This is a genomic window from Flavobacterium procerum, from assembly GCF_042431625.1.
Classification (GTDB): Bacteria; Bacteroidota; Bacteroidia; order Flavobacteriales; family Flavobacteriaceae; genus Flavobacterium; species Flavobacterium procerum.
In genome coordinates this window covers 1-57,671 of sequence record NZ_JBHLYW010000004.1, presented here as the reverse complement: position 1 = coordinate 57,671, position 57,671 = coordinate 1, and the positions used below count along the sequence as shown (strand labels likewise).

Here is a 57,671-nt window from a genome sequence, read left to right as displayed (position 1 = left end):
CCAATCTGTGGCGAACGATATCTTTATCATCCAGATAAATGATTCCGATGCCTTCAATATCTTTTAGAACCAAAAGCGCTTCTTTAAGTCCCGAAATAGTTCTACGTGGTAAATCGACCTGCCCAGGATCACCTGTAATCATAAATTTAGCATTTTTTCCCATACGGGTCAAAAACATTTTCATCTGCGAATGTGTGGTGTTTTGAGCTTCGTCAAGAATTACGAAAGCATTATCCAGCGTTCGTCCGCGCATAAAAGCCAAAGGTGCAATCTGAATAATTCCTTTCAGGATGTAATCTTCTAATTTTTCGTTCGGCAGCATATCGCGCAAAGCATCATAAAGTGGCTGCATATACGGGTCCAGTTTTTCTTTCATATCACCCGGAAGAAATCCAAGATTTTCGCCTGCTTCAACTGCCGGTCGTGTCAATATGATTCTTTTTACTTCTTTATCCTTCAGCATTTTTACTGCCATTGCTACACCTGTGTAGGTTTTTCCCGTTCCGGCTGGACCTACTGCAAAGACCATATCGTTCTTCTTAATCGTATCAACTAGTAATTGTTGATTCGGTGTCATGGCTTTTATGATTTTCCCTCCAACACCGTGAACTAGGATTTTATCGTGATCATAAGCTCTTTTTTCATCCTGACCATCGCTCATAATTACACGTTCAATCACATTATCATCAATATTGTTATATCGGGTAAAATGAAGCATTAATCTTTGAAATCTTTTTTCGAATTCGTCTAACACCTCCTTTTCGCCAAATGCTTTTAAAGTTGTCCCTCGCGCTACGATTTTAAGCTTTGGGTAGTACTTTTTGATTATTTCAAGATGGCTGTCCTGTGCGCCCCAAAACTCTTTTGGCGCAATATCTACTAGCTCGATTATTCTTTCGTTCAAATGAAGTAATTTTAAATTAAATAATTCAGTTTTTATTTTTAGAAGTTGTCGGGTTCTTTTTTAAGTAGCCTTTTCAGCGACCGTTTTCGAAAACCAAAAACCGAGGCTCAAGACTGATACTTCTATAACAGCAACTTAGTTCTAAAAAAACAAATTGTCTTTTCTTTCTTTCAATTTGTATTTACTATTACTAGCTTTGCATTTCTCAAATTTAATGAAAATTAGATTTAAATACTATCAATAGTTATAAACAAAATGATGTCAATAATTACCCTTACTACAGACTACGGCTTAAAAGATCACTTTGTGGGGTCGTTGAAGGGTAAACTGCTTTCTGAAAATCCAGAAGCTCAAATCATTGACATTTCTCATGACATTGATCCGTTTAATACTGCCGAAGCGAGCTACATTATTGGCGCTTCATATTTAAGCTTTCCAAAAGGAACTGTACACCTGATTGGAGTCGATATCGAACGAAATAAAGAGAACCAACACATTGCCATGCAATGGAACGACCACTATTTTATTTGTGCTGATAACGGAATTTTAAGCATGCTGACACAGAAAATTGTGCCACAGAAAATCGTTTCCATCAATATTCACGATCGTTTTCCAATTGAAGCTACCGATTTGGATATTTTTATTCAGGTTGCGTCTCATTTATCAAAAGGTGGTCTGCTGAATGTTATCGGTAAAGAAATTACATCTATCAAAGAAGCAACCGAATTACAGGCTGTCATTTCAGACGACGGAAATTCGATAAAAGGGTATGTAATCTATATCGATCATTTTGGAAATATCGTGACTAATATTTCTAAAAAGCAATTCTTAGAAATTTCACGCGGACGTCCGTATGAAATCGTGATGAAACCCAAAAGCATCAAAACCATATTGCCGAGTTATTCTGCAATTGCCACCTCAGACAAATATCCGATAAAAACTTATGAAGGAGAAAAACTGGCTATTTTTAACGAAGCTGGATTTTTAGAAATTGCTATCTTCAGAAGCAATCCTTCAAAAGTGGGTTCTGCCAATAGTTTGTTAGGATTGAATTACAGAGACGTTATTACGATTAAGTTTTCTTGATTTTAGATTTTAGATTAATTCTCCCGCAGATTTTGCTGATTGAGCAGATTATTGACTGCATATGAGCATAGCCCGTAGTTTCAACCACGGGAAACGTATTGTAATATTGCATGCGTCCCCATGGTTGAAACCAAGGGCTATACTTTAAATATCTTTGGCATCAGAGTTATAGAAAACATACTTTTATAATAATTCAATTTTTATTTAAAACCACAATCAAATTTGGTATTTTTGCGCACCTGTAAGCTTTTAGACATTAAAAAACCTAAAATCAACAGTCAAAAATCTAAAACAATAGTATGTTTGTTAGAATAGTAAAAATGAGTTTTCACGAAGAAAAAATTCCCGATTTTTTGGAGAATTTTGAATCGGTAAAAGAAAAAATACGAAATGCAGAAGGAAATCGTTTTTTAGAATTGTATCAGGACAAAAATGACAAATGCATCTTTTTTACATACAGCTATTGGGAAAGCGAAGCTGATTTGGAGAATTACAGAAATTCTGAGCTTTTTAATACCGTTTGGGATTTTACAAAGAAATTATTCAATGCTAAACCAGAAGCTTGGAGCGTTGATAAATTAGTAAGTTTAAAATAGTTTCAAGTTTCAAGTCTCACGTTATGCGCAACTTGAAACCTAAAATATGAAACAATAAATAACAAAAACAAGAATGAAATCAATCATTTTACGAGAAATAAAATCTTTCTTCGGCTCGCCAATCGGATATTTGGTTATTGCGATTTTCCTTATCAGCAACGGACTATTTTTATGGGTATTTAAAGGAGATTACAATATATTAGACAGTGGTTATGCCGATTTGACTCCGTTTTTCACTTTATCACCATGGATTTTAATATTCTTAATTCCAGCCGTAACGATGAGAAGTTTCTCCGACGAAAAAAAACAAGGAACTTTAGAGCTATTATTAACCAAACCTTTGTCTATTTGGCAGATTGTAAATGGCAAATTCTTTGGTTCGTTTTTATTAATCATTTTGGCTATTATTCCGACCTTGATTTATGTAAAAGTAATTTCTGATTTAGGTTCCCCTGAAGGAAATATCGATATGGGCAGCACAATCGGATCTTATTTTGGATTATTGTTTCTGATTGCGTCTTATTCTGCAATCGGAATCTTCACTTCTACTCTTTCAGAAAATCAAATTGTAGCCTTTATCATTGCCGTTTTTCTATGCTTTTTCTTTTATTTTGGTTTTGAAGGTTTATCGTCATTGCTTCCTTCTTCGGCAAACTTCATATCAGTTTTAGGAATGCAATATCACTTTAAAAGCATAAGCCGTGGCGTTGTTGATACCCGAGATGTTCTTTATTTTTTGAGCATCAGCATTTTATTTTTATCAATTACAGTTTATCAATTAAAATCTTATAAAGCGTAATGAAAGCATCTAATAAACTAAATCTAAAGACATTAGGCATTACAATATTTGTTTTAATTGTTTTGAACGTATTAGGAAGCTTATTTTTCCATCGTTTTGATTTAACAAAAGACAAACGTTATACTTTATCGCCGACCACACTTCAAATTATAAAACAGGTCCAAAATCCGTTGTCGATTAAAATTTACATGGAAGGCGAACTTCCGGCAGATTTTAGACGTTTACAGCAGGAAACAAAACAGTTATTGGAAGAATTTCAGGCTTACAACAACAATATTGTGTTCGAATTTGTTAATCCGATGGAAAATGAAGACGAAAGCATGGATTTTGCCAAATCACTTTTTCAAAAAGGATTAACTCCAATAAATATCACAGTCGATGATAAAGGAAAACAGTCTCAGGCGATGGTTTTTCCGTGGGCAATCGCGGTTTACAACAACAAAGAAGTTAATATTCCTCTGCTAAAAAACAGAATGGGCGCGTCGACTACCGAAAAAGTAATGGGCTCCATTCAGCATTTAGAATATTCTATAACTGATGCTATCAGCAAAATAACCAAAACGAAAAGTAAAAAAATCGCAATCATAAAGGGTAATGGTGAATTGAAAGAAACGCATATTGCAAAAATGCTCATGCAGATTCACGAAAGCTATCTAATAGGACCATTTACTTTGGATTCGGTTGCCAAAAATCCGAACGGAACCCTGAGAGAACTCAAAAAATACGATTTAGCCATTATTGCCAAACCAACAGACAAATTCTCTGATGAAGAAAAAGAGGTTTTGGATCAGTTTATCATGAACGGAGGAAAAACGCTCTGGCTTATTGATCAAGTTGCGGCAGATATGGACAGTCTTTACAACGATGCTGGCGCAACTTTGGCATATCCAAGAGATTTGAATCTAAATGATATGTTTTTTAAATACGGATTCAGAATTAATCCTGATTTAGTAAAAGATGAGCAAGCAAGCGCAATCAAACTCGCAATTGGCGAACAAGGTAGTGCAACACAGTATCAAGAATTCAAATGGAGATTTGCTCCAGAAGTTTTTCCGACAAGCAAACATCCGATCGTAAAAAACTTGGGTGGAATCAAATTTGACTTTGCGAATCAAATCGATACTCTTAAAAACGGAATCAAAAAAACCGTTCTATTGCAGTCTTCTCAGTATTCGAAAACAGTTGGAACTCCGACAGAAATCAATTTGGGAATGGTGGAAGAAAAAACGACACCAGAGGATTATTTGAATAAAGGCAATATTCCGCTGGCCGTTTTATTAGAAGGTTCTTTCCATTCTGTTTTCGAAAATCGAGTGCTTCCTTTTAAAGACAATTCATTTACAGCATCAGGAAAACCAAACAAAATGATTGTAGTGGCTGATGGAGATATCGCTAGGAATCAAATAGACAAAAACGGGTTGCCTGTTGAGTTAGGTTATGATCAACGTACGGGCAAACTTTACGACAATAAAGACTTTATCATGAACGCCATCAATTATTTGTTAGACGATACTGGACTTATTAACATTAGAAGTAAAGATTTAGAACTGCCCCTATTAGACAGAGAAAAAGTTTATCAAAATTATACCACAACACAATTCATAACTATCGGAGTTCCAATTCTAATTTTAATCATTTTTGGACTGGTTTTCACTTTTGTAAGAAAAAGAAAATACAGCACTATACATGTTAATAAAAAAATGTAATACTTTAGATAGTTTAAGATATATTTGTAAACCATATATTAAGCCCCTTTAATAATTAAAAAGGTCTATCAAAAAATAAAACAATACAGATGAAATTTATAGTATCGAGTTCGTACTTATTAAAACAATTGCAAGTTTTAGGTAGTGTAATCAACAGTAACAATACGTTGCCAATTTTGGACAACTTCTTATTTGAGCTGAATAATAATGAGTTGACTGTTTCGGCTTCGGACCTTGAAACAACAATGTCTGCTACATTATCGATCGATTCTACAAGCAAAGGAAGCGTAGCTGTACCTGCAAAACTTTTGCTGGAAATTTTAAAAACATTCCCAGAACAGCCTTTAACTTTTACTGTTGAAGACAACAATACGGTTGAAATTAGCTCAAATTCTGGTAAATATGCATTGGCTTATGCTGCTGGAGAAGAGTTTCCAAAAGCTGTTCAATTAGAAGAACCATCTGTAACCCTTGTTCCTGCTGAAGTTTTAGCAACTGCAGTAAGTAAAACTATTTTTGCAGCTGGAAATGATGACTTACGTCCAGTAATGTCTGGAGTTTTCTTTCAGTTCTCACCTGAAGGATTGATTTTTGTGGCTACTGATGCTCATAAATTGGTAAAATATGCAAGAACAGATGTAAAAGCTTCTCAGGTTGCTGACTTTATCATGCCTAAAAAACCTTTGAATATCTTAAAAAGTATTTTAGGAAGTTCTGATGCAGAAGTAAAAATTGAATACAACGACTCAAATGCAACTTTTTCATTTGATAATTATATTTTGATGTGTCGTTTAATCGACGGAAAATACCCTAATTACGAAGCGGTAATTCCAAAAGAAAATCCAAACAAATTAATGATTGACCGTTCTTTATTTTTAAGTTCAGTACGTCGTGTTGCGATTTTCTCTAACAAAACTACACATCAGATTCGTTTGAAAATCGCTGGAGCAGAATTAAATGTTTCTGCAGAAGATATCGATTACTCAAACAAAGCAGAAGAAAGATTAACTTGTGATTATCAAGGTGATGATCTTCAAATTGGTTTCAATTCACGTTTCTTGACAGAAATGCTTACTAATTTACAATCTGACATGATTATGCTAGAAATGTCTCTTCCAAACAGAGCGGGAATCCTTACTCCTGTTGATGGTTTAGAAGAAGGCGAAACAGTTACGATGCTTGTAATGCCTGTAATGTTAAATAGTTAACATCAAACTTTCTTTTTGTTACAGGGATTTTTTTTAGTTTCAAATTAAAGACATATCATTGTAAAAAAAATAACGCTATTAACCAACCATTTTTTATACCTAGAAACCGCAATTCTTAAATTAAGTGTTGCGGTTTTTTTATTTTGCTGATTTTTTTGTTTCAAGTTTAAAGTTTAAAGTTGATTTACGAGACATTTAGTTTAACCGCAAAGGTCGCTAAGGTTGCGCAAGGTTCGCAAAGTTTTTACGCAAAGCTTTGCGAACTTTGCGTTTTCTATAAATTTTGCATATCAAAAAAACTTGCGTGCTTTGCGGTCAAAAACACAAAGCACATCAACTTGAAACCTGAAACTAGAAACCTAAAACAATTTTTTCCGTATTTTTGTATTATGAAAATAGAAATTTGGTCGGACATCATGTGTCCGTTTTGTTATATCGGAAAAAGACAGTTAGAAAATGCATTAGCTACATTTCCTGACAATGATTTTGAAGTTGAATGGAAAAGCTTTCAACTTGACCCAACAATTACGTCTCAACCTGAAAAAGACGTTTATACCTTTTTAGCCGAACGAAAAGGCATGTCAATTGAACAGTCTAAAGAAATGCACAAAGGAGTTACAGAACGAGCAAAAAGCGTTGGTCTAGAATACAACTTTGATAAAGCTGTCATTTCAAATTCGCTAAATGCACATCGCATCATTCAATTGGCAAAAACAAAGAATCTTGGAGACGCAATAGAAGAGATTTTCTTTAAGGCTTATTTCACCGATGGAGAAGATCTAAACAATGGGCTGACTTTAATAAAATTAGGAATTCAGGCTGGTTTGGCAGAAAATGAAATCAGAGAAGTTCTAGAAAGCGATACCTTATTCTTGAAAGAAGTAGCATCCGATATTAAAGAAGCTGGCGAAATTGGAGTTCAAGGTGTTCCTTTTTTTGTTTTTGACCGTAAATATGCCATTTCGGGCGCACAACCGGTAGAAGCTTTTGTACAGACAATCAAAGAAATTTTAAAATAATTCAATCCTAAAAAAACGCATCATAACAACTGTTTTGATGCGTTTTTAAAATTAAAGTCTCTTGTACTCTACTCCGTTTTTATCTGCATACGGAAGCAGTAAATCCATCATTTTTTGGTGTTTTTTATCCAATTCGATTCCTTTTGTATCATCTAGATGTTTTGCAGCGGCATCAACTTCTTCATCGCTTTTACCGTCGTCAATCATTTTGGCAATTACTGGGAAATCTTTGCTCTGAATCTCATCTGCATATTCAAACAATTCTATTCCGGCTTTAACTATCTCTTTTGCATCATCATCAGGATTTAACTTCTTTATTTTCTTTAAATCCTCCTTGAATGTAAGCCCATAAAAATATTTTACAAATTCAACACAATTAGCTTTTTTCATGCTTTTTCCATCCTCAGACGGAACATTTAACGATTTGCTTTCTTTCTGCTGTCGCAATTCTTTAAAAACACGTTCATAACTTGGAGGAATTTTATTTGAATTCAGACCAATCAACTGAAAAATTGTATCTGGACTGTCCTTCACTAAATCACAAGAAATGGTACAAAAAAACAAGACAAAGAATAAAACGCTGCTTCTTTTCATAATTTACATTTTAAATAATTGTTTTGATGTCAAACTTTAAGTTTGAACTGATTCGACTAACCTATCCAATTTTTGCAGAATAAATTTCTCATAAGCAGCTTGACGACTTTGGCATTTTTTTCCCGAAGAAAAACTTTCGCTCAAAATATAATTTTTCTCAAACTGACTTCTTGCGGCACCTAAAGCATAATACCAATTTCCCATTTCGGAATGGGCAAATATAGTCACTTCATGAAGTTTCATTATTTTTCTTTTACCGAGAATCGGACTCCATTTATACACTGCATTTTCATTGCTGTTAAAGATATAACGAACTTTTGAACCAACTTTAACATCATATAAACCTTGAATTCCTAAGCAAAAAATAAGAATGTAAATAGCCCATCTAAGGCTTTCGTCTAAGTAATTTTCAAAAAATAACAATACAATTACACCTCCAATTATGCCAAGCAAAGACCACCACAACGTATTTAGCGATGGCTTTTTAGGACAAAATGAAAATGTATGTAGGGTTTCTTCAATATTATATCTTTCTTGAATTTCCATCTAATTCTAAAATATCGTTTATTTCATTAATAATTTTTTGCATAGACGAAACCAAAAAACCTTGCGCAATTTCGATAGATTTTTCTTTGTTATCCTTGAGGTAATACATATTTAGCGAAACATTTGTCGTGATAAAGTTTTGCTTTATTTTATATAGTTCAAAGTTTACAAAATCAGAAAAATGAATTGTAGCCGTTTTTGTGATTAGACCATTGTTCACAATAAATTGCTTTTGATCCAAATCAATAATAAAACTATTGTACAAAACAGATATAGCACAAAGAATCGTCAAAATCAAGAAAACCAAAGCTATTAAGTATTTACCATGCCACAAGCATCCGATTGCAACAGCAGCCATTGCCACAACGATAACAAAACCGAAACCGTACTGTTTTTTCAGGACGTACTGGTTTCCGGTTTTTTCGAATTTTTTTAACTCCAGCATTTTCTAATTTACATTTACGCCATCAATCATCATTGATGCGCAGATTATAGAAAAATAAGAACTACTGTAGTCTGCATTTATCTGATCGCTCAGCGAATCAATTCTTGCTTTAGTAAATTCAAATTTTCTTGCCGGAAGTTTGCCATAAGAATCGGTCATTGTAATTTGCCCATCAACTCCACCTTTGTTTTTCATGAAAACAGTTAGTAATGCAATATCCTGTTTTTCAAAATCCAATGAAAAAAAGTAGTTGTTTGTCTCTTTGTTTTCTGTACTTTCTGTTCCAGAAAAGTTATTTACAGAACGTGTAAAAGAGAAAGTCGCAGATCTTACCGCCCCTTTTATTGTTTTGTTTCCATCTTTAAGCGTAATTTCAATTTTAATTCGCTTGTCATCCTGTTGTTGTGCATGTACCAGTTCTGTAAAAAAACATAATGCAAAAACCAATAAAGTAAAAAATTTCTTATTCATAATTTTAGAGTTTTAAAAAAAATAACTACTGCAAGATTACTACTAAGATCAAGGCACAACAATCGAGAATTGGCATATGGATGATTTAGATTTTTATTTGGATACTCTTTTTCAGGATTCAGCGAAGATGCTGTTTATATAGGTTTTAAAGAATTATTTTTAACTAAATCACTGTGCAAAAAAGTGTTTGCAATAGTTTGGTCAATCTGTATGCAATTTGTACTTTGCTCACAATTACCACTAGAAATGCAGAAAAAATTGACATCAAATTTCTCAAAAAACACAATGTACAGGTTTATCATCCTGGTATTTTCTTTATTGTTCGGCACAGCTTTACAGGCGCAACAGATTTCTGCTGTAGAAAGAAAAGCTGAAGATGGATATGCCAAACGTTTTTCTGATTCTTCTGCCTGTAAAAAACTACAGATCGATGCCTTAAACCTTGCTAAAAAAAACAAAAACATAGACGACGAAGTCATTTGTTATTCCTATCTCGCCCTAACACAAAGACGCTTGCTGCATTTGAAAGATTTTACCAAATATGCTGACACAGCTTATATTCTTTCGCAAAAATCAAATAGAAAAAGAACAAAAGCATTTGCATCTCTGGCGATGGGAACTCTAAAATCTTATATAGACGACAAACCTCAGGCCTTGAATCATCTGCTTACTGCCTACAAACTTTTTTCGCAGGCAGATGCTCACGATCAATGCGCTAAAATTGCTGCCGATATCTCTTATTTATTTTCTCCAGCCTCACCTGAAAAAGTCAAAAAATATGTCCGTGAAGCTTTACTGCATGCATCTCAGGCCGGAGATCCAGAAAGTCAGTTGTATGCTAGGCTTGCATTTGGAAGTTACTTAACTGACAAACTCGAAAACGGTTCTCAAGAAGAATGGAAAGCCGCTTTAGATTTTTTTGAGGTCACAGTCGCTTATACTGAAAAAAATGCCGATGAAATAATCAGCAAAAGCAATATTGGAATCGCATACATCAATCTAGCCGATTTATATTCTAAAGGTCCGAAGCCTATCAATGAAAAAGCATTGCTGAAAAATCTTGAAAAAGCGACTGCGATTGCTAAAAAGTACAACATTAAAATCATCTACAGAAGCGCTATCGGATTAAAAGGGGTTTATTATACCGAAAAAGGCAACTATGCAAAAGCCGAACTTTTGTTTATTGAAGGCATAAATTATCAAAAAAGCCTTCCCTACACCGATAATTATCTGTTGGCTACTTTTTACAACTGTCTTAAAGAAGTTTCCATAAAAAGAAAAGACTACATTGCTTACTATTCTTATGATACACTGTACACTAAATACAACAACTTAAAAAATAACGAGAATATGCAGCGCGAACTGCAGAATGCCGAAGTAAGGTACGAATCGGCAAAAAAAATGGAACGAATAGAACAGCTTGAACAAGAAAACAAACTCGAAGAGCAAAATAAACTTTTGGGCTATGCTGTTGCAGGTGTTTTGTTGATTGGACTAATATTCATGTTTCGTTCATATTATTATCGTCAAAGATATTATCAAAATCGTGAAGATTTTATGCATCAGGAACAAACCAATGCGGAACTGAAAATGCAGTTGATGGAAAAAGAGACCATCGAAAATCTTGCGGCCAGATTATCATTAGAACGCAGATTGCTTCGTTCGCAAATGGATCCACATTTTATTTTTAATGCCTTGGGGAACATCCAAAGCATGATTTTGCAAAAAGATACAATTCCGGCGGTTTCATACCTTAATAAATTTGCAAAACTAACGCGTCAGATTTTGGAGCAGTCACGCAAAGAAACAATTTCGATAGAGGAAGAAATAGGAACTTTAAAAAATTATATCGAACTGCAACAGCTGCGCTTAAACAATGGATTTGATTACGCTATAGTATGTGATGAATCTGTTGAAAATAATTTACTTATTCCACCTTTATTAATTCAACCTTTTATAGAAAATGCGGTAGAACATGGCTTAAAACCAATAGCTAAAAACGCTAACGGATTATTAGAAATACATTTCAAGTTAGCTTCTCAGGAACAAAATCTCATCTGTACTATAAAAGACAACGGCATCGGACTTGCGGCTTCGAGAAAATTCAAGCTAAAAGACAACCATAAATCATTATCAACGACAATTACTGATGAGCGATTAAGCAAAATGCAAAAAGATTATCCGTGGGCAGGATTTAAGGTTTTAGAGCGAGATCCAGAAACAGACAGTTCAGGCTGTATCGTAATTATAAACATTCCAATAATAGACTAGATGTACAAGACAATTATAATTGAAGATGAACAGCGCATTCGCGAAGCGCTATCAATAATGTTAGAAATGACCGCACCCAATAGTATTCAGATTATTGGTTACGCCGAAAGTGCATCAGAAGCGGTAAAGTTAATTGACAGATTAAAACCTGATCTGGTTTTTATGGACATTATGCTCACTGACGGAACCGGCTTTGATGTTTTAAAGCAAATTACATTTAATTCTTTTCACCTGATTTTTACAACAGCATACGAACAGCATGCTATTAACGCTTTTAAGTACAGCGCTATAGATTATCTATTGAAGCCAATAGATCCCGAAGAACTCAAAACAGCAGTTGAACGCATTACTTTATTGGAAGAAAAAGTTCTGGAAAAACAACAGCTAAATGAATTGCAGCAAAATCTAACCAGAACTCCGGACCGTATTATTCTGCCGACTCAGGAAGCGATGTATGTTGTAAAACTGGATCAAATCATCAGGTGCGAAACTTCGGGTTCCTACACCACTTTTTTTCTGACGGATGGACGAAAAATAATGGTTTCAAAACCTTTAAAAAATTATGAAGATTTACTAGAACCTCCAATGTTCTTTCGAGTTCATCAGTCACATTTAATCAATGTAAACTCAATTGTAAGCTATTCCCGAGAAGGAATGGTACAAATGATTGATAAGTCAGCCGTGCCCATTTCAAGAGGAAAAAAAGAGCATTTTTTTAAACTGATGAAGGACGAAATTTAGAAAATAATGACTCCTAATTTCACTTTACTAACCTAATCCGAACAAATACAAAGTCAAAACAGCCAAAGACAAATTCTCTATTTAAGATTCCTATTGTTGTATCTACTTTTGATCTAATAAATAAATATAACGATGAACAGAAAAACCCTTTCTATCTTAAGCTACATCACTATTATTGGATGGATTATAGCATTTGTTAAAAGTAAAGATTTAACTCCAAAAAGCGACCTTGTTACTTATCACTTAAAGCAAGGCTTGGGTATTTTTGTAGTTTCATTTGTAGTGAATATCCTTTTATCTATTGTCGTATTTACGGTTTCGTCTCTTTACTTTTTAAACTACATTGGTTACGCAATTTTCATTTTATGGATTTTCGGAATTATCAATGCAGCAAACGAGCAAAAGAAACCAATTCCTGTAATTGGAAAAGCATTTGAAGATAAATTTGGTTTTATCGACTAAATAATCCCCCAATTTTTTTTACACGCCGATTTTTTAAATTTTTGGATAAAGAAAGTGGCTCTCTGTAAATGTTGATGCTATGGGTCTAGCATCAGCAAAAGCTGAGGGTCATTTCTTTTTTTATCCTTCTAACTTTATCCAATAAAAAAAGATGAGCTCAAAAACTCATCTTTTTTTCGTCTATATTAAAATAAAATTGAATAAACAGCAAGCTTTTACTTTAGAAGCATCACCGCATCATTAAGCTGATGGTCGGCAATGTATCCCAATAAAAACTCTTCTGTCGATTTTTTGTTTCGCGAAGGTGTAGAAAAGGTATTGAGGTAATAATGTTCGTCTTCATCCGAAATATGAATGATTTCGGTAAAGCCTCCGGCAATCAATGACCCTTTTAGTTTAATCACTTTAAACTCACTGCCATTGTCAATTTCTTTTCTCACCCTAAGTTTAATAGTGCTTTCCATCACGATGTTTTTAAATTATTTTTGGTTTCTTCAAACTACTGTAAGACAGCAACTTTAGATGTATAAATATAGATAAAATTCTATTCCGCCTCTAATCGAAATTGTTAAAAATTTGTAAGCTGTAAATATTTCACAAATAATCAATTACGTAAAACTTGTTATAATTTATAACAGCACTTTTTCAAAAAAAGGCATCAATCTATGCTAATTTTGCAAAACCAGGAACAAACAGCTGTTTTATGGTTCAAGAAGCTGTAAAATGAGAGAAACTGAATATGCCATAGTCGATATTGAAACCACAGGCGGTAATGCCTCTGGAAGTCGCATTACAGAAATTGCCATCATCATTCACGACGGCAAAAGTATTATCGACCGTTTTGAAACGCTTATAAATCCACAAAAAGATATTCCGCTTCCGATTTTTGCCTTAACAGGAATCAACAATGAAATGGTTCGTGACGCTCCAATTTTTGATGATGTTTCTGAGCAGATTTTCGAAATGCTCAACGGCCGTATTTTTGTAGCTCATAATGTAAATTTTGATTATTCTTTTGTACGGCATCAGCTTCAGGAATCCGGATTTAAATGGACAGCCAGAAAATTGTGTACAGTACGCGCAACCCGAAAGATAAAACCTGGACTAAGTTCTTACAGTCTCGGAAATTTGTGCCGCTCCTTAGAGATTCCCGTTGAAAATCGTCACCGCGCGGGAGGCGACGCAGATGCTACAGCGATTTTGTTTACAATGCTCCTTGATTGGGACGATGAAGGCCATATTTCAAAAATGCTCAAAACTACTTCTCAGGATCAGCGACTTCCTCCTAACCTTCCTCCTTCTGATTTTGAACAACTTCCAGAAAAACCTGGGATTTATTATTTCTATGATCAAAATAAAAAGGTAATTTATGTTGGAAAAGCCGTTAACATCAAAAAACGGGTTGCTTCTCATTTTACAGGCAATAATGTAAAACCTCAACGCCAGAATTTTCTTCGAGATATTTACAATATAACCTTTGAAGTCTGTGCTACCGAACTTATGGCGCTTCTACTGGAATATAGCGAAATCAAAAAACTTTGGCCGGAGCACAACCGCGCTTTAAAACGTTTCGAACCCAAATTCGGATTGTATGAATATGAAGCTCGAAGCGGCCATAAACATTTGGCTATCGGAAGACTGAATAAATTTCAGACTTGTATAGAAGTTTTTAATTCTGAATATGAAGGTGTAAACTTATTGCTTTCTCTTTCTCAAAAATTTGAAATCGACCAAAGATTCTGCAGTTATTCAAAATTGTCGCCAGGTGAATTTTTGATGCCTCAGAAAAATTCGGATTATCCGGAAACTGTTGCTCATAATGCTCAAGTCGAAAATGCTCTTGAATATTTAATCGGCATTAGGCCTAGTTTTGCCATTATAGACAAAGGACGCTCTGCTGATGAACGCAGCTGTATCTGGATAGAAAACGGTCATTTTTACGGAATGGGCTATTTCCCTACCGAAACCGCTATTACCGAACCTTTAGAAATCAAAGATTACCTTACGGCTTATGCCAGTAGCCAGTATATTATGCAACTGGTGTCTTCGTTTGCAGAAAAAAATCCGCGAAAAGTATATTTCAATAAAAATTTTCAAAAGAAAGAAACAGAAACCGATTTATCATTTTAAATTTATTTTCTTAATCAAAAGTTACGCAAAAAAATCTAAATTTGAGCTCCCTAAATAAGCCTAAAAATTATGATTTTTCTGAAAAAACCTATTTATTACCTTACATTACTACTAACCCTTTTTTATTCGCAACAGCATTTCTCACAAGAGAATAAAACTCCTAAAAAAGAAAATGCCGGTCGATTGTTTAACGATACAACCGCAACCGACAGCGATTATCTAATGTCTATCGAAAAAGCTGGAGAAGTTTTAGAATCTGCTTATAACGATACCGATTTTGAAGGTGGAACACATCATCTTTTTGGTGAGATGAAACGTACCGAAAGTAAGCTTGAACTTATACTAGCGAGTTTAAAAGGCGCAAATCCAAATGTTAGAAATCAGCAGATGTACCGTCTTGTTCTGCAAGAGATTCAGCAGGAGCTTAATGAACAGAATACGGCAATCAACGCCCGAAACTTGATTCTTGAAAAGATTAAGAAACGTGTTATCGATCTACGAAAAGACAAAACTTTAATCACTTTATTAAGAGATACGATTCGTCGCAAACAATTCAAAAAAGAATTTGCCGACCTTAAAAAAAGATATCTGGCTACAGATAGCCTAATGACCGAAAATCAGGGAATCCTTAACAATAAAAAAAGACTTACAGTACAGCGAAAAATTGCCGTTTCTAACGCTCTGGTTACTGTTGAAGGAAAACTTGAAAAGTCGGGAATCAGTATTTTCAACAAAGAATATCCTTCTTTATGGCAACTTGGAGATTCGGCTGTAAAGAAAAAAGTTACGCACAATATAAAAGCTAAAGTAATCATCGAAGAAAATGTAGCCGCTTATTATCTTGGCTACAAAGCCGGCGGACTTGTAACTTTATGTTTCTTTATGGGACTTTTGTATTGGTACATTTCGAGAAACATAAAATTCCTAAAATCTAAAGACTGTATTGAGAATCTTTCACAGTTTAATTTTAAATATCTTAATAGAGGCATTCTTATTCCAGTTGTGGTTATAGGTTTAAACATTGCGGTTGTTACCAATTTGTATGCTCCTGCATTGTTTTTAGAATTAATCCAGCTTATTTTGTTAGGAGCTTTAACAGTATTATTCAAAAACAAATGGTCGGGCATCGCAATGCGTAACTGGCTGTTGCTTTTAGGATTGTTTTTTGCTCTTTGCTTCTTAGATTTATTCATTACCGTTGGTTTATTGCAACGATGTGCCTTTATCGTAATCAATATCCTCGGAATTCGTTACGGATTGGTTCAAATCAAAACTTTAAAAGAACAGCTTTATATCAAAGGATTTTTTAAATGGGCCAGTATTATTTTTATTGGTTTGAATGGGTTATCTATTCTATTTAACTTGTTTGGTAGAGTTTCGCTTTCAAACATGATAAGTATTACAGCTTTCATATCTTTAACTCAAATTGTCGCTTTAAGTGTTTTATTGAAGATTATTTTAGAAATCATTCTTCTTCAAATTTACACCACAAGAGTAAAACGAGGTATCGAAAAAATGTTCAATTACGAAAGTTTGTCCGATACACTTAAAAAGCCATTCATTATCGTAATCAGTTATATGTGGCTGATTGTTATTGCTTCTAATTTAAATATTTGGGAGTCGCTTCGTGCTTCTTTTCAAAAGATCTTAATTCATCCAAATACAATCGGAAGTATTACTTTTACTTTAGAAAACATCGTTTTATTTTTCATCATTATTTGGGCAGCACATTTACTTCAAAATTATGTAGCTTACTTTTTTGGTGAAATTGATGATGAAAATGAAGAAAACATCAACAAAAGGCAACATTCAAAGCTTCTTATTACGAGGTTGATTGTCTTAATAAGTGGTTATCTTCTGGCTGTGGCTGCGTCGGGAATGCCATTGGATAAATTGAGTATTCTTCTTGGAGCGCTGGGTGTCGGTGTCGGACTCGGACTTCAGAATATAGTCAACAACTTTGTTTCGGGTATCATTTTAATTTTTGACAAACCTATCCAAATCGGCGATGTTGTTGAAATCAGTTCAGAATCAGGGCGAGTAAAGTCTATGGGACTTAGAACAACCAAAATCAATGCGCCAAACGGTGCCGAAATCATTATCCCGAATGGTAATTTATTATCGCAGAATATCACAAACTGGACCTACACTGATAATTATAAACTTGTAGAAGTTACGTTTGAGATTACAGGCGAAACTGTTCCAGAAGAAATAAATACTATTGTAAACGAAACGCTTGCGAATCTGCCATTGGTAAACAATGCAAAACCATCTCAGATTTACTACAGCGCCATTTCTCAAGGAAAATATAAACTGCTGATTAAATTCTGGTGCAGCATTTATCGCACCGAAGAAACGATAAGCAGTGCCCGCCAGGAATTGTATAATGGTTTTAAAGATAAAGGTCTGACTTTCTCAAGTTAGACGAAAAAAAAGCGATAACTAAAGACTTCTTGGTTATCGCTTTTTTGTTTTATTGAACTTATGTTTCAGTTTTACTATTTTTTACTCGTATTTCAGATAGTGCAAAATGTCTGTTTTCGTTGCTGCATAAGCTCTCGAAAGAACAATTGTTAATGTTAGAATTAATAAAGTGAAAAATCCTAAAATGAATGGAATTATGCTGATGTCTATTCTAAAAGCGAAATTTTCGAGCCATTTGTTCAATAAAAAATGAACAGGAAAAATTGCTATTATGAAACCTATTATGCAGTAGAAAACATATTGTTTCGATAATTCTTTTAACAGCACATTTGTTTCAGCTCCAAGCGTTTTTCTAATGGCGATTTCTTTCATTCGTCGTTGTATTGAATAAGATGCTAAGGCAAATAATCCAAAAAGAGCAATTAGAATTACAATAACATTAAGTAATAAAAACAAATTCTTTTGTTTTACATACGCTTCGTAAGTCCGTGCGTATTCTTTATCTACGAAATCGTATTTAAAAGGATATTCAGTATCAACTTTTGTTTTCCAAAATTTTTCAATGTAAGAAATCGTGTTGTCTATATTTGTTGCATTCAATTTTACATATACTCTGTCCATTTCTGTCGCCATTCCTAAAGTTTTTAAATGATAAAATGTCATTGGCGGTACGGCGACCTCTGGACTTAGTAAATTAAAATCTTTTACCACTCCAATAATTTTTAAGTTTTGATTTCTAATCAAAATTTGTTCTCCAATAGGATTTTTCATATTCATCAACTTTGCGGCAGTTTCATTTATGATGATGGAGTTTATAGTGTCGGAAGCAAGTTTTTTGTCGAACCCTCTTCCTTTTGCCATTTTGATTTTTAACATTTCAAGCATCCCAAAATCTATCCCAATATGTTTTGCCTTAAAAAGTACATCGTGATATAAAAGCGGTGCTAACGAATTGTCTGAACCGTCAAAAGATACAAGTCCGGTTGAAACATTTTCAACTCCTTCAATTTTGCTTAACTCTTGCTTTATTGTACTGTATTTGTTGAAAATATTCTGCGCATTGTTTTCTCCTTCGTAATCTGAAGGAAGAAGGTGTAAGTCTACTGCAATCAGCTGATTTCCTTTGAAACCGAGATCTTTATCGCTTAAATATTTTACTTGTTGATATACAATGCTTGAGCCAATAATAAAAAATGTAGCGATAGCAAATTGAAAAATCAACATTCCGTTGCGCAACCAAACGCCATTTTTACTTCTTGAGAAATTACCTTTCAAGACTTTCAAAGTTTCAAAATTAGAAACATACACTGCAGGAAATATCCCTGCAACAAAAATAGTTGTAACGAAAATTAGAATGAGTTGTAGATAAAATTGGCTTCCAATAATCATTAAATTTTTATTTAAAAAATTATTGTAATAAGGCAAAGTCGATTCTACGATTACTAAAGCTAACAATATCGACAACAAACTAATTAAAGTTGTTTCAAATATAAATTGAAGTATGATATTATTTTTTGATGCGCCAATAATTTTGCGGATTCCTACTTCTTTAGCGCGTTTTATGGCATTGGCTGTAGCCAGATTTATATAATTGACGATAGATAAAATTAGAATCAAAATCGAGAGTCCTGTCATAATTAGCAAAAACTGATAATTGCCACGACCTTCAGGATAACCATCTGCAATAGATTGTAATCTTGCTGTTGACAACGGTTCCATGAAAACTGTAAAATGCCCCACTTTTTTTGTCATCTCTTCAGGAGTAAAACCAGCTTGTTTTGCCTCTCTTACAATCACATCATCATAGTATGCTTTTTCGAGCATCTTTCGGGTCTGTTCTACTTTTGCCGGATCTTTCACTTTTAAAAGTATTTTTAAAGCAAATAGGCTTCGACTTTGAGCCGGATCTGCGAGATCTTTCATCCGATTTACTACAACATTTGGAGCAATCGAAGAATTTCCAGGAATTTGATATACGGCACGAACTACAAACAAATTATCAAAACAATTGATTTGTTTGCCAATTGGATTTTCATTTCCAAAAACGCGATTTGCAAGATTTTCAGATATTGCAATACTTGAACCATCTTTTAATGCATTCACAGCATTTCCATGAATGATTTTAAAAGGAAAAAGAGAAAAGAAATCTTTTTCAACATTGATTATTTTATCAACGAATTCTTTTTTACCATTATAAATGAATTTGCTTTTTTGATACCAGCTATCAGCAAAAACGATGTTTTGGACATTAGGGTCTTTTTCCAAATGTGCTTTTAATAATACAGTATTATCTGCACTGACAGGCATATCTGTGAGTTGTACTAAAACTTGATAAACATTCTCTTTTTCCGGATTCCAGGCGTTATAACTCTGTTCGTCGTTCCAGTACAGTAAAGCGAACACTAAACCTGCAATTCCAATCGATAGCCCTAAAACATTCAGAGCACTAAACAACTTGTTGTTCTTAAGTTGGTAAATAAATATGTTGATCCAGTTTTTTAGCATCTTATTCGTATTTTAAATATCGTAAAATTTCGACTTTTGTTACTTGGTACGCTTTCGCCAAAACGATTGTCAGTGTCAGAAATAATAAAGACACAAAAGCAATTATGAAAGGTAAAACTGGAATGTCAATTCGGAATGCAAAATTTTCAAGCCATTTTTGCAATAAAAGATAGGCAGGAAGTATTCCGATCAAAAAGCCAATCACACAAAAAACAACATATTGGTTTGATAAATCTTTAAGCAAAATATTGGTTTCTGCACCAAGCGTTTTTCGAATAGCGATTTCTCTTAATCTTCTTTCCATTGAAAAAGAAGCCAGAGCAAACAATCCGAAAACGGCAATTAGGATTACGATAATATTCAATAAGGCAAATAAGTTTCTTTGGTTTTCATATTTCTTAAAATTTCGGGCATAGTTTTTATCGACAAAATTATATTCGAATGGATATTCAGCATCTACTTTTTGCGTCCAGAATTTATTAATTCGGGCAATAGTTTCTGAAATATCGTCGGGTTTAACTTTTATGAAAACATGTCTGATGTCATCCTGAACGCCATTAATTTTGGTTACATAAAAGAGCACCATAGGTCCAATTCTGCTTTCAAATCCGAAATAGTTGAAATTTTTAACCACGCCAACAATCTTCATTTTTTGATCTCTCCAAAGAATCGTTTTATTTATAACATCTTTTTCTCCAATCAATTTGGCAGTTTCTTCGTTTATAAGTACTGACGAAATGGTATCAGAAGAAATTGCGGGATTTAATTTTCGCCCTTTCAGCAATTTAATATCCAATATATCCAGCATGTCTAAATCCATTGCCATTTCCTGAATTAAAAATGGTTTTCTGTTTTGATAACTCGCACTTGACCATGAATTTTCCTGAGATCCCATTGCAAATAATGCAGTCGAAACCGCTTCGACGCCTTTTATTTTTGAGGCTTCTTGTTTGATGAGTTTGTATCTTTCGAATTGCGATTTCTCTTTTTTAGGTTTAAAAGTGATATCTAAAACTTGCGAACCATTAAAACCTAAATCTTTTTCGGCCATAAAATTGACTTGCTTGTAAACTATGAAAGAGCCAATGATAAAAAAAGTCGCAATTGCAAACTGTAAAACCAACATTCCGTTTCGGAGCCAAATTCCTTTTTTGCTTCGGGAGAAATTTCCTTTCAAAACTTTTAAAACTTCAAAATTCGAAACATAAATCGCTGGCAGAACTCCCGAAACTACTATTACAAGCAACGTAATTAAAATTAACTGAATATAAAACTGAGTACTAACCAGAACCAAATCTTTATTTAGAAATGAATTGTAATACGGCAACAAAACCTCAACAAGGACTAATGCCAGTAAAACGGAAAAAATCGTAATTAAAGCTGTTTCAAAAACAAATTGAGTTACAATTTGTCCTTTTGTCGCGCCAGTGATTTTTCTTACGCCAATTTCTTTGGCTCTTTTTATGGCATTTGCAGTCGCAAGGTTAATGTAATTTACAATCGAAAGCGATAAAATTAAAATTGACAAACCCATTAAAATCATCAGGTATTGCAAATTTCCGTTTGGTTCAGAAAAAGGCTGATTTCCTTTGTATAACTTAGCTTCCGATAAAGGCAACAAACTAGTTTTTACAGGATTTCCGTACTTTTTTGTAAATTCTTCGATCGAAAGACCTTCTGATTTGGCTTGTGCTTTAGTAACATTTTCAAAAAAAAGATTGTCCATGTTTTTTATGATGGCAGCTGTCGCATTTTGGTTTTTAACTTTCAAGACCAATCCGTAATGATAGCTCCACTCGTCTTTTGTTCTTTTTAAGTCGTCATCGATGGCCGTTGTAACAGCTTCTGGCATTACAGAAGATTTTTCAGAAAGGCTGTAAACTCCTCTAACAGTAAAAACTTGCCCATTATATTTCACCAATTTTCCCATCGGGTTTTCTGTACCGAAAAGTCGCTCGGCAGTTTCTTCAGATAAAGCAATACTGTTTCTGTCCTGAATGGCCGTTTTGCCGTTTCCATGAATAAATCTGTACGGAAAGAAAGAAAAAAAGTTGCTTTGTGCTGTAAAAATCTTATTTAGCACCTCTTTTTTTCCATTATATAAAATCACATCTTTGGCATATTCGGTATAAAAATAACAGTAGCTATCCAGGTCTGAAGAAATTGCTTTTAGCATTGGTCCGGTTGTCGCCGCATTTGTTGTCCAGACATTATTTTCGCCAATGTCATTTAAGACCGAATAAACTTTGTCTTTTTCCGGATTCCATTGATCGTATGAATGTTCGTCGTTCCAAAAAAGAATCGCAAAAATCAAAGTCGCCATCCCGATTGACAATCCTAAAATATTTAGAATTGAAAACAGTTTGTTGTTTTTGATGTGATAAAAAAATGTGTTGATCCAATTTCGTAGCATCTTATTCGTATTTTAAATATTTTAAAACATCAACTTTTGTCGCCTGATAAGCTCTTGAAAGGACTACTGCAAGAGTTAGCAGTAATAAAGCCGAAAACCCAATTAGAAAAGGAGAAATCGAAATAGAAACGCGATAGGCAAAATTCTCTAGCCATTTGTTTAATAAATAATAAGCGGGAAATAAAGCAATCACAAATCCTATTATACTAAAAAGGATATATTGTTTGCAAAGTTCCTTCAATAAAACATTCGTTTCGGCACCAAGTGTTTTTCGAATAGCAATTTCTTTCATACGTCTTTCAATAGAATAAGAAGCCAATGCAAACAAACCAATAAGAGCAATTATAATAACGATGACGTTTAGCAGCGAAAAAAGATTTTTTTGTTTTACATAACTGCTATACGACCTCTTGTATTCCTTATCTACAAAATCGTATAAAAATGGATATTCTGAATCTATTTTCTTCACCCACAAACTTTCTATGTCAGCAATAGTTTGCTGCATCGTTTGGGTATCTGCGGTTACATAAATATTATTCAAAAGACTATTAAACCAAGGCACGCTTTTAAAATGGAATATTGACATTGGTGGTATAGCTTCGCCCGGATTCCCAATGTTAAAATCTTTTACAACTCCCACGATAATGGCTTCTTTTCCGTCCCAGTTTATTTTTTTTCCAATCGGATCTTTTTCATTTAACAATTTTAACGCAGTTTCGTTAATCAACATCGAATTGATAGTATCCTGAGTATATTTCGGACTAAAATAGCGCCCTTTGACTAATTTTATTTTCATCATTTCAAGAAGCCCAAAATCTACAGGAACATTGTTTCCATCAATATTAATATCTTTATGATGATAAGAAATCACAGATTTTGCACCATTTCCCATTACAAAACCGCCACCAGCGACTTCTTTAACACCTTTTATACGAAGCAGTTGATTTTTGATGTTATCATATTTATCATACTGGTCTTTAAAGCTGATTTTTTCACCATATACATTACGATACGAGATATTCAGAATTTGATTTCCGTTAAAGCCTAAATCCTTTGAATTCATATAATCAATTTGTTGATTTACGATATAAGATCCAATAATAAAAAAAGCAGCTACAGCAAACTGAAATATCAGCATTCCGTTACGAAGCCATACGCCATTTTTACTTCTTGCAAAATTACCTCTCAAGACTTTCAAGACTTCAAAATTTGAAACATAAAATGCCGGAAATATCCCTGCTGCAATTATGATTACAATAAAAACAATGATGAGTTGCAGATAGAATTGTCCGCTTTGTAAAACAAGTGTTTTTTCTAAAAAAACATTATAATAGGGAAGTGAAAGTTCAACAATTACAAGAGATATTAAAATTGAAAATAATATAATTAGTATGGTTTCAAAAATAAACTGTTGTATGATATTAGCTTTAGAAGCTCCAATAATTTTTCTAACACCAATTTCCTTAGCTCTCTTTACGGCGTTTGCGGTAGCAGAATTCACATAATTGACAATCGATAGTATCAATATTAAAATGGATAAGCCAGCAAAAATCAGCAAAAGCTGATAATTTCCGTTACTTTCTATAAGGCCACCAGTTTTGGTATGCAAGCGAATAGAGGATAAAGGCTCTAAAGTGGGTTTTACTTCTCCAAATTTTTTAATAAGTTCCTCCGGTGTCATACTTTGAAATTTAGCGCGAGGTACTGTCATATTATCATAATAAACCTTAGCAAGGCTCTTTGTAACTGATGCTGCGTAAGAAGGATTTTTTAGTTTTAATAAAAGGATGTATTGGAAATTCCCCCAAAGCTGAATATTGTTTTTAACTCTTAAATCCATAAAATTGACCACACAGGAAGGGTTAAAAATCGACTTTTTATCGAGTTTGTAAACCCCTCTTACCACCAAAACCTGATTTTGCAAAACTATTTTTTTGCCAAATGCGTTTTCATTTCCAAATAATTGCCTAGCAAGATCTTCGGACAAAGAAATACTATTACCGTCTGACAAACCTATTGCCGCATTGCCTTCGATAAACTGATAAGGGAAATAGTCAAAAAAGTTTTTTTGCGCTACAAGAACTTTCTCAGACTGTATTTTTTTACCATTGTAATGAATTATTTCATTATCATAATTGCCGCTTACATAACAATAAGATTCAACTTCCGAACTTGAATTTTTTATCGCTGAACCAATTGGTGCAGAACTTGAAGCCCAATATGTAGTGGGATCCATTTGATTGGCAACCAAAAAAACAGTGTCTTTATTAGGATTCCATTGGTCGTAACTGTGTTCATCATTCCAATACAGAATGGCAAAAATCAATCCGGCAATTCCTATACTCAAACCCAAAACATTCAAAGCTGTAAAAAGTTTGTTGTTCTTTATCTGAAAAATAAAAATACTAATCCAATTTTTCAGCATGGCTCTAATTTTTAGAAGTTACCAAAACATCGACATTTCTATGATTCTGTTTTTCAGAAAGAATAACACCATCTTTCATCAAAATTGTTTTTTGCGAAAAAGAAGCATCATAATCAGAGTGCGTTACCATCAAAATTGTTGAACCGCTTGCATGAAGATCAGTCAATAATTCCATTACTTCATTTCCGTTTTTACTATCTAAGTTTCCAGTTGGCTCATCTGCCAAAATGATTTTCGGATTATTGATTAAAGCTCTCGCAACAGCCACACGCTGCTGTTGTCCGCCCGAAAGTTGTTGCGGGAAATGTTTCAATCGGTGCGAAATTCCTAAAATCCTAGCCATGTCATTTACCTTTTGTTTTCTTTCAGAAGAGGGAACGTTGTTGTAAATCAAAGGCAATTCGATATTATCATAAACCGACAATTCATCAATTAAATTGAAGTTTTGAAAAATGAAACCGATGTTTTCTTTTCTTGCTTTTGCTCTTGATTTTTCTTTTAAACCTACCATTTCCTGATCAAGCAAATGATAACTTCCGTTTGAAGCGCTGTCTAAAAGCCCGATGATATTTAACAAAGTAGATTTTCCGCTTCCGGATGGTCCCATGATTGAAATAAAATCGCCTTGATTTATAGTTAATGAAATTTCGCTTAATGCTCTGGTTTCTAATTCCTCAGTTCTAAATACTTTTGAAAGTTTTTTAATGGTAATCATAATGGATGTTTTTAGTTTTGATTGATTTTCTTTTTAAAATATTTTCCCTTTTGAAGTAAAAGAAACACAGCTGAAAATTAAGATAATTAACAATGTGATTTTTTGTTATTTTTACTTTCGAAAGGGCTTAATAATTAATGATTTACCAGTACAATTGTGATTTTCATGCCAAAAAATTAAACCTCGTAAGTACTTTATTTTTAAGATTTTATTTTAAGAAAAAAAGCTTCACTGTCCATAAGTGGACACCTTTCGTCCAAAACCGAACAAAAATGAAAAAGACAAACGCTTCAATTTTAATCATCGACGATCAAGAAGACATCCTTTTTGCGTCGAAAGTGTATCTGAAAAAGTATTTTGAGAATATTTACACACTCAATAATCCGAAAAATATTGTCGAATTATTGGCAAAAAATACCATCGATGTTGTTTTGCTGGATATGAATTACAGAATTGGATTTGAAGACGGAAGAGAAGGTTTGTATTTGCTGAAAGAAATAAAAACGCTTTCGCCGAAAACAGTCGTGATTTTAATGACGGCTTTTGGAAAAGTGGAAACTGCGGTTGAAGGTTTAAAATCGGGCGCTTTTGATTATATCCTGAAACCTTGGGAGAATACTAAATTGCTGGAATCAGTAAAACAGGCTGTTGATAAAGCGAGAAAAGAACAAAAGAAAATGAAAAGCCCGGAAATTGCTGATGACTTTTTTATTGGAAATTCTGAAATCATAAAAAAAGCGTATTCTCTTGCCGATAAAGTTGCAAAAACAGATGCCAATGTTTTGATTCTTGGCGAAAATGGAACTGGGAAATTCGTTTTAGCACATCATATTTATTCTCAATCCGAAAGAAAAACTCAGCCTTTTGTAAATGTTGATTTGGGCGCTTTGAATTCGAATATTTTCGAAAGCGAATTATTCGGATATGCCAAAGGTGCTTTTACCGATGCCAAAACCGATACGCCGGGACGTTTTGAAATGGCGCAAAACGGAACTATTTTTCTGGATGAAATAGGAAATGTTCCGCTTCATTTACAGTCAAAATTATTGCAGGTTATCCAGACCAAAACCGTTACGAGATTGGGCGAAACAAAACCTAGACCTTTAAATGTTCGAATAATTACAGCAACCAATTTGAATTTAAAACTCGAAGTTGCCGACAAAAATTTCCGCGAAGATTTGTATTACCGAATCAATACAATGGAAATTGTTTTGCCTCCGCTACGCGAAAGAATCGAAGATAAAATTCCGTTAGCCGAATATTTATTGGAAAAAATCAGCGAAAAATACGGAAGAAGCCAAATTATTTTTGACAAAAAAGTTTTGGAACAAATCGAAAAACACGCTTGGAACGGAAACATTCGCGAAATGGAAAATAAAATTGAGCGCGCCGTTATTCTTTGTGAAAACAATAAAATTACGGTTTCCGATTTAGATTTAGAACAAATTACGGAATATGAAAATCTGGATGATATTCAGCTTTCTTCTGTAGAAAAAGCGACGGTTGAAAAAGCACTTTTGAAACACAATAATAATATCAGCAAAACCGCCGAAGAACTTGGCTTATCAAGAGGTTCTTTGTACCGCCGTCTGGAGAAATATAATATCAGCACTAATTAATATGCTTAAATCCTTAAAAACATATCAACTCCTTTTTTTGCGGTTAATTTTGATTTTGGTTACAATCGAATTTTCGATTTATCTGCATAAAATCAATTTTGTTTTTGCACCAATTTTCGGTTTTTTAATTGTTTTTCTTCTGATAATTGAATTGTATAATTATGTAAAAAGCATCATTTTGCTTTATGATAAAACCATTTCTTCGATTATTCAAAACGATTTTAGTTCTGATTTTTCAAAACATAAATCAAGTCAAAATGATTTATTTGAGTTGTATGATATTTTAAAAAACAAGCAAAATGAGCAGGTTTCTAAAGACATTATTTATACTTCTATTTTAAATAATATCGAAACCGGAATTATTATTCTGCAAAAACAGGAAAGCGACTGGAACATTTTTCTAATGAATGATTATTTTTCGACGCATTTTAATGTTCCGAAATTCTCAAAATGGAAATACCTTAAAAGCCATTTACCAACTTTATGCGAAATTATCGACAAAGACGATTTTCAGGAAATAAAAACGTCAATCGAAATCAGTATTAATCAGCAAAATTCGCAGACTTTTGTTTTACAGGCATCAAGAACGGAGATTTTTGAAAACGATTATTTTATTGTTTTACTCGATTCGATTCAGAATGTAGTAGAGAAAAAAGAAAAAGAAGCATGGGTAAATTTGATGAAAGTGATTTCGCATGAACTTTTAAATTCGATAACGCCAATTCGTTCTATTTGTCAAAATTTGCAAGATTTGGTCGAACAGGATAGTCTTTCAAACGAAGATTTGGAAGATATAAAAAACAGCGTCGAGACCATGTTGCGAAGAAGCGATCATCTCCAGAAATTTATAGAAGGGTATCGCAAACTCGCTATGCTGCCAAGCCCTAAAAAACAAAAAATAAACCTGTTGGACTTGGTCGACAATAGTCTTCAGATCATGAATCCGTTGTTTCGTCAAGAAAATATAAAAGTAGAAAACAACATTTCGTCAAAATTTTCAGTCAATGTCGATTCTCAGCAACTCGAACAAGTATTGATTAATCTATTGACAAATGCGATTTATGCTTTAAAAGAAATCTCAGATAAAGAGATTTCAATTGCAGTTCAGGCAAAAGAAAACCGCACTTTTATCAAAATATCAGACAACGGCAACGGAGTCGAAAAAGAAATTGCCGAAAAAATATTCCTACCGTTTTTTACAACCCGATCAGAAGGCGCTGGCATCGGACTCACTTTGTCTAAAAATATAATTGAAGCTCACGGCGGTTACATTTCACATAAAAATGAAGACGGAAAAACTGTTTTTGAAATTTGTCTCGTCGAAAACTAAATTAAAACATTGTGTGTGAAAATTATAACATAATGAAACACATTCTGTAAAAACGATAAGCGAAATATCACGACCTTTATTTGCAATAGCTTTTTATAGATTAATTTTATGAGTGATATTGCAAAACGATTTCCCGAAAATCCATTATTGATGCCTAAGGATCTAAAGTCAAGCACAAACGATCTTCAGATTATCAGTCTTTTGAATCCCGGTGTTTTTACCTTTGACAATAAAATCTGGCTCATTGTAAGAGTTGCCGAAAGCATTGCCCAGAAAGAAGGCGTGATATTTTTCCCAGTAGTCAATGAATTAGGCAAAGTAGAAATTATCGAAATACCGCTAAATGATCCCGATTTAGTTGCCAATGATGCACGAGTGATTCAATACAAAGGTCTGGATTATCTCACTACCTTATCTCATTTACGATTGGTCTGCAGCGATGACGGAATTCATTTTTACGAACCAGAATACAACACTTCGCTCATGGGAATTGGCGGTTTGGAGCAATATGGAATTGAAGATTGCAGGGTCAGTAAAATTGATGAGACTTATTACCTAACTTATACGGCAGTTTCGTCAAGTGGCGTTGGCGTTGGATTGAGAACCACAAAAGACTGGAAAAATTTTGAAAGCAAAGGAATGATTTTTCCTCCTCACAATAAAGATTGCGCCATTTTTGAAGAGAAAATCAATGGAAAATTTTACGCATTACATCGTCCGTCTAGTCCACAAATTGGCGGAAATTACATCTGGCTTTCAGATTCGCCCGACGGTGTACATTGGGGAAACCATCAATATCTTGTGGGAACGCGCAAAGGTTTGTGGGACAGCGCAAGAGTTGGTGCAGGCGCCGCACCTATTAAAACTGATGCGGGTTGGCTCGAAATTTATCACGGAGCCAATTCCCAGCATCAATATTGTTTGGGCGCTTTTTTAATGGATATCAAAGATCCATCAAAAGTAATTGCAAGAACGCTGGATCCCATTATGGTTCCAACAGAAAATTACGAACTCAGCGGTTTTTTCGGATACGTTGTTTTTACAAATGGCCATTTGGTCAATGGCGATCTACTGACAATTTATTACGGCGCTGCAGATGAATTTGTCTGCGGAGCACATTTCTCTATTAAAGAAATAATGTCGAAACTCGATTATTCTGCGAAATAACATACTTCAAAATATTCTAAAAATGCCTTTAACCTAAAAATTAGTTGAAGGCTTTTCTGCTTTTTACCAAAATACCAAACCCGAAGCCTAAGTCTTAATTTCTTTGAAATAAAACGAATGAAGGTTGAAATTCACGAAATATAACCAATAATTCAAGTCAAAATAATTATATTTAATTGATTTTCAATGACTTCAAATAAAGGCATAAAAATTGGCTACATTCTAAAAAAACAAAATTAAACCGATGCTCCAACTAGAAAATACAGGATTGATTGTAATTGATGTTCAGGGTAAACTGGCCCGAATTGTAAACGAAAGCAATCGAATGATTACAAATATCGAGAAGCTTATTCGTGGTTCTCAGATTCTCTCCCTCCCTATTATTTGGGCGGAACAGAATCCCAAAGGACTTGGTGACACGGTTCCCGAATTGAAGGAACTTTTAAAAAATAATCATTCAATCGAAAAATTCTACTTTAACGCTTTAGATAACGAAGAATTCAAAGAAGCTATTTTAAAAACCAAAAGAAAACAATGGATAGTCTGCGGTATAGAAACTCATATATGCGTATATCAAACTATTCTCGGATTATTAGAAAATGGTTTTGAGGTAGAAATCGCAGCTGATTGTGTTTCTTCCCGATCAAAAGAAAATTCCGAAATGGCTTTGGCAAAATTGCAGAACTGCGGTGCGTGTCTAACCAATGTCGAAATGTGTTTGTATGAATTGATGAAAAGTTCTAAAAATGAAAATTTTAAAGAAATTCTAAACCTAATCAAATAAAATAATCATGGCAAAATCTAAAACAATCGTACTCATTCATGGAAATTTTGTGAATAATGATACTTGGCAAGAATGGAAAAACTATTATGAACAAAAAGGTTATACCGTCTATGCCCCTGCAAATCCCGGACACAATGGAAATCCCGCTGAACTTAGAGCAAAAGTACATCCTGAACTTGTAAAAACCGGATTTATAGATGTAGTCGAAAACATCAATAAATTATTGAAAACACTTCCCGAAAAACCTTTAATTATTGGTCACTCAATGGCTGGAATGGCAGTTTTAAAACTAATAGAAATGGATAAAGCCGTTGCTGGCGTAAGCATTGACGGAGCACCGCCAAAAAATGTTTTTCCACCTTTTCAGACTTTGAAAACGGTAATTCCTGCCTTTGGTTTTTTCTCTTTCAATAAGTATTTTATGGGAAGCCGAAAATGGTATGATTATGCCTTTTTTAATACGATACCAGAAGCAGAAAAGAGAAGTTCATTTGAAAAATTTGCCGTACCCGAAAGTTATAAAGTCAGCCGTGAGCTGGTGCTGAATTCGTTTTCAAACATTGACTTCAAAAAACCTCACGCGCCACTTTTGTTTATTGGCGGCGGCAACGATCATATTTTTCCGCCCTCACTTACCAAAACCATCGCTTCTAAATATAGAGATGCGAACAGTAAGATTGAATTAAAAATATTTGAAGGAAAAAGCCATTTCATTTGCGGAGAACCGGGTTGGCAAAATGTTGCCGATTATATTTTGAATTGGTACGAGGCACTTTAAAAACCTAAAATTAAAAATCAAGAAACACAAAGGTTAAGAAGAAATTCTTGACCTTTTTATTCTTTTTATGGGAATATACTGTCACAGTTTGTTCTAAATTATTTCAGCCTTTTTAACTAACTTAGCAAATCAGATCTTTTATATTAAAAGATTAAGAAAACAAACTGTCCACTATATTTTTAAAGTTTTATAAAAGCCTAAACAACAACAAAATAGAATTTTATTTATTACAAAAAGACAGTATCCTAAAAACTTAGTTAATTTAAAAATTATGAGCACATTTGATTTTGGTATTGTCGGGCTCGGCGTAATGGGCCGAAACTTACTTTTAAACATCGCAAGTCATAAATTTGCAGCAGCAGGTTTAGATTTGGATACCGAAAAAGTAAATTCCTTAAAGGAGGAAGCCAATCCGGAACATAGTATTGAAGCAACAACAGATGTCAAACATTTTGTTGAATTAATCCAACGTCCAAGAGCGATTATGCTTTTGGTACCGGCAGGAAAGCCGGTTGACAGCGCAATTCAGAGCCTTCTTCCTCATTTGGATCAAGGCGATATTATAATTGACGGCGGAAACACTTATTTTACAGACACAGATCGCAGATTTTTGGAATTATCAGAAAAAGGCATTCACTTTTTTGGAATGGGAATTTCTGGTGGAGAAAAAGGTGCGCGATTAGGACCTAGTATGATGCCTGGAGGCGACAAAAAGGCCTATGAAAGATTACGTCCGATTTTTGAAGCGATTGCTGCAAAAGTAGACGGAGAACCTTGTGTAGAATACCTTGGAAACGGATCGGCTGGAAATTACGTGAAAATGGTGCACAACGGAATCGAATACGGCATCATGCAACTGATTTCTGAAATTTATGACCTTATGAAACGTGGTTATAATTTGGATGAAGACACTATTCAGAAAACTTTTGAAGAATGGAATCAAACGGACTTGAAATCATACCTAATCGAAATTACGGGACATATTCTTAAAGAAAAAGATCCAAGCGGTGTAAAACTTATAAACCTGATTTCTGACTGGGCAAAATCTAAAGGCACAGGTAAATGGACTTCTCAAAATGCAATGGACTTGCAGGTACCAGCGCCTACAATCGATGCCGCAGTCGTAATGCGAGATATGTCAAAAAGCAAACCAGAAAGAATTGAAGCATCTGCTAAATTAATCTGGAATCAAAAGCAAACCGACGTCAATGTCGATGAGGCTGTAAAATCACTTAAAGATGCCTTGTTCTTTTCTATCCTGATTACGTATGCACAAGGACTTGCGATGCTGAAAACAGCTTCTAAAGAATACAATTACGAACTTAATTTAGAAACAGTTACTAAAATATGGCGTGGAGGTTGCATCATTCGTGCTGTCGTTTTAGAAGATTTCAGAAAAGCATTTACTGCAAACCCAGAATTAGCAAATATTCTTTTGGATGATAACATTGCTTCAAAACTTAATGAAAGCCAAAAAGGAATAAGAGAAATTATACAGTTTGCTGTACAAAACGGAATTCCAGCTGCAGGGTTAATGAACTCTTTAGCTTATTTTGATGCTTACCGATCTGAAAATCTTCCGACAAATTTAATTCAGGCACAACGTGATTATTTTGGAGCACATACATACGAACGTATTGATGTTCCTGGTGTTTTTCACACACAATGGAATGAGTAAGCAACTTTAAGCGAAATTAAATGAGTACTACTAAAAATATAAATCCAACCATCATTGTTATTTTTGGAGCTTCTGGAGATCTTGCAAAAAGAAAGCTTTTCCCAGCGTTTCAAAATTTATATCTGGATGGAAGAATGCCCAAAAAATTCCAAATCATAGCGCTCGGAAGAGCCGAAAAAACTGATGAGGAATTCCATAATTATGTTCTGGAAAATTTAAATACATTTTCTAGAAAAGCGGCACATGAAGACAACGATACCGATAAATTCATTTCGCATATCTCCTATTTGCGACATGATATCGACAAAGAAGAATCGTATCAGGAATTAAATACAAAACTAGACAGCATTGATCAAGCTTTTGGTATTCGTGCCAATCGTTTGTTTTATCTCTCAATTGCGCCTTCTTTTATTACAACTATTTCAGTTTATATCAAGAAAATCGGTCTTGCTGCCAATGTAAAACAAGACAGGATTATTATTGAGAAACCATTTGGTTACGATAAAACTTCTGCGATTGCACTAAACGAAATGCTTTCGGAAACCTTTAAAGAAGAGCAGATTTACCGTATTGATCATTATCTAGGTAAGGAAACCGTTCAAAATATCCTAGCTTTCCGATTTGGAAATTCGATGTTTGAGCCTTTATGGAGCCGAAATTTTATTGATTTTGTCCAGATTACAGTAGCCGAAGAAGTTGGGGTAGAAGAACGAGGCGGTTTTTATGAAGGAGTTGGAGCCTTAAAAGACATGATTCAGAATCACTTGCTTCAAATTTTATGTATGACAGCTATGGAAGCGCCAGCATCTTTAAGCGCAGACGATATTCGAAACCGAAAAGCTGATGTCTTAAAATCTATTCGACGCATAAAACCAGAAGAAGTAGATCACTATATCGTGAGAGGCCAATACGATGCCGGATTTATAAAAGGCAATCCTGTAGCTGGTTATCGTCAGGATAAAGGAATTGCGCCAGATTCTAAAACAGAAACTTATGTCGCAATGAAGATTTACCTTGATAACTGGAGATGGCAAGGTGTTCCTTTTTATCTGCGCAGTGGTAAAAGAATGCAAGAGAAGCAATCTTCTATTATAATTCAGTTTAAGCCAGTACCGCATTCTACTTTTGCATACGGTTCTGAAGGCATGACTCCAAACAGGCTTATCATTAATATTCAGCCAGCCATGGATATCAAATTGCAATTTATGACTAAAAAACCAGGACTTTCGCTTTCTTTAAGGCCAGCAGAAATGGTTTTTGATTATTTTTCGTGCTCGACCATGTCTCCAGAAGCTTACGAAACACTTCTTGCCGATGCTTTAGCGGGAGATCCTACCCTATTCATGCGTTGGGATCAAGTAGAACAAGCTTGGGATGCTATCGATACGATACAACAAGTATGGAAAAGTACTGCACCGACAGATTTTCCTAACTATGCAGCAGGAAGCTGGGGACCCGAAGCCGCAGACGAGCTACTTGCCCGTCAGGGACATGCGTGGGTTTCTAATACACCTGTTACTTTAAACGAATAATTTTATGATGAAACGAATATTTATATCAACAGAAGAACTTAACGAGAATGCTGCGGGGACTTTTATATCATCTGCTCTTAAGGCCATAAATGAAAAAGGCAGTTTTACTGTTGTACTTACTGGAGGATCTTCACCAGAAGGTCTTTACAAGCTTTTAGCTTCAGAAACTTACAAGTCAAAAATTGACTGGAACAAAGTTTATGTTTTTTGGGGCGATGAACGCTGGGTACCACTTGATAATGATTTGAGTAATGCAAAAATGTCTTCTAAAACGCTTTTAAGTCATGTTCCAATTCCTGATGAAAATGTTTTTCCGATGTACAAAGACGGAGTTACAGCAGTAGAATATGCAGTAGAATATGAACAATCTATTCGAACCATTTTAGGAGATGAAGGAAAATTTGACCTTATACTGCTTGGTATGGGGGATGATGGCCACACCGCTTCTCTTTTTCCAGGTGAAGCCGTTTTAAATGAAAAAACAAAATGGGTAGATGCCTATTGGCTTGCTCCTCAGAACATGTATCGAATTACCTTAACGGCTCCTTTAATTAATAAAGCGGCAAAAATTATTGTAATTGCGTTTGGAGAAAAGAAAGCTCCTGCACTTAAAGAAGTTACAGAAGGTGAATATAATCCTGAAAAATATCCAATGCAGTTGATTAAGCCTGAAACTGGAGAATTGTTCTTTTTTGTTGACAAAGAAGCTACTAAAGGGCTAAAAAACAATTAAAGTCTTTTAACATTAGTCAAAAAAATAAAGCATGAAAAGAGATCAATTCTCATTTTCATGCTTTTTTAATATCTCTCAAAATCAGTTTAAAGGTTCAGATGTTTTCATCCTCAAACAATTTTCTGATCCCAAATAAAGCGGATTTCCATGTTTTTCTGACCAAAAGCCTTCGAGAACATCTTTTGTAATGCATCTGTAAACTGCAACTCCCTTATAAGTTTTATGATCATCGCCTTTATAACTAAAATTAATCACAAGTATATTGTCCTTAAAAAAGCCAGTACCTTTTTGTTTTTGCGTATCATTAATAAGCCAAACAGCTACTATTCGATTATTTATGTCTAATGAAAGGCTCAAAGTACCTTTATAGCTTATTGCGCTACTTTCTTCCTGATTACTTCCAGAAATGGAATAATCACCTATTAAATCTTGTATTGTCATTTATTTTACTGAAAATTCAGAGTTTAAAAAACGTAAATTTAATTAAATTCTAAAAATAAATACAGCGATTTTTCTTCCTCCAAAATCACTTTAATTCAGAAATTTAGTTTTGGATTTTCCTTATTTCTTAGTGTTTTCACAAGTTACATAGTTTGTTCCTCAGAGATTAAAACAAAAACATTAAAAACCAGTATTGACACCGCTTTTACTAACATTTCAATCTATTATAGAGTTTGAAGTTCCCTGCTATACCTAACGTATTCAACTTTGGAAAAATAATCTGCCACAAGGAATCCGAATTGCAGAGAATGTAAATCTTAGTGAAATTTCTAAAAGATACGATATTACAGGAACTAATATTATAAATATAATTCAGTAAGCCTATTTAGAAGATAATAATGACAGCATTAAGCTATAAACATCTGCTTCAAGGAATTAAGAAAGAATATGCCAAAGAAGGCAAAATAATATTGATTCATTTTATAAAGAGAATTTCTAAAATCTGTAAATTATGTAAATGCCGTATTTAAAATTGTAAGAAAACACATTTGAATGCTATTAAATTTGCTGAACTTTTTTAATCATTCCAATCCATACTAATTATAAAGTCTACAGCATATGATACACAATTTAAAAGATACCGACATAAATCTTCATTCTCAAGCAATAACCCTAGACGATCAAGGCCAATATTACGACATGATTGTTTTTTCAAATCTGAGATATCAGTTCGTGTACCAGCGTCCGCAGCACATTATGAGCAGAATGGCAGAATCAATGAAAATTTTATTTATTGAAGAGCCTTGTTACAACGCTGAAAATGAAAATTCAGGTAATCTGATGATTATTAACGAAAGGCTTCATGTACTGCAACCCAATACAAGAGATATTAAATCTATTGCAGAAATAATTCCCACTTATGTGAAGAATAAAAATATTGTTTCAGGTTGGTTTTACTCTCCTACATTCTGTCCTTTAATAGAATTATTCAATTTTGATACTATAATTTATGACTGTTTAGAAGATCTTTCACTATCAAAAGATGTTACAGCTGAATTGATTGAACAAGAAAAATACCTAACTTCTCGTTCAGATATTATTTTTACCAACAGCAAAACGTTATACGAAACAAAAAACCAAGTACACGATAATGTTCATTTTTTTCCAAATTCGGTAGATGAAGAGCACTTTGCAAAGGCATTAAACAACATTTCAATTCCAGCAGACATAGGAGACCTACAATCACCAATTGTTGGTTATTACGGCGTAATTGACTCGCGCATCGATTTTAAATTATTAGAAGAAACGGCAAAAAATCTTCCTAATGTTTCATTTGTAATGATTGGACCATTGTCTGAAATCACCCAAAAAGATCTGCCTAATACACCAAATATCCATTATTTGGGTATGAAATGCTACAATGAACTGCCTTATTACCTAAAAGCATTTGACATTGCGATGATTCCATTTTTACTCGATGATGCCGTGAAATACAACAATCCGACTAAAACATTAGAATATATGGCAGCCAAAAAACCAATTATTTCAACCAAAATTATAGAGATAATGCGCGATTACAGCCATTGTGTAAACTTGATTGACAATACTGACGATTTTACCAACGCCATAGCTTTTTTATGTGACGATACAGAACGCCCAGATATGGAAGCCGCATATGCTAAAATCTTGAAAAACACATCTTGGGACACCACAGCCGAAAAGATGAAAACTATCGTTAAGTTTTATGCCAAATAAAAATATGCAATAAAGAACCGAAAAGCGTGTCCAATGACGCGCTTTTTTTATTCATAGAAATTCTTAAACCAATTATGATTTTATTTTCGTAAATTAGTGTACACTTTTCGCTCTTCTAATTAAAAACAGGTAAAACTACCTACTACAGAATCAGGCATTTACCCTAAATTTAGCATAATGATTTTTCATAAAAATTATTGACTCTCCCCAAATATATTTCATATCAATCATAAGGTTTTAAATATAAATCCAAATATTATGAAAATAGGAATAATCGGAATCGGAACACTTACGCTAGAATTAGCAAGAAGATCTGTGCAGGCAGGATATCAAGTAATTATAAATAATCCAAGAGGTAATGGCATCGTGCGAGAAACAATTGAAAAACTCGGGCCAAATATCGAATTAGCATCTTTGGATAAAGCCTGTGAAGCGGAGCTATTATTACTGTTTATTCCTAAAGACAATCTTGAGTCTGTACTTAAAAACATGCCCGACACTACGGGAAAAATTGTAGTTCATACCAGTAGTCTCATATTTAATCCACAATCTCTGCTATCGGGAATTACAAATGCTTTAACTTATCAGATAACAGCCGAATTGCTTCCAAAAGCACATGTGGTAAAATTATTCAATCCTGTTAAATTAGAAAAACAGAATTTGCCGGTTCAACAGAAAGACGAAATATTTTTTATAGCCAAACATTCGGAATCAAAACTTCGTATTCAAAACTATTTAAAAAGCCTAAATTTTTCAGCTATCGATCTTTCCAGGCGATTACAATTTAGCGGAGTAGAAGCAAATCCAGATGTCATTCATTCAATAAAAAATTATCCGAAAGGAAACTAAAAAACTTCAGCGGAGCAATATCTATTATATGTTTTAAAAAAATATTATTTGGTATATGCATTTCGTTTCTTTGAAGTAATAAAAAAAAGCTGTCCTTTTGAGACAGCTTTATACTGAAAGACAAATACGGCCTCTTATTGGGAGTACCGCATTCATCAACTAATTCAAATTTTACAAACTTCCTTTTACCTCACCACAGGTAAGCATGTTTTTAGGATAGTATGGGTTTTTTATTTCTTTACTGTCGCTTAACCACATAGCGCTCGTCATTGGGCAAACCTGCAAATGCAAAGTAGTATCTGCAGCTTTAAATTTAGGAGCCAAATCCCAAAACTTAGCAGAAAGCTCTTGGAATATTTTACGTTGTTTATTGATATTCTTTGTAGCTGCTACAGCTGCCGCAAGATCCATAATTTCTCTTCTTGCCACAGTCGCTGCATTCATCTGATCAAGAGTCAATTTTTTAAACCTAAAGTTATTTAACGAATTCTTTAAAGCAGCAGCGTTTTTAACAACTGCAATACTGTCTGAAACAAGAAGATTATTTTTTAAAGCCAGATAATTGTTTGTAATTTCCTTTTTTGCTGCTTCTCTTTTTTCTACTAATTCTGAAGCTACTTCTTCTTTTGATGTCAATTGTGCATGTGCCAGAGTGCTCAAGCAGATTAAAGCTGCTGCTAATAAATTTTTCATAATGTTGGTTTGTCTAATTTTGTAATGATTTTGTCAATGTCAAGTAAAATGCTTTCGAAATGATCTTTATTGATTCCAGATGCAGTATTCATCAGTTTTGTAATATCTATTTTTAGTTTTAGAAGATGTTGTCTTCCATACAACTTCACATCACTGCGTTGCGCTGCATTTGCTGCTTTTCCAGGCTCTAATTCTTTTGGCAATAACAGCATTCCTAATTTTTCAATATAACCTCGCTGCAAGCTTCTTCTGTAAAAATCCTGTTTTTCGTCTCCGCTGAATTTTACCCAAACCGTCTGCTGTAAATCGCTAAAAAATTCTGGAACCGTATAAGCTCCTTCAGACTGCATAGACTTCAAACTAATATTGTAAAGCATTCCCGAGCTCAAAAGCATATTTAGAACCTGATTCTGTTGATCTGAAATCTGATCTGCTGTTTTTAACGGAATAAGCTGCTCAATTTCTTTTGGATACATCCATAAAGGCGCTGTAAATAACTGTCTGCCAACATAGTCGATTGAAGCTTTTACTTTTGCCTTCGGAATTGGCTGATAAACTGTGCCTTTTTCGTCAACTGTTCTTTTGGTTACATAATTATTCCCAATATTTTTCAATACATGATACAAATAGCGGCTATATTGCGATACAACTGCTTTGTGCATGTCCGATAGATTATCGTAAGCATCGTTTGGCTGATACGTCCATTGAATCAAATTTGGGACTACTCGTTTCAGATTTTTAATTCCGTAATCACTCGCCTTTACTGAATCGTCTCCCAAATCTTCTGACTGACTGCGCGGATCTTCGTCTTTTCCTTCTCCTCCAAACCATAATTTCGGATTAGCCGTTAAACTGTCAGTTGTTAATTTGGCCAGTATGTTTTCTTCTTCAAATTCATCTTTAGTGTTTGGATAATAAGTATAACCCCATTTTACTGCCCATTTATCGTACATTCCGATTCGTGGATAAATTCCTTTGGGACTAATATTGTCTTCTGGTTGTGCAACGTAATTGAAACGAGCATAATCCATAATAGAAACGGTATGTCCATTCTCTTCAACCCATTTTTTATCACGAAGGTTTTCTACAGGAGTCGCACTGCTCGCTCCCATATTATGACGAAGACCAATCGTGTGTCCGATTTCGTGAGAAGAAACAAAACGGATTAGTTCTCCCATCAACTCATCGTCTAAATGCATTTTTCTTGCCCTAGGGTCTAATGGTCCTGCCTGAATCATGTACCATCTTTGTACCAATTTCATTACATTATGATACCATCCTACATGGCTCTCAATGATCTCGCCACTTCTTGGATCGCTAATTCTTGGTCCGTAAGCATTTGGTGTTTCAGAAGCTAGATATCTTACAACAGAATATCTTGCATCTTCTAAACTCATAGTTTTGTCATCTTCTGGCCATTCTTTACCTACTATCGCATTTTTGAAACCAGCCGCTTCAAAAGCTTTCTGCCAGTCGTTGATTCCCGCAATCAGATACGGTCTCCATTTTTTTGGCGTTGCAGGATCGATATAATATACAATCTGCTTTTTAGGTTCAACCAATTCGCCTCTTAAATATTTTTTGATGTCTTTGTCTTTAGGCTCAAGACGATAACGCTGTACAATGAATTTCTTCTGAGCACTTTGTTCATCATCATCAAACAAAACATATTTATTGGCAAAATATCCTACTCTTTCATCAAAAAAACGTTTACGCATCGGCGTTTTCGGAAGTAATACAATTGAAGTGTTCAATCGCAAGGTAATACTGCCACTGCTTGCCGTCGAACTTGTATAAGTCTTTGTTGTCTTAACTTCGATATTAATCGGATAGCTATCAACGGCTTCGATAAAAGATTTGTCATCAGCCAAAGAAGTCAACTTTTTCTCCGTTTTTTCTTTCCCTTCGATAGCAAACATTGCATTGTCTTTCTTAAAAACATCCGTTACATCGACAACTACATTTCCGTTATCTGGATTGGTTGTTTTGATCGGAAAAGCGGCAACAATTGGATTTTCATTGCTTCCTGCCAAAGCTTTTGCCAACATCGAATCGGCAGAGCGTACATCTTGTCTGTACTGTAATGATCTTAAGAAAACGGTATTATTTGCCCCTTTTTCAAAATAAATAGTCTGCTCATTTGCTTTTTCTCCGCCAAAAATCCCCATACCTTCTGGAGTAGACAGATAACGTGTTACCACCAACATATATCGGTTAAACAAACTGTCTGGAATTTGAAAATAATATTTCGTATCAACCTGGCTTACCGTAAAAAGTCCTGCTTTGTTTTTGGCCTTATCTGTGATTACTTTGTTGTAGGCCAGCATTCCTTTTGGCTGTGTACTGGTGCTGTCGGCTTTTTTTTCTGGAGTTTGAGCAAAACCATGCTGTCCGAAAGACAGCATGGCTAGTAAAATGATTAATTTCTTCATCTAATTAAAACGGAAGTTTTTCGTCTGTGTTTAATGTCAATTTTGGATTCTTCTGCAAAGCTGACAAAGGAAATGGAATAATATATAAGCGAGAGTTTGGTTGTAAAGTGTACGTTTTTTGAGGAACAGTTTTGTTTACCAAAGGAAATAATCTTGTAACTGTTTTGGCAAATTCTGTTTCAGTATTTAATCTTTTTAAATCGAAAAATCTATTAAATCCTAAAAGCAGTTCTTTTCTTCTTTCGTTGATTACCAATTCCATTGTCTCTTTTCTAGTTGACGGAACTGTTAAGTTTACTGTACCAGACAAAATACGTTTGGCTCGCAAAGTATTTAAAACTGTTACAGCTTCATTGAGCTTGTTGTCTCTTGCATAACATTCGGCAAGAATCAAATATACTTCTGTAGTTTTCATACCAACTGTCGGGTAGAAAAATCTCGTGTATTGAGTTGCCCAATAAGCTGTATTCGAACCTTGATCAAGATTGGTTGTACTGCTAGAATTAAAAAACAAATTAAAACGAGCATCATTAGTACCGAACAAAGTTCTCAACTCTGGACTTATAATATAGCTTTGTGCAAAGTTCATTTCGTTATAACCAGTCATGTACATATAACTTAAAACTTCTACATTATTTGCTGCTGGTACGGCAACTGCAGTTGGTCCGCCTTGAGCGTTGTAAGCTACCAAATCAAAAATCTGATTGTTGTAGCTTAATGATTTCTCTGCTGCTGCCTGAGCTTGTGCAATTTCGCGTTTGAATAAATGAACTTTTGCCTTAAAAGCATAAGCAAATGCTAGAGACGGATGGTAAACATCTGCAGGTTTTTCTTGAAGATATGGCAACGCTTCTTCAATATCCTTTTGAATGAAATCGTAAACCTGTGCAACAGTAGATTTTGAAGGCTGTGCTTCTAAATCAAATTTATCCATGATGCAAATTCCTCCATCTGTGCCTGCAGTCTGCGGATCGTAACCTTTTGCGTAAGTGTTCACTAACAAAAAGTGATCATAAGCTCTATAAATCTTAGCTTCGGCTTTAGCCAAACGTTTTGTATTTCCGTCTCCTTTGCTATCATCTACCAATGAAATAATGGTATTCCAACGGTTGATGTAAGTGTAAGCCTGATTGTAAAAACTAGAACCCGTCATCAGTGAAACTCGATCAACACTTTCGTCAAAAGTAAAATTGATGATATCGATGTTTGGAGTTCTTCCAATTACGTTTGCCTCTCTCATCCATTGGTCATCTGACAAATATTGAAAGTTATTGATCGGATAACCACGCCCTGGCAGAGAAACCAATTCTAGAAACTGATCGGCTGTTTCAATTACCAAAGATCCTTTTGGCGTAACGTCTGTATAATCTTCACAAGATGATGCTGAAAGCATCATTAGTGAAAGTATTAGATATATCTTTTTCATAGTATTAAAGGGTAAGATTAAAGCCAAACAAATATGTTTTTGGCAATGGTAAATTACGTGTACCTGAATTAACAGAATAAACTTCTGGGTCAATACGGTTTCCTGCAGCACTCCAATACCAAATGTTGTTCATCTGAAAAGTGAATTTAGCCGAAGCGATATTTAATTTAGTTGCAAAAGTTTTTGGCAGATTATATCCTAATGAAACGTTTCTTAGTTTAATATAATCTCCGTCTACAACATTAGCACTTGAATTTCTCCATTGACTGCTAATTGTTCCTGCGTAATTTCTAACACTTTCATCAAAATCTACATACAAACGTGTATTTCCGTTTGGATTTGCATCTGTATAACGATCTGTAATTCCAGAAAGATTTACTGCATCCGAACTCATATCAATTGTTTCTTTACGCATTACGTTTCCGCCTGAGAAAATAAACAAGAAATTCAAATCAAATTGTTTGTATGAAAAACGTTGTGATAACGAACCAGAGTAAGTTGGAGTTAAACTTCCCATATTTACAAGCGCATCAGGATTTGTAACGCTTTTGATTGAAGTCGCAACCGGATTTCCGCTAGCATCAAAAGTAATTGACGGATTTCCATTTTCATCCAAAACATAAGGATATCCGTTTATCGTTCCTCCATATTTATAAGCATACAAACTATTATAAGCTTCATTTTCTTCAAAATAATCAATTGGAGAACTTACAAATACTGAGGCTGTAGATTGTGCTCTGGTCACTTTCTTAACCGTTGTTCTATTAAATGCTAAAATCATTGTAGAACCAATACGCAAATCTCCATTATTATACCAATCAGAACCTATGCTAAACTCAACACCTTTGTTCATAAGAGCTCCAGCATTAATTCTTCTTGACAACGCACCAACAGTCGGATCTAAATCGGTTGTAGCCAATAAATCACTGCTATATTTACGATATAAATCGATGCTACCATTTAATTTTGCTCTAAACAAACTGTAATCCAAACCTAAATTTGTGCTCTGTGTTTTTTCCCATCGCAACATTGGATTTGGCTGAGCCGTAATGTTTGTATATTGTAAAGACTGATACAAGTTATCATTTCGCCTTGTAGCCGTGATGTATGGAGTTGTGGTTTGGTCAATGTTTCCGTTTACACCGTAAGTTGCTCTCAGTTTAAGTGCAGTAACCCATTTATATTCTTTCATAAATTCTTCGTTACTCACATTCCAACCTAAACCTGCAGACCATAGAGGACGATTTTTATACTTTGGATCTACTCCAAACAAATCTGCCCTATCAACTCTGTAACTTCCTGTTACGTTATATTTCGATAAGAAAGTATAACCAACTGTACTGAATACAGAAAAATAACGGTGCAGAATTTCTGTCTGCGTTCTTGATACTGCCGCTAGAGTTCTATTGTTTCCAAACATATAACTCGGCGTTCCTGTCTGACTCAATGCAAGACTATTGATTACAGCAGAAGTAAGCGTTACAGGATCGTAGCCGTATCGTATTTGTTCAATGTTCCTTGGAAGAAAAGTTTCTCGCATTTCAAAACCTGCTAAAGCATTTACAGCATGTTTTCCGCCACCAAATTCTTCATTATAATCCAATTGATTTCTAAAAGAATAATTAGTCGACTGATTGCTCAATTGTTTGTAACGGCCTCCTGTCGAAAATCCATCCACATAAGTATAGGTATTCGTTGTTGGATTGTATGCGGTTAAAGCATTAATGGCATAACGCATTTTATAAGAGTTAACATCATAGTACTGGTCTTGATCGTTTCTTCTTACTTCGTATTGAAACTGTGAACTAGCACTCAAACCTCTCCATAATTTTGCACGAAGATTTCCAAAAGCTCTCAAAATCAATGATTTTTCATGAGTAATACCTTCTTTTAGGGCATTTAAAACATTAAAAGTCATTGGCTTGAAACCACTTAACGCAGCTAATTTTTCTGCCATCGCGGGATTAATCACACCACTTGAAGTAAATCCGTCTTTAATTCCTACGAATGGAGAAATTACTAAATTTCCGTTATCATCTGTAATACGCTCATAACGTTTTTGGATGTCATAATTTCCAAAATCGTTATCTGTAACATCGTCATTGCTGTATGTTCCATTTACTCCAAATGTAGCATTTAACCAGTTATTAATCTGGAAACTGCTTTTTGCATATAAATTGAATGCTCTGCTTTGATTGTTTACAATTCTATTTTTTGATTCATCGTAATTAAGCGATACATAGGTGTTCTGTTTACTTGTACTTCCAGAAAATGAAACATTATAACGCTGTCTGAACTCATTCTGCCAAACATTATCACGATAATCTTTCATATAATCATTTTTTCTCCATTGAGCGATTGTACTATCGTAATCTGCACTGCTTATTTTACCGTCTTCTAAATTTCTGTTCAGTTGGTAAAGCGGACTATAATATTTAGAACTGCTGTTTCCAATATCACCATAACTGCTGAACATAGTTGATGTATTAGCAAATCTTGCTCTTTCGCGATTGTAAACATCTTGTTCAAAATCAATTAAATCGCTTGTTGAAGCATAATTCATGTCTCTTAGATTCGGTTTTGTTGAAACAAAGAAATCAGAGTTAACGCTCACTTTTAGTTTACCGCTTCCTTTTTTAGTAGTCAAAACGATAATACCGTTTGCAGCTCTAGAACCATAAATAGAAGCTGCCGCCGCATCTTTAAGAACGTTTACGCTTTCTATATCATAAGGATTAATATCTTCTAAAGCCAATTCAGATGGAAGACCATCAATTACAATCAATGGAGCGTAACCTACATTCAATGAAGAAAAAGTTCCCATACCACGCAATATCGGTGTGTCTGATCCGGCACCAGTTGGGTTTTTTCGAAATACCAAACCAGCTACACGTCCTTCTAAGGCACTTGGCAAATCCTTATTGATGTTTTCATTTAAAACTTTTTCATCAATTTTTGTAATTGCTCCTGTAGAATGGCTTCTTTCTAAAGTTTGAAAACCTGTTATGACCACTTCTTTCATAGCTGCAACTTTGTCTTCAACAATTACAGCTAATGTGTTTCGGCCATTTATCGCAATAGACTTTGTTTCGATTGTTAATCCAGAGAACTCTAAAATTCCATTAGAAGGAACATTATCAATTATGAAACTTCCATCAAAATCGGTAATACTAGCTCTGTTCGTACCAGATAGCGTTACTGTAACACCAGGAAAAGGTTCTCCTTTATTATTAGTGATTTTTCCGCTTACCCGGATTAATTCGTTTCCCAAGCGCTCCTCCTTTTCTTTTGAAGCTGTTACAACTATAGTCTGATTTGTAAGTGTGTACTTTAAATTCTGACTTTTAAAAATTTGGTTGAGTGTTTCTTTTAAAGAAGAATTCTTAACATTAACGGTAACTGGACTAGAATCTTTTAAAAGTTTTTGAGTGTACAAAACTTCATAATTTCCTTGTTTTGCTACTTCTTTCAACACTGTTTCAAGTGGTGCATCTTTAAAATTAATAGTGATATTCTGTGCTTTAGCTGTAAAACTGCCGAAAAGCATAAACAGAAAACCAATTATCCAGAAGCGAGAAGATAGGTTAAGCCTCGGAATCTTTTTTGTTACTTTTTTGTAAGGTTTTTTTGGTTGTAAATTTAATTTCATACATTTACATTGGTTATAGTTTAACAATAGTGGACAACTTATATCGACTATAAACTTTTTAAACAACCGGAAGCATCGCAACTGCTTCCGGTTTTTAGTTTATAACAACATAATCGGTTAAATCTAAAATCAAGGATAAACGATAATCGTATTCCCTTCAACTTTAAATTTTATATTACTAAGCTCAAGTACTTTTAATACTTCAGATAAATTTTTATTTCTAAACGTACCTCCGTTAAATCGAACATCCGATACATCTCCGCGGTATTCTACTTTTATGCCATACCAGCGTTCAAGCTGTTTCATGACAGATTTCAGGTCGGCATTATCAAATTTAAAGCGACCATTCTTCCAAGCAATTGCAGCCTCGGTATCAACTTCTCTAATTGCAATTTTATTTGAATTATCAGAAATATTAGACTGCTGGCCAGGTTTAAGAAGCGCTTTATTACCTTTAGAAGTAACCGCTACGCTTCCTTCTAATAAAGTCGTCTTTACAATTGCCTCATTTGTATAAGCATGTACGTTGAATTTAGTCCCAAGGACTTGAATGGACTGATTATCAGATTTTACGATAAAAGGTTTTTCTTTATTTTTGGCTACTTCAAAATACGCTTCACCTTCGAGTTCTACGACTCTTTCGTCTCCATTAAATTGTGTTGGATATTTTATAGAAGAAACTGCATTTAAAAATACCTTGGTTCCATCTGCTAAAACAATATTATATTGACCTCCAGTCGGAGTTGAAAGTGTGTTGAATGAATGTTCATCTGAATTTCTTGTCGCTGCACTTGGATTGACAACATACGATATCGTTCCGTCTGCATTCATGGTAATAGTAACTTCTTGTTTTTCGCCTTCTTCTGCAATTGTGTCTTTTACCGAAATATCGTCAAGAACGATTTGTTTTCCGTTTGAAAGTGTCAAAATACCATGGTTTCCTCCAGGAGCGATTTCATGAGGCTTTGCAGCAACCTGAACAGACTTTTCTTCTGATTTAGTAAAATAAAACAAACCAGTTCCTAGTAACAATGCAACAGAAGCCGCAATCGCAACACGAGGCCACAAGCTAATTATTTTGGTTTCTTGCCTTAAAGGCAAATTAGACTTTAAATGATGATAGCTATCTTCAAGTTCATATTCGTTGAGATTACGTTTACTATTAGCCGCTTTCTGCAGATACCATGCATCCAATTTATCCTTTTCTTCATCAGATAAGAAGCCTTGACGGAATTTTTGCAGTAATGCTAAGATTTCAGTTTCATTCATAATTACGACACGAAATTTTGTCCTGTTTTTAAGTAAGACAGTTATAAAAGACTTTTGTCATAGACAAAAGCTAAAAAAAATTAAAAAAAATATTATTATATCATTAATAAATCTGAAATAATGTTATTTTCTATTTACTAATGAGACTATTAAGCGAAGATTCTATCACAAAAATTAACAAAAACTTTTATAATAATTCACCAAACAAAAACATGTGCGAGAGTTTTGAGTTTTTCTCGGAGTATTTTAAGCGAATTATAAACTTGCTGTTTTGCGGTTTTATCCGTAATGTTCAATTGAAGAGCAATTTCATCATAAGAGAGCTCTTCTACTTTTCTAAGCAGAAAAACTTCGCGCATTTTTGAAGGAAGCAGCTCAATCTCTCTTTCAATAATCGATTCGAGTTCTTTTTCTCTAAGTTTAGAATCTGCGAGAACATAGTCGTTCTCTATAAAATTTGAAATTGAATCTGCATATCGAGAAACTACTTTTTCGTGCGCAATATGATTGAGTATTCTGTTTTTTACAGCTTTATACAAATAAGAAGAAAGTGCCCCTGTAATGTTTAAGTCAGCGCGTCTGTTCCAAACCGTCAAAAAGACTTCCTGAACGACATCATTTGCCTCATCCTGATTTCCTAAAATTTTGTACGCGTGATTGACAAGAATTCTAGAATATCTTTCAAAAATTTCGGTATAAGCCAACTGATTATCTTCTTTAAGAAAATTTAACAAGATATCATCAGCATATTTACTATAAACAGACATTAATTCGTACAAGTCAGGATCTAAAAAAGCAATATTAAACATTTTTTACATTAAAAACCAAACCATCATTGCAGGTTCAATAGCAAAATGATGAATTTAATAAGATTAATTCATCATTTTACATCATACTAAAAAATATTCTCAGCTATTGCTACAGCTAGATTAAAAACTAATATCTAAAGAAAAAAGCACAACTATTTAGAAATGATTTAAACTGCTTCTGTATTTAATCATCAGCGATTTAAACAAATCTTTATTTGAAGGAGGCGAAAGTACAATTGCTTTTGAGCCTGCTTTAATCGCTTCTTCAATACTTTCCATGCTTTTCCCGCCGGTGGCCATTATAGGAAATCCGGGAAAAATATTGGCAATCGATTTTAGAATTGCATTAGTATGTATGCCACCTGTAACATGAAAAATATCTACTCCTGCATCCATTTTGCTTTTTAGAAAATTATAATCAGAAGAAGCGATACTTGCGATAATCGGTATCTTGATTTTTTCTCTTATTTTTTTTAAATCCTTATTTTCAAAAGGTATATTAACAATTATACCCGCTGCTCCAGCTTGTTCCGCATACATTGCCATTTCAAGTGACTTTTTTCCTTTCGTAGTCCCACCACCAACACCACAGATTACTGGTTTATCCGAAAACTCTATTAATGTTTTGATTATTTTGACTGATGGCGAAAAAGGGTATACAGCCAAAACAGCATCTGCATCATTATTTTCAATTAAAGCCATATCGGTTGAGAAAAGAAACGACTTCAAAACTTTTCCGCCAAGTTGCAATCCTTCACAATTATTAGCAATTATTTCGGGAGTATTAAGCGCTTTTGAAAGCGTTTTTTTTCTTGTGAACAATCGTTCCCAAAATGAAATCTTTCTTTTTATCGCCCAAAATGTATCTGAATTTAGTTGCATATTTCTGTTATTTTCAACCAAATTTAGCACACTCAATTTTAAGATTTTATAAAATCATGATTGAAAATTCATTTTATGTAATGAAACCGAGAAAATTTGCAACAAAAACAATAAGCCGGTAAAATCGTCCCAAAAATTTACTTTTTCAGCATATTTTGCAATACTTGTAAACCATGTTCATTTTTCGGATTAAGCTCAACAGACTTTTGATACATGGCAATAGCTTTTTTCTGATCGCCGGTTTTCAGAAGAATTTCCCCATAACTGTCATAAACATTCCAGCTTTGAGGAAACAGATGCACATTGAGTTTAAAAATTTCAAGCGCTTCCTGATTTTGTTCTTTTGCAGCCAATCTGTAAGCCCATTCATTGAGTTCAAATTCATCTGGAACAAAATAAGGGTTTGCTTTCTTTTCCTGTTCTGTAAAACGTATGGCTTTATCAAAACCTATTTCACGAAGAGTTGTACGCAGTAATGTTACCGGGTCAGACTTGGTAATATCACCATTGTAAATTCCTGCCAATTCTTCTAAAAAATCCTCAGGATAACTTCCTCCAAGATTGGTCAAAACAATAACCGATAAATCATCTTCAGGATAAACTAAAAATGCTGCTCTTCCGCCCCCTGACATTCCTATTGCTCTATGTTTCGAACGAAGCTTATTCATTCCCCAACCCAAAACCCAAGGAATCGTTTTTCCACTATTAAATTTTGAAGGCTGCCACATCTGCTCCAAAGATGCTTTAGACAGCAATTTTCCAGATGTAAGTGCAATTATCCATTTAGCCAAATCCTCAGAAGTAGAATTGAGCCCCGAAGAAGTTCTTCTAAAATAAGGAAATTCAAAGTAATTATTAATAAGTTTTGGTTCAGGAAGAACTTCTCCATCAAGCGATTTTCGCCAAAAATAAGTTGGTGCCATATGCGGAATAACATCTCTGGAATCTCCAAAAACCGTGTGTTTCATGCCTGCAACATTAAACTGCTCCTCAAACTTTTCGACAAACTTTTTTCCTGAATATTTCTCAATAATTTTCCCAAGCAAATCACCATTCGTTTGATTGTAGCTAAATCGTTCTCCAGGCTCAAAATCCATAGGAAGCGTGATTAATTTTTCCCAAATGGCTTTTTCATTTTTATAAGTTGCAAAACCTCCAGTTTGCGGATCCATTAATCGCAATACATCCGGAAGTCCCGAAGTATGGGTTAGCAACTGTTTTATTGTTATTTTTGACCAACTTTCTGGAAGTGCATCCAGATAATGAGAAACTGGAGCAGAAATATCTATTTTTCCCGATTCTGCCAATTGCATTATTGCAGTTCCGGTAAAAACCTTAGTTATAGAATTTATAGCAAACACAGAATTTGACCGAACCGGAATATCATCCTGAATATTGGCAATTCCATAGCTTTTATTTAAAATAATATTTCCATTTTGTACAATCGCAACCTGCAGTCCAGGGATTTTTCGTTCTTTCATTTCGCGATTGATAAGAACATCTACTTGGCTTTCTTTGGTTTGAGCCTTAACGAATGAGCAATGAAAAAACATCAGAACTGTCGTGAAAAGCACTTTTTCGATAAATTTAATTGATGAAAGTTTTAGCATTTTCAAAATTTTAAAATATGAACTTATCTAAAGACTGCTTTAGTCTCTAAATGTTTCAGTTTTCTTAAAATTTAATTGAAGAAAATCTAATCAGATAGATATAAAAAATGCATAATACCAGTCTCTCATTACAGAAAAGTAAAACTGGAGAATCGTTTTTTTTGTTTTACACAAGTTGTAAAAATTCAAAAAAAAAGAAATGAATGATTGCTCAAAAACTACATTATTACAGCCTTCGACTTATCCGAAAAATTAAAATGACTTGAAAAAATGATTACAGCAAACGAAAATCAGCAAATTTCGGCATGTGCGAAAACCAATCAAATTTTATTAAGGCATCAATAAAGTACTTGATTTCGTTATATGTCGCAGGTTTTACAACATAAAACGAAGCCCCTAAATCAAAGGCTTTTTGTACTGCACTTGGATCACTTGAAGTAGAAAGAATTATAACGGGAAGTTCTTTAAAAATGCTGTCTTCACCTCTTATCATTTCAAGACATTGCATACCATTGCAACGAGGCATATTAATGTCAAGAAAAACAATATCCGGTCTTCGGGAGTTTGGATTATTCAGAAGATCCATAAGAAAAATACCGTCCTCTGCTTCGGTTAGTATTGCATAAGGATCAACCTGAGATAAAGCTTCGGCAAAAAGAGCACGATCATCCATATCGTCATCTGCCAAATAAATTCTTCTCTGTGTGCTGTTATTTTCTAAACTCATAACTCATCATTCTTTGTCAACAAAAACTATAAGACATGTTTAGAAAATCCTCAGATTCATAAAGCCAAAACTCTACATTCTGTAAATCTATAAAATATGAATTACAACCATGAAAACGGTTAACTCAGTAAAATTAGTGTTTTAAACCTTACAAACCGAAATATTACAGGTAAAAATACATAAATTATTTACAAATGTTAAAGTATTCTTTAAAAAGTAGCTATTTTATTAAAAAAAACAAAAAGGATAATTTAGCTAAACCGCATCCTTAATATTCTCAGGAAAAATAAAAATATAACGTGGAGATTCAGACTGCAAATTCAAAAGTGCCTTTTTCAATCCGCTGCCTAGATTCGTACAAATTGTTACAAGTATTTCTTTGAGACATTGAAAATCACAGGGTTTTACAAAATAGGCAACTGCTCCCAAAGTTCCCGCATCGTCAATACCTGCTTTTCTCGAAGAAGTAGCAATCATAATAACTGGCACTTCGCTTCTTCGATCCTCTCTTTTAAGTAAATCAAGAAATTCCCACCCATTCATAACGGGCATTCCAGCATCAAGCAGAATCAAGGATGGCGGTTCGATTACATTAAGTAGTTTCAATGCCTCAGGTCCGCTTGGTGCGCAGAGAAAATTTATGTTTTGATTAGAATCTCTAAAAATACCGGTAAATATTTCTGTATCATCCAGATCATCATCAATCAATAAAATTACTTTTTCTTTCATCTCTAAGGGGTAAAATCGGGTTGTATTAGGAATGTCAACTAAAGACTATCATTCATTTAAGAAATACCAAATTAAGAAATCATAAGATAAATCCCAAACAAATCAAGTCTTCCTTTCACATTTACTTAATCTAAAGCCTTCAGCTAATCCAAATCAAAAACAAAAAAAGCCAATTAACTGTTCCCAAACAGAGCCACCATCAAATAATATACCATTTGAGTTCAGAAATCCAATCTTCTTTTTTTTTGATTCTTTAATACAACGCATTATAGAACATGATTTGTTATCCTTTTGATCCCATTAACCAAAAGATTCTAAGCTTTACAACACCCGCCAAATAGCAATTAATGCTAAAATGAAAAATAGAAACATTTTATTTTGTAATTTCAGTTATTGCAAAAACTCAAAAAATAATCTACTAATTATTAAACCAAACCCACCACGCAGACAAATGAGAAAAGTATATCAATATGTGTTTATCCTGAGCTTGTTTACGCTTGATCTTACAGCACAGGATAAATTTCCATTTCAAAATCTAGCCCTGACAATTGAACAAAGAGTAGACGATTTAGTTTCCAGAATGACAATTGAAGAAAAAATAAGTCAGTTGATGGATTCAGCACCAGCAATAGAAAGACTTGGAATACCAGAGTACAACTGGTGGAATGAATCTCTCCACGGCGTTGCGCGAGCAGGATATGCCACTGTTTTTCCGCAATCTATTTCTATTGCCTCTTCCTGGGACAAACAATTGGTTCTTGAAGTTGCTAATGCCATTTCAGACGAAGCTCGTGCCAAACATCACGAATATTTAAGAAGAGGACAGCACGGCATGTACCAAGGATTGACATTTTGGTCTCCAAATGTCAACATATTTAGAGATCCTCGCTGGGGACGCGGCCACGAAACTTATGGTGAAGATCCTTATCTAACAGGCCAACTTGGACTTAATTATGTAAAAGGACTTCAGGGGACCGATTCTAAATATTTAAAAGTAGTTGCAACAGCTAAACATTATGCGGTGCATTCAGGTCCGGAGCCTTCTCGTCACGAATTTAATGCCAATGTAAGTGATATTGACCTTTACGAAACTTATCTCCCTGCTTTTAAAACTTTAGTAAAAGAAGGAAATGTATATTCTGTAATGGGAGCTTATAATCGTTTTAGAGGAGAATCTTGTAGTGCCAGCCCTTTTTTATTCAATATTCTTCGAAACGAATGGGGATTTAAAGGGTATATAGTTTCTGACTGCGGTGCGGTGACAGATATTTGGAAATATCATAAAATAACTCCAGATGCAGCTACGGCATCAGCTCTGTCTGTAAAAGAAGGCTTAGATTTAGAATGTGGGAGCAGTTACAAATCCTTGAAAGAAGCACTTGACCGTAAACTACTTTCTGAAACCGATATTGATATAACTTTAAAGCGCCTGTTTACTGCCCGTTTTAAACTAGGAATGTTTGATCCTGACGAAATTGTTCCTTATGCACAAATTCCTTATTCTGTAAATAATAATGCAGCAAATGACTATCTGGCACGTAAAGCTTCTCAAAAAAGTATCGTTCTTTTAAAAAACCAAAACAGTGCCCTTCCGCTTTCAAAAAAAATAAAAACAATTGCCGTTATTGGTCCAAACGCTGATGATATACAATCTCTTTGGGGAAATTACAGCGGCGTGCCAAGCAATCCTGTTAGTATTTTAAAAGGAATTAAAAACAAACTTGAACCTAACGCAAAAGTATTGTATGCCAAAGGAACTGATCTTGCTAAAGGCGTTCCTGAAATGAAGGTAATTCCATCTATTTATTTTCAAAATGAAAACGGAAAACAAGGTTTAACTGGTGAATATTTTGATAACAGCAAATGGGAAGGAGCCCCGATTTTTGTTCGTAACGATGACAATATAGATTTTCATTGGGATATTAATACTCCAGATCCACGTATGAAAATAGGCAATTACAGTGTGCAATGGTCTGGATATATTACTGTGCCTAAATCTGGAATTTATGAAATATCAGACTGGGCGAAGCCTTTTATGACTGTAAATATTGAAACTGGGAAATCATCAGGAGGAAAAAACAATCATCATCCAAGAATTCGTCCGCAGAAAATTGAATTAGAAGCCGGAAAGAAATATAAAATTGAAGTGAAGTATCAAAACTTTTATGGTGATGCTATAGCACAGCTTTTGTGGGCAGAACCAAAAGAAGACCTTTTCAAAGAAGCTCTAGAAACCGCTAATAAATCAGACGCAGTTGTTCTAGTTTTAGGACTAAACGAACGTTTGGAAGGCGAAGAAATGAAGGTGGAAGCGGATGGTTTTGAAGGCGGAGACCGAACAAGCCTTAACTTACCTGCCAATCAAGAAGAATTAATGAAAGCCATAGTTGCAACTGGAAAACCTGTAACTTTAGTATTAATTAACGGAAGCGCACTTTCCATTAACTGGGCAAATGATAATGTTCCAGCGATACTTACTGCTGGATATCCTGGACAACAAGGAGGAAATGCAATTGCAGATGTTCTTTTTGGCGATTATAATCCAGCAGGGAGACTACCTATCACTTATTATAAATCTGTTGATCAGCTTCCAGCTTTTGAGAATTATGACATGAAAGGGCGCACATATCGCTATTTTGATAAGAAACCCTTATATCCTTTTGGATTCGGATTAAGTTACACCACTTTCAAATACAGCAACTTGAAAATTCCTGCTGTAGTAAATGCGGAAAATAATTTTATAATTTCAGTGGATGTATCAAACACGGGTAATTATGATGGAGATGAAGTTGTAGAATTGTATCTGAAGGATGAAAAAGCTTCAACAGCTCGTCCGATATATCAATTAGAGGGATTTCAAAGAATTAATCTAAAAAAAGGAGAATCTAAAAACGTAAGTTTTACCATAATACCAGAACAGCTTTCCTTGATTAATAAAAAAGGAATTCGTGTAATTGAACCTGGTACGTTTAAAGTTTTCGTAGGCGGAAAACTACCCGACGATTCTAAAGATGTAGCAATAGGCAAATTTGAGGTTAAAGGAAAAACAATTGTACTAAAAAAATAGTTTTTGTTACTATTATTAAAGAAAATTAAAATTCAATTCCGGCATCAGTTTCTGATTATTTTCCATTAGAAATTGATGCCGTTTTTTCTTTTATGTTTCATTAGAATTAAAACTGCCTTCATCTGGATATTTTATACTGCCTTTTAGTTCTTCGACACGTTTCGGGTCAAACTTAGGAAGTTGCAATTCATTATTTTCTTTCCATTTTTTTATAGTCTCAGAAATAGCTTGAGATTTTTCATCGGAAGGAAGAATATCGCGCGATACAAAAAGCCTCTGAGAAGGATAAGCTAATGAAGTTCCACTGTTTTCAATAATATCCATCATTCGCAACAATAAATCTTCTTGTATTTCCTGCGATGTTTCAAAATTCACAGCTTTAATATAAGCTGTAACTTCAACTTTTAGAGCGTCGTTTGTAATTCCCGTAAACCGCACTACAGGAGTAGAATCTATAACTTCGGGATGTGCATAAAGCAGCGATCTAAGCTCTATCAATAGATAACGAATCTGATCTGGTGTCGTCTCCATTCTAAAATTAAGTATCGGATTAAAAATAAAGCGATCTCGATGAGCAAAATTCTCAATTTTACTGGCAGAAAGTTGTCCATTTGGAATGGTTACAATTGTGCGAGCAGAAGTTCTTAATGTTGTAGATCGCATTCCGATAGATTCTACAGTTCCTTTAATATCATCTACTCTACAATAATCTCCAACCCTTAAGGGCTGATCAGCAATAAGACTCACGCTTCCAACAAAGTTTTCAATAGTTTTTTGTGCTCCCAATGCTAATGCAATACCTCCAATACCCAATGCAGCAAGTCCAGCACTAACATCGACACCAATAATTCCGAGTATAGCGATAATACCGATGAAAACAATTGCAACTTTTGTAGTACGGCTTAAAAATAATATGGCAGATACAGCCGAAATCCTTCCTCTTCTATTCATTCTGCTTCGCGTGAACATGCTTATAAAGTCAGTAATTCTCCACAAAAGAATTAGAAAAGCTACAATTCCGATTGTAATTATAATGATGCTGAAACGCTGTCGAACTACAATAGATATTCCCATACGTTGAGTAAAAGCCACAAATAGAATTACGGTCAAATACATCTGAACCGGCAAGGTAAAAGCGTTTATGATAGCATCTCCTTTTTCACTTGCAGCTTTTTTCCATATTTTTTGTAAAACGAAAACAATCATAAAAATAAGTAATCTCGAAAACAAATAAGATACAACTGTCATAATTACAACCACAGCCCAGTGGCCAACAGGAACATTGCCCAATTTCCTTTCAATCAGGACATTTGGCAGTATTCTGTCCAAAAAAGTCTTTTCTCCCTTGATATCTACAGAAACAATTGCTTCTATAGTTTCAGCAGAAAAAAGCCATAAAGCAGGCTGGTTATCTTCTGATTGATTTTCAACATAAAGCTGTATCGTTTTTTTATTGGTTGAAATACTTCCAACTAAATCGATACCAGTTGCCAAATCATCATCAATACGTCCAAACTCTTTGTTGCTTATAATTGAAGAAGGAGAAAAATTACCTCCCTGATCCAGCAGTTGTTGAAACGTTTTTGCTATTCTTATCCTTTCTCCCGTCTTACGATAAGAACGCTTACTCAACACAAAATACTGACTTGCGCGTAGATAATTCTGATCTCCGATAGCCTTAATAAAACCATTGATTGTTCCCTGAGGAGTCCTTCTTCCTAGAGAATCTTCAGGCGATTTTGCAAGCTCTTCAGTAGTAGTTTTAGCAGTACCCAGCAACTGAGCAGTAGCTTTATTTGAGGTTACTAATACGAGAAGTAATACAAAAAAGAGAAGTAGACGTTTAACATTTAAAATCATATTTTCAATGTTTAAATATTTAAACTATTAAAAATAAGAAATATAGCAAAGAAAAGAAACTCAAATCAATAGAATTAATTCAATAATCTATACAATAAGAATAAAAAATGCTTCTTAATCTTGAAAATTATAGAATTAAATTGATTTATCATGGCGTTTCCTTGCGGGCCGGGCAGTCCGCTATCTTACCGATCGACAAAAACTGCGACTGAAAAAGCCTTGTTTTTGTGCCTATTCGGATTCTCATCTTTAAGAACCCATTAGGCAAAAAAAATCCTCATCAAGTCAATGATGAGGATTCCTAAAGAAAGGCGACGACATACTCTCCCACAATGATGCAGTACCATCTGCGCAGGCGGGCTTAACTTCTCTGTTCGGAATGGGAAGAGGTG

44 protein-coding genes and 1 rRNA gene (1 of these 45 running past the window's edge) are annotated in these 57,671 nt (G+C 34.4%); 22 read left to right on the top strand and 23 right to left on the bottom strand.

Features of this window, described 5'->3' with window-relative positions; genetic code table 11:
• Window positions 1-904 carry the 5' portion of a PhoH family protein gene (locus tag ACFFLS_RS04050; RefSeq protein WP_379685404.1) on the bottom strand. The gene continues 47 nt to the left of window position 1, outside the view, so 904 of the gene's 951 nt are visible here — the first part of the coding sequence; its start codon is at window positions 902-904; the stop codon falls past the left edge of the window.
• A gap of 258 nt (window positions 905-1,162) precedes the next feature.
• On the opposite strand from ACFFLS_RS04050, the gene ACFFLS_RS04045 reads away from it, so the two are divergent.
• The 6 genes from ACFFLS_RS04045 to ACFFLS_RS04020 all read left to right on the top strand — a co-directional run bounded on the left by ACFFLS_RS04045 (window position 1,163) and on the right by ACFFLS_RS04020 (window position 7,318).
• Window positions 1,163-1,990, top strand: coding sequence for an SAM hydrolase/SAM-dependent halogenase family protein (locus ACFFLS_RS04045; RefSeq protein WP_379686371.1), 828 nt, complete (start codon window positions 1,163-1,165; stop codon window positions 1,988-1,990).
• A gap of 299 nt (window positions 1,991-2,289) precedes the next feature.
• Entirely contained in the window at window positions 2,290-2,586 is a 297-nt protein-coding gene (locus ACFFLS_RS04040; RefSeq protein ID WP_379685403.1) for a putative quinol monooxygenase, read from the top strand.
• A gap of 73 nt (window positions 2,587-2,659) precedes the next feature.
• Entirely contained in the window at window positions 2,660-3,385 is a 726-nt protein-coding gene (gldF, locus tag ACFFLS_RS04035) for a gliding motility-associated ABC transporter permease subunit GldF (protein WP_379685402.1), read from the top strand.
• The gene (gene gldG / locus ACFFLS_RS04030) at window positions 3,385-5,091 is read left to right on the top strand and encodes a gliding motility-associated ABC transporter substrate-binding protein GldG (protein WP_379685401.1); all 1,707 of its coding nucleotides are present in this window, start codon (window positions 3,385-3,387) and stop codon (window positions 5,089-5,091) included. The genes gldF and gldG overlap by 1 nt, the downstream gene beginning before the upstream one ends.
• 89 nt (window positions 5,092-5,180) lie before the next feature.
• Window positions 5,181-6,299: a DNA polymerase III subunit beta gene (gene dnaN, locus ACFFLS_RS04025; protein ID WP_135223763.1), complete on the top strand. Its 1,119-nt coding sequence runs from the start codon at window positions 5,181-5,183 to the stop codon at window positions 6,297-6,299.
• A 389-nt stretch (window positions 6,300-6,688) separates the two neighbouring features.
• Entirely contained in the window at window positions 6,689-7,318 is a 630-nt protein-coding gene (locus ACFFLS_RS04020; RefSeq protein WP_379685400.1) for a DsbA family oxidoreductase, read from the top strand.
• Window positions 7,319-7,369: 51 nt separating this feature from the next.
• Here the strand turns inward: ACFFLS_RS04020 and ACFFLS_RS04015 are convergent, their stop codons facing one another.
• From ACFFLS_RS04015 to ACFFLS_RS04000, 4 genes are read right to left on the bottom strand one after another with little or no spacing between them, the layout of a single operon-like run.
• A complete protein-coding gene (locus ACFFLS_RS04015; RefSeq protein WP_379685399.1) occupies window positions 7,370-7,912 on the bottom strand; it encodes a hypothetical protein in 543 nt (180 codons plus the stop codon).
• A 36-nt stretch (window positions 7,913-7,948) separates the two neighbouring features.
• Window positions 7,949-8,458, bottom strand: coding sequence for a hypothetical protein (locus ACFFLS_RS04010; RefSeq protein WP_379685398.1), 510 nt, complete (start codon window positions 8,456-8,458; stop codon window positions 7,949-7,951).
• Entirely contained in the window at window positions 8,436-8,903 is a 468-nt protein-coding gene (locus ACFFLS_RS04005) for a hypothetical protein (RefSeq protein ID WP_379685397.1), read from the bottom strand. Before ACFFLS_RS04005 ends, ACFFLS_RS04010 begins: the two co-directional genes overlap by 23 nt.
• A 3-nt stretch (window positions 8,904-8,906) precedes the next feature.
• Complete coding sequence (locus ACFFLS_RS04000) at window positions 8,907-9,374, bottom strand: hypothetical protein (RefSeq protein WP_379685396.1); 468 nt, start codon at window positions 9,372-9,374, stop codon at window positions 8,907-8,909.
• 285 nt (window positions 9,375-9,659) lie between these two features.
• Here ACFFLS_RS04000 and ACFFLS_RS03995 point away from each other — a divergent pair, with 285 nt between their 5' ends.
• The 3 genes from ACFFLS_RS03995 (at window position 9,660) to ACFFLS_RS03985 (ending at window position 12,848) form a co-directional block, all read left to right on the top strand.
• Window positions 9,660-11,645 (top strand): sensor histidine kinase, encoded by a 1,986-nt coding sequence (locus ACFFLS_RS03995; protein ID WP_379685395.1) that lies wholly within the window; start codon window positions 9,660-9,662, stop codon window positions 11,643-11,645.
• Complete coding sequence (locus ACFFLS_RS03990) at window positions 11,646-12,386, top strand: LytR/AlgR family response regulator transcription factor (RefSeq protein ID WP_379685394.1); 741 nt, start codon at window positions 11,646-11,648, stop codon at window positions 12,384-12,386. It begins immediately after the preceding gene.
• 132 nt (window positions 12,387-12,518) lie between these two features.
• Complete coding sequence (locus ACFFLS_RS03985; protein ID WP_379685393.1) at window positions 12,519-12,848, top strand: DUF4870 domain-containing protein; 330 nt, start codon at window positions 12,519-12,521, stop codon at window positions 12,846-12,848.
• Window positions 12,849-13,063: 215 nt separating this feature from the next.
• Here ACFFLS_RS03985 and ACFFLS_RS03980 read toward each other — a convergent pair whose 3' ends face one another.
• On the bottom strand, window positions 13,064-13,312 hold the full coding sequence (locus tag ACFFLS_RS03980) for a hypothetical protein (protein ID WP_379685392.1): 249 nt from the start codon (window positions 13,310-13,312) through the stop codon (window positions 13,064-13,066).
• 259 nt (window positions 13,313-13,571) lie between these two features.
• Between ACFFLS_RS03980 and ACFFLS_RS03975 the strand changes: the two genes are divergently transcribed.
• Both ACFFLS_RS03975 and ACFFLS_RS03970 read left to right on the top strand, forming a co-directional pair.
• Entirely contained in the window at window positions 13,572-14,978 is a 1,407-nt protein-coding gene (locus tag ACFFLS_RS03975) for an exonuclease domain-containing protein (protein ID WP_379685391.1), read from the top strand.
• Window positions 14,979-15,047: 69 nt separating this feature from the next.
• Complete coding sequence (locus ACFFLS_RS03970; RefSeq protein ID WP_379685390.1) at window positions 15,048-17,402, top strand: mechanosensitive ion channel family protein; 2,355 nt, start codon at window positions 15,048-15,050, stop codon at window positions 17,400-17,402.
• A gap of 81 nt (window positions 17,403-17,483) precedes the next feature.
• Here ACFFLS_RS03970 and ACFFLS_RS03965 read toward each other — a convergent pair whose 3' ends face one another.
• From ACFFLS_RS03965 to ACFFLS_RS03950, 4 genes are read right to left on the bottom strand one after another with little or no spacing between them, the layout of a single operon-like run.
• A complete protein-coding gene (locus ACFFLS_RS03965) occupies window positions 17,484-19,907 on the bottom strand; it encodes an ABC transporter permease (RefSeq protein WP_379685389.1) in 2,424 nt (807 codons plus the stop codon).
• Window position 19,908: 1 nt separating this feature from the next.
• Complete coding sequence (locus tag ACFFLS_RS03960; RefSeq protein WP_379685388.1) at window positions 19,909-22,320, bottom strand: ABC transporter permease; 2,412 nt, start codon at window positions 22,318-22,320, stop codon at window positions 19,909-19,911.
• A gap of 1 nt (window position 22,321) precedes the next feature.
• Window positions 22,322-24,745: an ABC transporter permease gene (locus ACFFLS_RS03955; RefSeq protein WP_379685387.1), complete on the bottom strand. Its 2,424-nt coding sequence runs from the start codon at window positions 24,743-24,745 to the stop codon at window positions 22,322-22,324.
• 4 nt (window positions 24,746-24,749) lie between these two features.
• Window positions 24,750-25,460, bottom strand: a complete 711-nt coding sequence (locus ACFFLS_RS03950; protein ID WP_379685386.1) for an ABC transporter ATP-binding protein — start codon at window positions 25,458-25,460, stop codon at window positions 24,750-24,752.
• A 272-nt stretch (window positions 25,461-25,732) separates the two neighbouring features.
• Between ACFFLS_RS03950 and ACFFLS_RS03945 the strand changes: the two genes are divergently transcribed.
• From ACFFLS_RS03945 to pgl, 8 genes are all read left to right on the top strand, one after another.
• Window positions 25,733-27,079: a sigma-54-dependent transcriptional regulator gene (locus ACFFLS_RS03945; protein WP_379685385.1), complete on the top strand. Its 1,347-nt coding sequence runs from the start codon at window positions 25,733-25,735 to the stop codon at window positions 27,077-27,079.
• Between the two features lie 55 nt (window positions 27,080-27,134).
• On the top strand, window positions 27,135-28,409 hold the full coding sequence (locus tag ACFFLS_RS03940) for a sensor histidine kinase (protein WP_379685384.1): 1,275 nt from the start codon (window positions 27,135-27,137) through the stop codon (window positions 28,407-28,409).
• A 108-nt stretch (window positions 28,410-28,517) separates the two neighbouring features.
• Window positions 28,518-29,576, top strand: a complete 1,059-nt coding sequence (locus ACFFLS_RS03935; RefSeq protein WP_379685383.1) for a glycoside hydrolase family 130 protein — start codon at window positions 28,518-28,520, stop codon at window positions 29,574-29,576.
• 244 nt (window positions 29,577-29,820) lie between these two features.
• Window positions 29,821-30,360, top strand: coding sequence for a hydrolase (locus tag ACFFLS_RS03930; RefSeq protein ID WP_379685382.1), 540 nt, complete (start codon window positions 29,821-29,823; stop codon window positions 30,358-30,360).
• Between the two features lie 7 nt (window positions 30,361-30,367).
• On the top strand, window positions 30,368-31,138 hold the full coding sequence (locus ACFFLS_RS03925) for an alpha/beta hydrolase (RefSeq protein WP_379685381.1): 771 nt from the start codon (window positions 30,368-30,370) through the stop codon (window positions 31,136-31,138).
• Window positions 31,139-31,409: 271 nt separating this feature from the next.
• Complete coding sequence (gnd, locus tag ACFFLS_RS03920) at window positions 31,410-32,816, top strand: NADP-dependent phosphogluconate dehydrogenase (protein ID WP_379685380.1); 1,407 nt, start codon at window positions 31,410-31,412, stop codon at window positions 32,814-32,816.
• Window positions 32,817-32,836: 20 nt separating this feature from the next.
• The gene (zwf, locus tag ACFFLS_RS03915) at window positions 32,837-34,348 is read left to right on the top strand and encodes a glucose-6-phosphate dehydrogenase (protein WP_379685379.1); all 1,512 of its coding nucleotides are present in this window, start codon (window positions 32,837-32,839) and stop codon (window positions 34,346-34,348) included.
• A 7-nt stretch (window positions 34,349-34,355) separates the two neighbouring features.
• On the top strand, window positions 34,356-35,081 hold the full coding sequence (pgl, locus tag ACFFLS_RS03910; protein ID WP_379686369.1) for a 6-phosphogluconolactonase: 726 nt from the start codon (window positions 34,356-34,358) through the stop codon (window positions 35,079-35,081).
• An 81-nt stretch (window positions 35,082-35,162) separates the two neighbouring features.
• Here the strand turns inward: pgl and ACFFLS_RS03905 are convergent, their stop codons facing one another.
• Entirely contained in the window at window positions 35,163-35,522 is a 360-nt protein-coding gene (locus tag ACFFLS_RS03905; RefSeq protein ID WP_379685378.1) for a hypothetical protein, read from the bottom strand.
• 618 nt (window positions 35,523-36,140) lie between these two features.
• Between ACFFLS_RS03905 and ACFFLS_RS03900 the strand changes: the two genes are divergently transcribed.
• Window positions 36,141-37,277 (top strand): glycosyltransferase, encoded by a 1,137-nt coding sequence (locus tag ACFFLS_RS03900; RefSeq protein ID WP_379685377.1) that lies wholly within the window; start codon window positions 36,141-36,143, stop codon window positions 37,275-37,277.
• A gap of 213 nt (window positions 37,278-37,490) precedes the next feature.
• Window positions 37,491-38,126 carry an NAD(P)-binding domain-containing protein gene (locus ACFFLS_RS03895; protein WP_379686368.1) on the top strand — a complete coding sequence of 212 codons (636 nt, stop codon included), beginning with the start codon at window positions 37,491-37,493 and terminating at the stop codon, window positions 38,124-38,126.
• Window positions 38,127-38,297: 171 nt separating this feature from the next.
• Here ACFFLS_RS03895 and ACFFLS_RS03890 read toward each other — a convergent pair whose 3' ends face one another.
• From ACFFLS_RS03890 to ACFFLS_RS03845, 10 genes are all read right to left on the bottom strand, one after another.
• Entirely contained in the window at window positions 38,298-38,819 is a 522-nt protein-coding gene (locus ACFFLS_RS03890) for a DUF3347 domain-containing protein (protein WP_379685376.1), read from the bottom strand.
• Window positions 38,816-41,251 (bottom strand): zinc-dependent metalloprotease, encoded by a 2,436-nt coding sequence (locus tag ACFFLS_RS03885; protein WP_379685375.1) that lies wholly within the window; start codon window positions 41,249-41,251, stop codon window positions 38,816-38,818. Before ACFFLS_RS03885 ends, ACFFLS_RS03890 begins: the two co-directional genes overlap by 4 nt.
• Before the next feature lie 4 nt (window positions 41,252-41,255).
• Window positions 41,256-42,677 (bottom strand): RagB/SusD family nutrient uptake outer membrane protein, encoded by a 1,422-nt coding sequence (locus ACFFLS_RS03880; protein ID WP_379685374.1) that lies wholly within the window; start codon window positions 42,675-42,677, stop codon window positions 41,256-41,258.
• A gap of 4 nt (window positions 42,678-42,681) precedes the next feature.
• Entirely contained in the window at window positions 42,682-46,326 is a 3,645-nt protein-coding gene (locus ACFFLS_RS03875; RefSeq protein ID WP_379685373.1) for a SusC/RagA family TonB-linked outer membrane protein, read from the bottom strand.
• Between the two features lie 129 nt (window positions 46,327-46,455).
• A complete protein-coding gene (locus ACFFLS_RS03870; protein ID WP_379685372.1) occupies window positions 46,456-47,595 on the bottom strand; it encodes a FecR family protein in 1,140 nt (379 codons plus the stop codon).
• A gap of 197 nt (window positions 47,596-47,792) precedes the next feature.
• Window positions 47,793-48,404, bottom strand: a complete 612-nt coding sequence (locus ACFFLS_RS03865) for an RNA polymerase sigma factor (RefSeq protein WP_379685371.1) — start codon at window positions 48,402-48,404, stop codon at window positions 47,793-47,795.
• Between the two features lie 156 nt (window positions 48,405-48,560).
• Window positions 48,561-49,286, bottom strand: a complete 726-nt coding sequence (locus ACFFLS_RS03860) for a beta/alpha barrel domain-containing protein (protein WP_379685370.1) — start codon at window positions 49,284-49,286, stop codon at window positions 48,561-48,563.
• A 137-nt stretch (window positions 49,287-49,423) separates the two neighbouring features.
• On the bottom strand, window positions 49,424-50,896 hold the full coding sequence (locus tag ACFFLS_RS03855; protein WP_379685369.1) for a serine hydrolase: 1,473 nt from the start codon (window positions 50,894-50,896) through the stop codon (window positions 49,424-49,426).
• A gap of 274 nt (window positions 50,897-51,170) precedes the next feature.
• Window positions 51,171-51,623: a response regulator gene (locus ACFFLS_RS03850; RefSeq protein WP_379685368.1), complete on the bottom strand. Its 453-nt coding sequence runs from the start codon at window positions 51,621-51,623 to the stop codon at window positions 51,171-51,173.
• 255 nt (window positions 51,624-51,878) lie between these two features.
• Window positions 51,879-52,352, bottom strand: coding sequence for a response regulator (locus ACFFLS_RS03845; RefSeq protein ID WP_379685367.1), 474 nt, complete (start codon window positions 52,350-52,352; stop codon window positions 51,879-51,881).
• A 451-nt stretch (window positions 52,353-52,803) separates the two neighbouring features.
• On the opposite strand from ACFFLS_RS03845, the gene ACFFLS_RS03840 reads away from it, so the two are divergent.
• Window positions 52,804-55,419 carry a glycoside hydrolase family 3 C-terminal domain-containing protein gene (locus ACFFLS_RS03840; RefSeq protein ID WP_379685366.1) on the top strand — a complete coding sequence of 872 codons (2,616 nt, stop codon included), beginning with the start codon at window positions 52,804-52,806 and terminating at the stop codon, window positions 55,417-55,419.
• 90 nt (window positions 55,420-55,509) lie between these two features.
• Here ACFFLS_RS03840 and ACFFLS_RS03835 read toward each other — a convergent pair whose 3' ends face one another.
• A complete protein-coding gene (locus tag ACFFLS_RS03835; protein ID WP_379689185.1) occupies window positions 55,510-57,279 on the bottom strand; it encodes a mechanosensitive ion channel family protein in 1,770 nt (589 codons plus the stop codon).
• A gap of 306 nt (window positions 57,280-57,585) precedes the next feature.
• A 5S ribosomal RNA gene (rrf, locus tag ACFFLS_RS03830) occupies window positions 57,586-57,671 on the bottom strand; the annotation flags it as partial.

Coding starts and splice junctions, on each gene's coding strand:
- ACFFLS_RS03990 (WP_379685394.1), top strand. CDS start 11,646: ATGTACAAGACAATTATAATTGAAGATGAACAGCGCATTCGCGAAGCG.
- ACFFLS_RS04015 (WP_379685399.1), bottom strand. CDS start 7,912: ATGAAAAGAAGCAGCGTTTTATTCTTTGTCTTGTTTTTTTGTACCATT.
- ACFFLS_RS03885 (WP_379685375.1), bottom strand. CDS start 41,251: ATGAAGAAATTAATCATTTTACTAGCCATGCTGTCTTTCGGACAGCAT.
- ACFFLS_RS03925 (WP_379685381.1), top strand. CDS start 30,368: ATGGCAAAATCTAAAACAATCGTACTCATTCATGGAAATTTTGTGAAT.
- gldF (WP_379685402.1), top strand. CDS start 2,660: ATGAAATCAATCATTTTACGAGAAATAAAATCTTTCTTCGGCTCGCCA.
- pgl (WP_379686369.1), top strand. CDS start 34,356: ATGAAACGAATATTTATATCAACAGAAGAACTTAACGAGAATGCTGCG.
- ACFFLS_RS03840 (WP_379685366.1), top strand. CDS start 52,804: ATGAGAAAAGTATATCAATATGTGTTTATCCTGAGCTTGTTTACGCTT.
- ACFFLS_RS04010 (WP_379685398.1), bottom strand. CDS start 8,458: ATGGAAATTCAAGAAAGATATAATATTGAAGAAACCCTACATACATTT.
- ACFFLS_RS03950 (WP_379685386.1), bottom strand. CDS start 25,460: ATGATTACCATTAAAAAACTTTCAAAAGTATTTAGAACTGAGGAATTA.
- ACFFLS_RS03970 (WP_379685390.1), top strand. CDS start 15,048: ATGATTTTTCTGAAAAAACCTATTTATTACCTTACATTACTACTAACC.
- ACFFLS_RS04040 (WP_379685403.1), top strand. CDS start 2,290: ATGTTTGTTAGAATAGTAAAAATGAGTTTTCACGAAGAAAAAATTCCC.
- ACFFLS_RS03890 (WP_379685376.1), bottom strand. CDS start 38,819: ATGAAAAATTTATTAGCAGCAGCTTTAATCTGCTTGAGCACTCTGGCA.
- zwf (WP_379685379.1), top strand. CDS start 32,837: ATGAGTACTACTAAAAATATAAATCCAACCATCATTGTTATTTTTGGA.
- ACFFLS_RS03845 (WP_379685367.1), bottom strand. CDS start 52,352: ATGAAAGAAAAAGTAATTTTATTGATTGATGATGATCTGGATGATACA.
- ACFFLS_RS03900 (WP_379685377.1), top strand. CDS start 36,141: ATGATACACAATTTAAAAGATACCGACATAAATCTTCATTCTCAAGCA.
- ACFFLS_RS03960 (WP_379685388.1), bottom strand. CDS start 22,320: ATGCTACGAAATTGGATCAACACATTTTTTTATCACATCAAAAACAAC.
- ACFFLS_RS03865 (WP_379685371.1), bottom strand. CDS start 48,404: ATGTTTAATATTGCTTTTTTAGATCCTGACTTGTACGAATTAATGTCT.
- ACFFLS_RS03975 (WP_379685391.1), top strand. CDS start 13,572: ATGAGAGAAACTGAATATGCCATAGTCGATATTGAAACCACAGGCGGT.
- ACFFLS_RS03875 (WP_379685373.1), bottom strand. CDS start 46,326: ATGAAATTAAATTTACAACCAAAAAAACCTTACAAAAAAGTAACAAAA.
- ACFFLS_RS03870 (WP_379685372.1), bottom strand. CDS start 47,595: ATGAATGAAACTGAAATCTTAGCATTACTGCAAAAATTCCGTCAAGGC.
- ACFFLS_RS04005 (WP_379685397.1), bottom strand. CDS start 8,903: ATGCTGGAGTTAAAAAAATTCGAAAAAACCGGAAACCAGTACGTCCTG.
- ACFFLS_RS03995 (WP_379685395.1), top strand. CDS start 9,660: ATGTACAGGTTTATCATCCTGGTATTTTCTTTATTGTTCGGCACAGCT.
- gnd (WP_379685380.1), top strand. CDS start 31,410: ATGAGCACATTTGATTTTGGTATTGTCGGGCTCGGCGTAATGGGCCGA.
- ACFFLS_RS04000 (WP_379685396.1), bottom strand. CDS start 9,374: ATGAATAAGAAATTTTTTACTTTATTGGTTTTTGCATTATGTTTTTTT.
- ACFFLS_RS03880 (WP_379685374.1), bottom strand. CDS start 42,677: ATGAAAAAGATATATCTAATACTTTCACTAATGATGCTTTCAGCATCA.
- ACFFLS_RS03930 (WP_379685382.1), top strand. CDS start 29,821: ATGCTCCAACTAGAAAATACAGGATTGATTGTAATTGATGTTCAGGGT.
- ACFFLS_RS03965 (WP_379685389.1), bottom strand. CDS start 19,907: ATGCTAAAAAACTGGATCAACATATTTATTTACCAACTTAAGAACAAC.
- ACFFLS_RS03980 (WP_379685392.1), bottom strand. CDS start 13,312: ATGGAAAGCACTATTAAACTTAGGGTGAGAAAAGAAATTGACAATGGC.
- ACFFLS_RS04020 (WP_379685400.1), top strand. CDS start 6,689: ATGAAAATAGAAATTTGGTCGGACATCATGTGTCCGTTTTGTTATATC.
- gldG (WP_379685401.1), top strand. CDS start 3,385: ATGAAAGCATCTAATAAACTAAATCTAAAGACATTAGGCATTACAATA.
- ACFFLS_RS03945 (WP_379685385.1), top strand. CDS start 25,733: ATGAAAAAGACAAACGCTTCAATTTTAATCATCGACGATCAAGAAGAC.
- dnaN (WP_135223763.1), top strand. CDS start 5,181: ATGAAATTTATAGTATCGAGTTCGTACTTATTAAAACAATTGCAAGTT.
- ACFFLS_RS03905 (WP_379685378.1), bottom strand. CDS start 35,522: ATGACAATACAAGATTTAATAGGTGATTATTCCATTTCTGGAAGTAAT.
- ACFFLS_RS03835 (WP_379689185.1), bottom strand. CDS start 57,279: ATGATTTTAAATGTTAAACGTCTACTTCTCTTTTTTGTATTACTTCTC.
- ACFFLS_RS03935 (WP_379685383.1), top strand. CDS start 28,518: ATGAGTGATATTGCAAAACGATTTCCCGAAAATCCATTATTGATGCCT.
- ACFFLS_RS03985 (WP_379685393.1), top strand. CDS start 12,519: ATGAACAGAAAAACCCTTTCTATCTTAAGCTACATCACTATTATTGGA.
- ACFFLS_RS03855 (WP_379685369.1), bottom strand. CDS start 50,896: ATGCTAAAACTTTCATCAATTAAATTTATCGAAAAAGTGCTTTTCACG.
- ACFFLS_RS04045 (WP_379686371.1), top strand. CDS start 1,163: ATGTCAATAATTACCCTTACTACAGACTACGGCTTAAAAGATCACTTT.
- ACFFLS_RS03955 (WP_379685387.1), bottom strand. CDS start 24,745: ATGCTGAAAAATTGGATTAGTATTTTTATTTTTCAGATAAAGAACAAC.
- ACFFLS_RS03860 (WP_379685370.1), bottom strand. CDS start 49,286: ATGCAACTAAATTCAGATACATTTTGGGCGATAAAAAGAAAGATTTCA.
- ACFFLS_RS03850 (WP_379685368.1), bottom strand. CDS start 51,623: ATGAGTTTAGAAAATAACAGCACACAGAGAAGAATTTATTTGGCAGAT.